Origin of the sequence: Undibacterium sp. GrIS 1.8, from assembly GCF_040544445.1 — a bacterium.
Classification (GTDB): domain Bacteria; phylum Pseudomonadota; class Gammaproteobacteria; order Burkholderiales; family Burkholderiaceae_D; genus Undibacterium.
On sequence record NZ_JBEONQ010000027.1, the window covers coordinates 1 to 57,671 of the forward strand.

The following is a 57,671-nucleotide window of genomic DNA, read 5'->3' on the forward strand; positions in this document are numbered from 1 at the left end:
GTCACATGTGCCGCTTCAAACAAGAAAACCAATCGCAACAGTGGCCACACCCATGCTCGACTTTACTGGTTTGGGTATTTTGCAAGAAGCTCTAATTTAATAAAATAACATCCATCACGCTTAACACTAGAGAAAGTTCATCATGAGCGTTAGTTCAGTCAGCAGCAGCACAACTACCCCAACGCCGGTTACTCCGCGTCCTACGGATCAGTTGCAGGCACAAAAGCCGGACAACACCAAGACCAGCAATGACGATAACGTCAAGGCAACTGCGCAGGCACAGGCGCAGGCACAAGCTCAAATTCAGGCTCAAGCACAAACTCAAAATCAAGCGCCACCACCGCCAAGCCCTTCTGTGAATACGGACGGGCAAAAAATCGGACAAGTGATCAACGTGAGTGCTTAGGTTTAAATCTATTGAGTTTAAATTTGCTGAAATTCAATTTGCTGAAATTCAATCTGCAGAATTTCAATTTGCATCACGGATTCAAAACAGCTTTGTATTTATAGTTTATTAATGGTGTATTTATGCCCACAACGACTGGCATCTAATTATGTCGTCCAGCAGTAGATAAGCTGACTAACAATACCCAGATCGTAAAAAATCGGCATCGCGTGTGACACGAATGCCGATTTTTTTTTGAAGTTACTTTTTATTCCAGCGCTGTCTTTGGTGTTGTGTTGTTTTGAATCTGTTTCCGGTTTAGTGCTAGTGCACTTTCGCTTCAAACAAGTTCATCGTGTAACCGTGCATAATGCGCTTGAAAAATGTCCGCAATAAAAACAAAGGGAAGCGCTGTTTTTGCACTATCAAAGTTTCTTCTACGATGGATTCGCTGGCAGCATGCTGGTAGCCGCAACGCTCAAAAATATCTTTAGGATTCTCCGGGAAAAACCGGAATTTTGCGCCCAACTTTTCTATCCTGTCTGTGAGCTTCTTGCCCGTCTTTTGGATGAAATGCTTGCTCATCAAATCGCACATCAAACTATGTTTTGGATACGCTGCCCGCAATGCCTGCAAGGTTTGCTTAATTTGGGTCTCGGTCAAATATCCAAACACACCTTCCATCACAATAATGACCGGCATGCGATCATTTTTTGGCAATTTATTGGTCAAGGTTTCTTGCGAAAAATCTATTGCGATACGCTCTAGGGCATTGGCACAGGACGCTGCTGGCAAACAGGTATTTTTATGCTCGATGACCTGTGGCTCATCAATCTCAAACCAATGTCCGTGATCCAGCCTGAAAGCCCGCGCATCAAACCCCGCGCCGATCAGTATCACTTTCGTTTTTGGCTGTTGATCTAAACGCTCACGCAAAAAATCGTCAATCATCCTATGCCGTACCGCAATACTCTGATTGGGTCTGACATCGGTTTTAAGCTGGTCAAAAATCGTGTTGCCATGATCCGTCATAAATAAATGCGCATACGCGTCGCCACATAAAGGCTTTGCTGATTGAGCATCCTGAGCACGTACGCCACAGGTATAAAACGCTGTGTCTGAGATAGGATTCATTGGATGATTTTGTGATTTGGTTTTGTTATTGATAGGGCTTACGCAAAATTATCCCGGCAAGGCGAGATGAACTCAAGAGTATCGATTAAATAAAGAATCCGTGTCGAATAAAAATATACTCCCATCTTTTTGACGCCAAATAGACAAAAGGTGCAGGATATACCTGCACCTTTTAAAAATACTCTCTACCAGTATTGAACTGACAGCTCATCCCTGACAGATCACCCATCGGTATTAAGTTAATAAGTTGATGGTAAGCTTACACCACGATCGTCTGATGCTCATCGCCTTCGCGGGCGCGAATGGTGCCGATGCGAGAAACGGTTTCGCCAGCGGCAAGCAGTTGCGCCATCGCTGTATCCGCATTCTCTTGCGAGACGATAACAACCATGCCGATGCCGCAGTTGAAGACACGGTGCATTTCTGCATCTGCCACGCCGCCGTGTTGTTGCAACCAGGTAAACAGTGGTGGCATGGCCCAGGCTTTGCTGTCGAGGATCGCGGTCAACTTATCTCCTAACACGCGAGGGACGTTTTCTACCAAGCCACCGCCGGTAATATGCGCCATACCTTTGACTTCCATGCTCTCCATCAATGCCAGCAGTGGTTTGACGTAGATACGGGTCGGTGCCATCAAGGCATCTGCCAGAGTGCGTCCGTGGAAATCCGAATTCAGGTCAGGGTTAGCAACTTCGATAATTTTGCGTACCAGTGAGAATCCGTTGGAATGGATGCCGGACGATGCCAGACCGAGGATGACGTCGCCGGGAGCGATTTTGCTGCCGTCGATGATTTTAGATTTTTCTACTGCGCCGACCGCAAAACCCGCCAGATCGTATTCGCCTTCCGGGTACATGGATGGCATTTCGGCAGTTTCGCCACCGATCAGGGCGCAGCCTGCTTGCTCACAACCAAAGGCGATGCCTTTGATGACATCTGTCGCGGTAGCAATATCGAGTTTGCCGCAGGCGAAATAATCGAGGAAAAATAAGGGCTCTGCACCTTGCACCAAAATGTCGTTCACGCTCATGGCGACCAGATCAATCCCAACGGTGTCGTGACGATTCAGGTGGAAAGCGAGCTTCAGCTTGGTACCAACACCATCGGTGCCAGAGACCAGAACAGGCTCTTTGTATTTTTTGCTAATTTCGAACATGGCACCGAAACCGCCGATGCCAGCCATGACGCCTTCGCGCATAGTACGTTTGGCGAAAGGCTTAATCGCGTCAACTAGCGCATCGCCAGCGACCATATCGACGCCAGCGTCACGGTAAGAAAGGGAAACATTGCTTGGAGTACTCATGATAGTCGTCAATAGAGGCGTGAGGCGGTAAAATAGAAGGATTGCTGAATTTGATGATTTTCTAATACGCTTCAGAAAATTCAAGCAGATTTCTGCAACAAAGAACGCTATTTTAACAAATCGACCCGAGTCGCAGCTAGTTTTTGGACTTTTTGCGGCATGTTCTGGTTTCATCCCCAGTTTTTGTCTGAAGAGAAACTTATATCCACTATGGCATTTTCATTTACCCCTGAACAAAAACAGACCGCCTTATGGTGCGTGCTTGGGCTGGCACTACTGATTTTGATCTTATTATTGGGGCCAATCTTAATGCCATTTATTGTGGCGGCGATTTTGGCTTACATCCTTAATCCTTGGGTAGATCGCCTGTGCGCTTTGCAATTAAAAGGCATCCATTTACCACGTTCACTAGCGGCGACTTTGCTGATTGTGTTGGTGATCATGTTGATACTGGCAATGGTACTGGTGATGACGCCAATTTTGCAGAAGCAGATACCGCAGTTGCAAGACCAGATACCTCGTTTTTTTGATAAAGCGAATGAATTATTAGGCCCGATGTTAGGCAAATTGGGCATTCATATTCAATTAGATAGTGCTGGCATCAAAGATATGATCACCAAGCAACTAGACACCAGTGGTGACGAGATTGGCAAGGCAGTATTAGCCTCCATCCGCGTTGGTGGCACCGCTGTATTGGGCATGGTCGCCAATTTGATGCTGATACCGATTGTATTGTTTTATCTTTTGCTTGACTGGCATCCTTTGATGGACAGGTTGGAAAATTTTATCCCGCGGCGCTGGGTCGGCAGCGTCAAATCCGGCGCCTCAGAAGTAGATAGTATTTTGGCGCAATATCTGCGCGGTCAGATCATGGTGATGGTTGTGCTGGCGATCTATTACTCAGGTGCGCTGGCGATTGCTGGTTTTGATCTGGCACTGCCGGTTGGCATTATTACTGGCTTTTTAGTGTTTATCCCGTATCTGGGATTTGGGCTGGGTCTGGCACTCGCTTTGATCGGTGCATTTTTACAATTTGATGGTTTTCACGGTCTGATTTCTGTCGCAATTATTTATGGTGTTGGTCAAGTATTGGAAAGCTTTATTTTGACGCCGCGTTTAGTCGGTGAGCGTATTGGCCTGCATCCGTTGACAGTGATTTTTGCCTTATTGGCATTTGGTCAGTTATTTGGTTTTATCGGTATTCTGGTTGCTCTGCCGACATCGGCAATTTTAGCGGTAGCGGCCAAACACCTGCGCATTGCTTATCTCAATAGTTCGGTTTATCGTCAGTCATGAGGCAATTACTGCTAGATCTGGATGCGGAACAACCGCCTTCATTAGATACTTTTGTCGTCGGCCAAAATGCTGAGCTGGCGCAACTGCTGAGCTTGTTTTCTACCCGTACTGCAAGTCAATATGGCGAGCGTTTTGTGTATTTGTGGGGCGAAGCTGGCGCGGGCAAAACTCATCTACTGCATGCGCTGGCGAATAGCGGGCAAGCGCGCTACATCAGTGCAGATGCGCCTGGCAGCGCCTTTGATCATACGCCGGAGGTCAGTTTGTACTTGCTGGATGACTGTGAAAACCTGCCAGCACAATCGCAAATTGATGCATTCAACTTATTTAATGAAGCCCGTGCGCATGGCGGCTTTTTAGTGGCGGCAGGCAAGCAGCCGCCCATGATTTTGAATGTACGGGATGATTTACGTACCCGTTTAGGCTGGGGCCTGATTTATCAAGTTCATGGTTTAACAGATGAGGATAAAATCGATGCCTTGGAACGATCTGCTCAGGCACGAGGGATCGTTATTTCGGGCGGCGTCTTACCCTATCTGATTACGCACTACCGGCGTGATATGTTGTCACTAACGGACATGCTGGATCAGTTAGACCATTATTCGCTAGAGACTAAACGAGCAATCACGCTACCGCTGCTGCGGGAACTACTGCAACAACAGCAGGCGTATGACCATTAATACTATGTACTTAGTTTGTCGCCTGCTCAGCCACTACAATATCCATGCAGTATTACTACAAAATAAATAAGGCACTTCCCTAACACTATGCGCAATATTGCTTTATTTGATCTGGACCACACGCTGCTTCCCATCGATTCGGATTATGAGTGGGGGCAATTTTTGGCCCGCACCGGCGCGGTTGATGCCAAGGCCTTTGAACGTCGCAATCGCGAATTTTTTGCGCAATATCAGGCAGGCACTTTAGATCCGGTGGAATATCTGGAATTTGCACTCGGCACGCTGGCACAATTTCCGCGCTCTGAACTAGATGCGATGCATGAAGAATTTATGGATGAGGTCATCCGTCCAGCCTTATTACAGCCTGCGCATGATCTGGTACAAAGCCATTTAGACGATGATGATCTGGTCGTCATCATCACCGCCACCAATCGCTTTGTGACGGCACCGATCGCACATGCTTTTGGTGTAGAGCATTTGATCGCCGCAGAACCTGAGCGGGACGCGGCCGGCAACATTACCGGAAAATTGCGAGGCGTACCAACTTCTGGTGCAGGCAAAGTCACTCATTTGCAGCAATGGCTAGCGCAACAAGGCATGCATCTGGACGATTTTCCACGCAGCTATTTTTATAGCGACTCGCAAAACGATATTCCTTTATTATCCATCGTCACTGATCCAGTTGCGACCAACCCCAACACCAAACTGCGTGCCCATGCCGAAACCCAAGGCTGGCCGATTATTCACTTATTTGACGAGCAATGATCAAGAAATTTATCCGCAAAATCTTGGGCGTTAAAAGCCGGGCAGAAGCCGCAGCAGCCAAGCGCAAACCCACGGTGCTCAATGCAAAAGAACATGGCATCGATCCGCAATTGTTGTCGTCCAACGCGATCCGCGTCACTTCCACACTGCAAGAAAATGGCTTTAAGGCTTTTGTCGTCGGCGGCGCAGTACGCGACTTGTTGTTGGGCGTAAAGCCAAAAGATTTTGACATTGCCACCAACGCCACACCAGATCAGGTTAAACGTCTGTTTCGTCGTGCTTTTATCATCGGCAAGCGCTTTCAAATCGTGCATGTGATGTTTGGACAAGACTTACTGGAAGTCACCACCTTCCGCGGTGCGGCAGTTGATAGTGCGCCCAAGGACGAACATGGTCGTGTGTTACGTGACAATACGTTTGGCGAGCAATTTGAAGACGCCGCACGGCGCGATTTTACGATTAACGCGATGTACTACGATCCGGCGACCCAGAGCGTGCTGGATTACCACGGCGGGATTGCCGATATCCGTAAAAAAACGCTGCGCATCATTGGCGTGCCAGAAGAACGCTATCGTGAAGATCCGGTGCGTATGCTGCGTGTAGTGCGCTTTGCTGCCAAATTACAATTTACGATTGATGAAGCAACCCGCGCGCCGATTCCCGTCATGGCGCCCCTGATCAACAACGTACCAACAGCACGGGTGTTTGACGAAATGTTGAAATTGCTGATGAGCGGTCATGCCATGGCGTGCTTACAGCAATTGCGCAAAGCAGGTCTGCATCATGGCTTGATGCCTTTATTGGACGTCGTGTTAGAGCAGCCGATGGGCGAGCGGTTTGTCACTCTGGCGCTGGCGAATACCGATGAGCGCATACGCCAGGGCAAACCCGTGTCACCGGGATTTTTGTTCGCCTCTTTGCTGTGGCATCAGGTAGTAGAAAAATGGAATGCCTATAAAGCCGCAGGCGAGTTTGCCATCCCTGCCCTGCACCTCGCAGCAGACGACGTATTGAATAAGCAAACCGATAGTCTTGCCCTGCAACGCAAGATCGGCTCAGACATGCGCGACATCTGGGCGATGCAACCACGGTTTGAAAAACGCGTAGGTAAAACACCGTACAAAATGCTAGAACATCCTAGGCTGCGGGCTGGCTATGATTTCTTGCTACTGCGTTGTGCATCGGGTGAACTGGATGCAGAATTAGGCGAATGGTGGACGGCATTTATGGAAGGCGATAGTGAACAACGAGAACACCTGTTGACCGTTAAACCGAAAGACACCGGAATAGTGAAAAAGCGCCCTCCACGTCGTCGTGCGCCACGCAAACCCGTAGCAGAATAAACTTTATATTGTTAGGTCAGAGATGACGACACAAGCATTCATCGGCATAGGCGCCAATCTGGGTGATGCACGTGGTACCGTAGAGCAGGCAATTCTGCGCTTAGCCGATTTGCCTGCCAGCCTTTTGATTGCGCAATCCAGTCTATTTAAGACTGCGCCAATTGAGTCCTCTGGTGATGATTACATCAACGCCGTAGCAGAGCTCCGCACAGATTTGAGCGCTACTGACTTGCTACTAGCTCTGCAGCAGATTGAATTAGCATTTGGGCGCGAACGTCCCTACCGCAACGCGCCGCGCACACTTGATCTGGATTTGCTACTGTATGGCTTAGAGCAAATCCATACCGATGCTTTAACAGTGCCGCATCCGCGCATGACAGAGAGGGCATTTGTGTTGCTGCCGCTGCTACAAATTAGTCCTTTAATCACGATACCTGGTAAAGGTGCGGCACAAGATTTCGCTGGTGTAGTTGCAGAGCAGGTAATTGTCGAGCTAACTTATTGAAATCACATACTACCCTATAGTACCTATATTAGCAGACTTAACGTCCATATAATATTTGGACGACTTACTAAAACAAAGGCATACTCCCCATAAAATGCCTGATATCACTCATTTATTGGAGAATTATTTTGGCTGAATATTTGCAAGATCGTAAAGCTGTCAGCATCCCGAGCCTGGCGATACAAGCCCAACAAGGCAATAAAATCACCATGCTAACTTGCTACGATGCCAGCTTTGCGGCATTGATGGATCGCTGTGGTGTCGAAATATTGTTGGTTGGCGATTCACTTGGCATGGTTTGCCAGGGGCACAATTCAACATTGCCGGTAACAATTCAAGATATCGCTTATCACACCGCTAGCGTAGCGCGTGGCAATAAGAATGCGCTACTAGTCGCCGATATGCCGTTTGGCAGTTACGCGACGCCAGAATCTGCCTTCAACAACGCCGTACAATTGATACAGGCTGGTGCGCAAATGGTGAAGCTAGAAGGCGGCGACTGGCTTGCACCGACGATCAAATTTTTGACAGAAAGAGCCATCCCGGTATGCGCCCATCTGGGTCTGACACCGCAATCAGTGCATCAATTAGGTGGTTATAAAGTACAAGGAAAAACCAGTGCCGCGGCTGATTTACTCAAGTCCGACGCACTGAGTCTACAAGCAGCTGGCGCCAGCCTCTTGGTGCTGGAAGCGATCCCCGCCGCACTCGGCAAAGAAGTCACCGAGCTATTAGCAATCCCAACGATTGGCATCGGTGCTGGCCCGGATTGCTCTGGACAAGTATTAGTCATGCATGACTTACTGGGCGTTTTCCCAGGACGCAAAGCCCGCTTCGTGAAGAATTTTATGGATGGTCAAACGACGATTGATGCGGCTGTAACCGCCTATGTCAATGCAGTGAAAGACAAATCATTTCCTGGACCGGAACATTGCTTTTAACTCAGATTTTCCATTGAAACAGCGACAAGTGTGCCTTTGGCGAACTAACTGGCTAGACGCGACGACGACGCAAGCTGCATCTTGCTAGGAGGAGCAACAACGCCAGGCAGTTCGCCAAAGGGTCAATTGTCGCTGTAGCGCCTCCACTCAAATCGCGGTGGTGTTATCCATCTGAAGACCGCATGCCGTCTGCGTTTCTGCGAAGTGGTAGCGGCCTAATAGAAAATCTGAGTTTAACTGAAGTTGAATCTTTGGGGAGTGGCTGCGGCAGTCTCTGTGCCACAGCTATCCAATACCAGTGACGTATCAGTGCGTTTTAAGATTTAAAACGAGCAAGGCTGGTTTCAAGATGTGCCGATAAGGTTTCTGGCGAACTCACCGTCATACCCAATTGGCGTAATAAGCCGTCCTGCAAACCATATACCCAACCGTGAATCGTCAATGGCTGTGATCGCTCCCAAGCATCCTGAACGATATTAGTTCTGCAAACATTGACTACTTGCTCAATGACATTGAGTTCACAAAGACGATTACTTTTCTCTTTTTCAGTGAACACATCACCTAGGTAGGCTTCGTGTTTTTCCTGTACGTCCTGAACATGGCGCAACCAGTTATCAGCCAGGCCAACACGGCGGCGCGTCAACGCTGCATGCACGCCCGAGCAACCATAATGACCACAAATAATAATATGCTTAACGCGTAATACATCAATCGCAAATTGCAATACGGAGAGGCAATTCAAATCGCTATGCACGACTACATTAGCGATATTTCTATGAACAAATAATTCGCCTGGCAACAATCCCAGTAATTCATTGGCCGGGACGCGGCTATCAGAACAACCTATCCAGAGGTATTCCGGACTTTGTTGATCTGCCAGTTTTTTAAAAAAACCGGCATCCTTGGCGACGATGGCATCAGCCCATTGGCGATTATTTTGGAGAAGTTGCTCAGGAGTGAGGTTCGGTTTATCTTGCGCGCTCATGCTATTTCCTTCATTTTCGACAGGCGCCATTTTAACCGAGAATGCACTCTAAACCCGGATATCCCTACAAGGAGACGGCAGGCAAAAAATTTGCCGAAGTAGCTTAGTAGTAAAAATTCAGATGTAATTATTCGGGTGTAAATAGCCAAAAACGCGGAGACAATTTTTGTCATCCGCGTTTTTGATTATTTAGCAAATCTGTTCACAACCAACTTAAAACATGAATGCTGTACCAGCACCAGACTAACGATAACTACTTCTGTCCTCAGTCGCCTCAGGAGCTAACATCGCCTTCTTAAGCGATGAATCAACTGGTTTTTCACCTAACCAAATACGCATCAAAGCATTATTGAAAACGATATCGGGATAGGGCTCGCCTACTTTTTTACCGTTAAGATAAAAAATAGTACCAACACCAGGTATCCAGTCCGTCAGGATGATGTCGCCTTTTTTTAGTAGCGGAACTGAGGCAAATAATTCACCCAGACGCAAAAACTGCGAAGTAAGTTTTATCTTTTCAGCTTTATCAGTATTTTTTTGAATACCCGAAATAAAACCATCCCCAAATTCATCGCTACTTACTTCACGTAGCATGACGATTGCAACACGCCGCGGGCCAGTCGTGGCAAGCACATCAGGCACGGTAGTTTTTTTGTCTTTTAAATAGAGTGCAGCAGCATAGACCTTAAAAATCGCTTTGTAGCGAATGCCGGCACCATTGAGCTTTAAATCTGTGTTGGCAACATGTGCTGTGTCATCAAATTTGACCCCAGCCACTTCCATCGGGGCCGCATGTGTTGCCATGCTAGTTAGGGCAAGCAATGCAAAGCCCGCTAACAAGCGCTTACTTGTATTCAAAATCATTTTTGTCTCCATTAATTTCACCCTTTATAAGTGCGTGGGCGTTTTCTTAGGCTATGCTAAATCAATATAAAACTGTTTAATAACAGCATCTTATTATACGTTGCCACAGCGCCACAAGGAATCCGATTACCGGAAAAGTGGTTTTATTCCACCAAATCCATCACACCACTCAATCTATTAACCAAAGACTTTCATCCTGAACAAGCCAGAGTTTAGGATTTGATGTGATTTAATTATTTTCGCTAATAAAAAACCCCATCAAAAATAATTTGATGGGGTTAGCGCTTATCGTTATTGATGACAAACTGTTTTTAACAAATAAAGATATTTCATTTAAAGCTATTCAAGCTCACTCAAAAAACTTTTTAACCTTATCCATCCAAGTCTTACTTTGCGGATTGTGCTTCGCTCCGCCCTCGACAGTTAATTGCTCAAAATCACGTAGCAACTCTTTTTGCTTGTCTGTGAGTTTGACTGGCGTCTCAATCACAACATGACAGAACAAATCACCGGCATAACCTGATCGAACCCCTTTAACGCCTTTGCTGCGCAGACGGAATGTCTTACCAGACTGCGTACCTTCAGGAATAGTAAAAGACGCTTTACCGCTCAGGGTTGGCACTTCAATATCGCCGCCCAAAGCTGCTTTGACGAAAGAAATCGGCATTTCGCAATGCAAATCATCTCCCTCACGCTGGAACACCGGATGTTGTTTGATGTGAATTTCTACATACAAATCACCAGGAGGACCGCCATTGACGCCAGGTTCACCATTGCCCGATGAGCGAATCCGCATACCATCATCAATACCTGCTGGAATTTTGACTTCCAGGGTTTTGTTACGCTTGATGCGACCAACACCAGAACAAGTGGTGCAAGGTTCAGGAATCATCTTGCCAGTGCCATGACACTTAGGACAAGCTTGCTGAATACTGAACAAACCTTGCTGCATACGGACTTGTCCATGGCCGCCACAGGTAGTACATGTGACCGGCTGTGTACCCGGCTTAGCACCAGAACCATGGCAGGTATCGCACTCATCCCAGCTAGGCACACGGATCGTGGTATCAAAACCATTCGCGGCTTGCTCTAATGAAATCTCTAAGTTGTAACGCAAGTCAGCACCGCGATACACTTGCGGACCATTGCTGCGACCACGACCGCCACCGAAAATATCGCCAAAAATATCACCGAAAGCATCTGCAAAACCAGCACCACCACCGCCTCCGCCACCACCCATATTCGGATCGACGCCAGCATGTCCGTAACGGTCATATGCATCACGCTTTTGCGGGTCAGACAGCATTTCATATGCTTCCTTACCCTCTTTGAATTTTTCTTCTGAGGTTTTACTATCCGGATTACGATCTGGATGATACTTCATCGCTAATTTGCGATAAGCCTTTTTGATTTCGTCTTCTGTCGCGTTCTTTGCGACGCCCAGAATTTCGTAAAAATCACGCTTCGCCATCTCTTTGCACCTTGTTTTATATCAGCGAATTAAGCAAAAACGCCGAGCAGGAAATCGTCAACACGATTAACTGCCCGGCGAGTCATGGCGGGAATCTCCCGCCGGACTAATTACTTGCCGTCTTTAACTTCTTTAAAGTCAGCATCAACGACATCATCATCTTTAGCGTGGGCATCGGATGCGCCAGCGTTAGAAGAAGAACCGCCTGCCGCCGCACCACCGGCAGCAGCTTGTTGCGCTTGCATATCGGCATAGACTTTTTCGCCCAGTTTCTGCGATGCAGTAGATAAAGCACCAATCTTGGTATCAATCTCAGCTTTATCACCAGTTTTCAGAATTTCTTCCAAATCTTTGATTGCAGCTTCGATTTTTTCTTTATCGCCTGCATCTAGCTTATCGCCATGCTCACTCAAGGCTTTTTTGGTTGAATGAACCAAGGCATCGCCTTGATTACGGGACTCAGCCAATTCTTTGACTTTTTTGTCTTCGTCAGCGTTCAGCTCGGCATCTTTCACCATTTTCTGGATTTCATCTTCCGTCAAACCAGAGTTTGCTTTGATGGTGATTTTGTTTTCTTTGCCAGTTGCTTTATCTTTTGCGCCTACATGCAAAATACCATTGGCATCGATGTCAAAAGTTACTTCAATTTGTGGCGTGCCACGTGAGGATGGTGGAATACCTTCCAGATTGAATTCGCCCAAACCTTTATTACCGGCGGCAATCTCACGCTCGCCTTGGAACACTTTGATCGTCACCGCTGGTTGATTGTCATCCGCAGTCGAGAACACTTGGCTGAACTTAGTCGGGATCGTTGTGTTCTTTTGAATCATCTTGGTCATTACACCACCCAGAGTTTCAATACCCAAGGATAAAGGTGTTACGTCCAACAACAACAGATCTTTACGCTCGCCAGACAATACCGCACCCTGGATCGCTGCACCGACGGCAACTGCTTCATCAGGATTAACGTCTTTGCGCGGCTCTTTGCCGAAGAACTCTTTTACCAGTTCTTGTACTTTAGGCATACGTGTCATACCACCGACCAGGATGATGTCATCGATGTCGCTGGTTTTAACGCCTGCATCTTTGATCGCGATACGGCAAGGCTCTATCGTTTTTTTGATCAATTCTTCAACTAGGGCTTCTAATTTAGCGCGAGTGATTTTCAAGTTCAAATGCACTGGTGCGCCATTTGCCATCGCAATATACGGCTCATTGATCTCTGTTTGCTGCGCGCTGGATAATTCAATCTTGGCGCGTTCTGCAGATGCCTTAATACGTTGCAATGCGATTGGGTCTTTTTTCAGATCGAGGCCATTAATTTTTTTGAATTCTTCAATGATGTAATCAATGATACGTTGATCAAAATCTTCACCGCCGAGGAAAGTATCACCATTAGTAGACAATACTTCGAATTGTTTTTCGCCATCGACATCAGCGATTTCAATGATGGAAACGTCAAACGTACCGCCACCCAAATCGTAGACTGCAATCTTGCGATCGCCTTTTTCAATTTTATCCAAGCCAAATGCTAATGCAGCGGCAGTTGGTTCATTGATGATGCGTTTTACGTCCAGACCAGCGATACGGCCAGCGTCTTTAGTTGCCTGACGTTGTGCATCATTAAAGTAAGCAGGCACAGTGATGACGGCTTCTGTCACTTCTTCACCGAGGTAATCCTCAGCCGTTTTTTTCATCTTACGCAAAACTTCTGCGGAGATTTGCGGTGGCGCCAATTTTTTGTCACGTACGCTAACCCATGCATCGCCATTGTCTGCTTTAGAAATGGAGTAAGGCATCAGACCGATATCTTTTTGAACTTCTTTTTCTTCAAACTTACGACCAATCAAACGTTTAACGGCGTACAAAGTGTTGACCGGGTTGGTCACAGCCTGACGTTTAGCGGATGCGCCGACTAAAATTTCGCCATCTTCTTGGTAAGCAATAATGGACGGTGTAGTACGCGCACCTTCTGCATTTTCGATTACTTTTGGCTGGCCGTTTTCCATAATGGCCACGCAGGAATTAGTTGTTCCTAAATCAATACCGATCATTTTTCCCATGATATTTCCCTTTGAGTTTATTTATTCACTATTTTTGAGCTCTATACCGCAGTTTTACATCGGCATTTTTGCTCTATTGGTTTGGATATCGGGCAAAAAACCCTAATTTCAAGCATTTTTTAGGGGTTTTTACTTATTTTTCTTATTTAGCTTGTGCGACCGTCACCAGAGCTGGGCGCAATAACCGATCTGCGATGGTATAGCCTTTTTGCAATACAGTAACGACGGTGTTAGCGTCTTGCTCAGCTGGAACCATAGAGATTGCTTGATGCTTGTTTGGGTCTAACTTGTCACCAGTTACAGGGCTAATCTCAAGCAGGCGGTTTTTCTCAAACGCGGAGCTTAATTGCTTCAAAGTCATTTCTACGCCCTCTTTTAATGAATCAATCGAGGGAGTTTCAATTTTGAGCGCCATTTCTAAACTATCTTTGACTGGCACCATTGCCTCAGCAAAGCTCTCAATCGCAAATTTATGTGCCTTAGCAATATCCTCTTGGGCACGACGACGAATATTTTCGCCTTCTGCTTTTGCGCGCATAAACGCATCTTGCAACTCGGATACTTTTGCTTCTAGTTGAGCCAAAGTATCAACTACTGGCTCTTGTGCTGCAGCTGCGTCTTGAGGAATTTCTGACACAACGGATTCTTCAGGATCGGTCACTTCTGACGGTTTTTCTTGCTCTTGCATTGCTGATCTCCAAATCAATTACACATAGACAATTGATTTGGGGGGTATCCATGTCATTTCAAGGGGTATTAGCGAACTTTTTAAGCAAAACCCGGTCACTATCAACTTATAGTGCTAAAAAGCTAAGCTTTAAAATATATTTCGTTACAATTTCTACACAATTCGTTGCTGAAAAAATCAGCAAAATCTCCTACTATGAATGCAGGAGATAATTGCAAAAAATATTACTTTCTACGATGTCATCTCGGTATCGTATTTTTTATATCTGGAGGAAATTGTCATGAAACTCTCCATCGCTTCCATTATCGTTTTTGCTTACGCATTAGTGATAGTCGCTTGGATTTGTACTTCACAAGCTAACGTAATTTGATTCAATTTTGTAAACGTACAAATTAGATGTGGGGACGCAGATAAGCTTTTCCACATGAATCTGAGTGCGTTTGGCATTAATAAATTTCTATAAATTACATACTCCCTATAATTTATACAAAAATGCTCCTGCGCCATAGTAAATGTATGGACATCTTAAATATACTTACCATCAGTATATTTAAGATGTTGCTAAACATTCGCAATATCAACTCCCGTTCCGTTCAATAGTCTTACCTGCCAATAATTTCAGACAGGTGAGAGCGAATCGTGTAATCACTCACACCAAATCCATCACGGAGAGCCATCTTCTGTAATTGGCGACGGAAGTATCTAATTGATAATAATTTTATTAAAGTAGCGCCTAGATATCGCTTAACGCTACGAAATGTAAAGCGAGTCGCGTAAAATCACGCTTTTAGGAAAAGGACATAAGCATGATTTTAGTAACTGGTGGGGCGGGATTTATTGGTGCCAATTTTGTACTCGATTGGCTAAAGCAACATGATGAGCCAGTAATCAATTACGACAAGCTGACTTACGCAGGCAATCTCAACAATCTCAAGGACTTGCAGCAAGATGCTCGTCACGTGTTTGTACAAGGTGATATCAATGACGGCGCCACATTATCGGCACTGTTAGACAAGTATCAGCCAAGAGCTATTTTGCATTTTGCCGCAGAAAGTCATGTCGATCGCTCTATTCTCGGACCTGCCGCCTTCGTCACGACGAATATTAACGGTACCTTCAGTCTGTTAGAGGCTACTCGCGCCTATTGGCAAAATTTAGCCGAGCCTGAAAAAGCTACTTTCCGCTTTTTGCATGTATCGACCGATGAAGTCTATGGCACTTTAAGCGCAGAAGATCCGCCGTTTTCTGAGACTACGGCTTACGCTCCTAATAGCCCTTACTCGGCATCTAAAGCAGCATCAGATCATTTAGTACGTGCTTATCATCACACTTACGGTTTGCCTACGCTAACTACCAATTGCTCCAACAACTATGGTGCTTATCACTTCCCAGAGAAGCTAATCCCGTTAATTATTACCAATGCCCGTGCTGGTAAATACCTGCCTGTGTATGGTGACGGTCAGCAAGTACGTGACTGGCTTTATGTTACAGACCATTGCGCTGCTATCCGTCGCGTATTGGCCGATGGACGACTTGGAGAAACCTATAACGTCGGTGGCTGGAACGAGCAAAGCAATTTAAGCGTCGTTCACACTTTGTGCGATTTGCTGGATCAACTGCAACCAAAAGCCACTGGTAGTTATCGCGATCAGATCAAACACGTCAAAGATAGACCTGGCCATGATCGTCGTTACGCGATCGATGCCCGCAAGATAGAAAAAGAGCTAGGCTGGAAGCCAGCAGAAACCTTTGAAACAGGTTTACGTAAAACCGTGGAATGGTATTTAGCCAATGACGAGTGGGTCAACCAAGTACAGTCAGGTGAGTATTTAAAATGGGTTGATTTGCAATACAAAAATGGTGCAGAGGTGGTCGCGTGAATCTAAGTTTGAGCAAACGTAAAGGCATCATTTTGGCGGGCGGTTCTGGAACCAGACTTTACCCGGTAACCCAGGCGGTCTCCAAGCAATTATTGCCGGTGTACGACAAACCGATGATCTACTACCCGCTGACCACGCTCATGCTCGCGGGCATCAGTGATATCTTGATTATCTCTACACCTCAGGATACGCCGCGCTTCCAGGAGTTATTGGGAGACGGATCGCAATGGGGTATCAGCCTGCAATATGCTATCCAACCTAGTCCTGACGGATTAGCGCAAGCATTTATTATTGGTAAAGAATTTGTCGGTAACTCCCCCTCTGCCCTTATCCTTGGTGACAATATTTATTATGGTCATGATTTTGAAACTCAACTAAAACAAGCCGATAGCAATCAACATGGTGCGACCGTATTTGCCTACCACGTACATGACCCTGAACGCTATGGTGTAGTCGATTTTGATCAGCACCGGCAAGCCATCAGCATAGAAGAAAAACCGCTTAAACCGAAGTCTAACTATGCTGTCACCGGGCTATATTTTTATGACAATCAAGTCGTGGACATCGCAGCCAATATACAACCGTCGCACCGGGGCGAACTAGAAATCACCGATGTCAATAATGTTTACTTAAAGCAAGCGCAGCTTAAAGTGGAGTTAATGGGACGCGGCATGGCATGGCTAGATACCGGCACACATGAGTCTCTTTTAGAGGCAGGTCAATTTATCGCCACCATAGAAAAACGTCAGGGCCTGAAAGTCGCCTGTCCGGAAGAAATTGCTTACCGTCGCGGATATATTGACGATGCTCAATTAGAGAAGTTAGCGCAGCCACTCAAAAAGAATGAATATGGCCGCTACCTTTTGCAATTGCTCAATAATAAAGCGTACTAAACCCCAAAAAAATTAAGAAGAGATTATGAAAGTCACCCCAACTAATTTGCCTGAAGTAATGATCATTGAGCCGCGTGTATTTGGCGATGACCGTGGTTTCTTTTACGAGAGCTTTAACGCCAAAAAATTTGCAGAACTCACTGGTGTAGAAACAAATTTCGTACAAGACAATCACTCTATGTCGGCAAAAAACGTATTGCGCGGCATGCATTATCAGATCCAGCAAGCTCAAGGTAAATTAGTAAGGGTGATCTCTGGTGAAGTATTTGATGTTGCTGTTGATTTACGTAAAAGCTCACCACGCTTTGGGCAATGGACTGGCGTGACTTTATCAGCCGCGAATCAGCGTCAGTTATGGATACCACCAGGCTTTGCTCATGGTTTTGTCGTTACCAGCGATAAAGCAGAGTTCCTCTACAAAACAACCGATTATTGGGCGCCAGAGCATGAACGCTGTTTGCAATGGAATGATCCTGCGATTGGCATTCAATGGCCATTAAAGGACGAACCAGTGATGTCTGCCAAAGATCAAATAGGTAAGCTGCTCGTAGATGCAGAGGTATTTGCATGAGAATTTTACTGACAGGTAGCACTGGCCAGGTTGGAAACGCTTTACTAAGTACCTTACAGCGCTTAGATCACAGTGAAATCATTGCGCCGCAACGGGCTCAAATGGATTTAAGTAATCCAGATCAAGTTCGTCAGCTGATACAAGATATCAAACCTGATTTAATCATTAATCCTGCTGCCTATACAGCGGTGGATAAGGCAGAAACTGAAGCTGATCTGGCGCAAACTATTAACAGTGACATTCCAGGCATCATGGCAGAGGAAGTCAAAAAATTAGGCGCAGCTTTAATTCACTACTCAACTGATTATGTGTTTGACGGGAGCAAGCACTCGGAAGACGGTAGTTTAATTGCCTACGCAGAGGAAGATCAGACAGCGCCAATCAATGTTTATGGAAAGACCAAACTTGCTGGCGAACAAGCAATCATTGCCAGCAATTGTAACCATTTGATTTTGCGTACCAGCTGGGTCTACTCCACGTTCGGTAAAAATTTCTTACTGACGATGTTGCGTTTAGCAAATGAACGCGAAGAATTAAAAATCGTCAACGATCAATGGGGTGCGCCGACTTGGGCTGGCTGGATTGCTCAAGCGACTACGGACATTGTCAGTCAATGGCAAACTGCCAGCATGTCTCAGGATTGGTGGAAGGAGTATGGAGGAACATATAATTTTACTTCAGGTGGCACTACAAACTGGTGTGGTTTCGCTCAAGAGATCATGCGACAAGCAGATGCTAAGAGATTGCTGAAAAAAAATGCTCCGGTTGTATTGGGCATACCTTCAACAGACTATCCAACACCAGCCAAACGCCCGGTTAATTCTATTTTATCAAGTGATAAATTAAGGGATAAATTGGGCATACAGCCTCCAGCTTGGCAAGATGCACTGGCGGCTTGCCTAGAGCCTGTTAACAATTAGGCCCGCAGAATTTGACGTTCTGAATAGTTACTTAGTTTGCTTTATAGTCGGCATTGTCAGTGCTAATAAATACAAAATGACAGTGCCGAAAAAAGTTCGGTTTTCAATTTTTTTTGTTTTAAGCCCAGCTAATCGTTTTAGCTTTGACATAGCACCAAACTCAACCAAAAAATCAATCGCCTCGACACTGTGTTTTGGTATTGAGCCAAATCGGTATTTGAAACTTGCGGCTTGCTTCGCTGCGTTGTTAAGACTGTTTTTGGCAAGGGCATACTTTACCCTTGGAGAAAATAGTAAATCTCGATATCGTCTCTTTTTCGCTCCAACTTGATTGTTTTCGTGTTGGCGATAGAAGATCGTCGGATCGCTGATATGCGCCACTTTGCCAAAAGTGCTCGCTACCAAAATCAACCACCAATCATGCATTACTGCCTGCTCAGGCACAGGCAGCGCCAACTCTACAAGCTGTCGGTTAAACGCCATCGTGCATCCTGGAGCAACATTCGAGAAAAATATATTCTTGGCCGCTTTGTAGCCATCTGGCTTGATTTTTTGAGATTGAAAAAAAGATGCACTGATCGTGTTTAACTTACTATCGGTGACAGTCAGATCGGTGAATACTAAAGCAGAACTTGATCGATCTCCATCGCCCTCGACCTCAAGTAATTTTTTAATTGTTTTGTGTATTTTGTTGTTAAACCAAATATCGTCTTGATCTGACAGCATGATGTAATCTGCGGTCGAGTTCTTGATTGCATGGTTGAAATTACTAATGACACCGCGCTCTTCGTTTATCAGCAATCGTACATTGGGATGTTGTCTGGCGATCTCAGACACGATGGCCGCTGTGCCATCAGTTGACATATTGTCAGAGATTATAATGTCGCCCAATGAAAAATCCTTGAGCATAATCTCATTAGCCAAAATCGAAGCGATTTGATCGGAAATGTATTTTTCTCCGTTATAAGAAGCAAGCGCAATATCAATTTTCGGCATATTTCAAAAACTATAAAATGGTGTGGATTTTGGTAGAAAAGATGACCTACAGCAGCGAAATATTCTTCTTTCTCGCAACCGCTACCATAGCGACCGTAATAGAAATTTCAGTAATATAGAGACTTGCAATTAAGCCATTTGATTGGTACTGATAGGTCAGAAAGGTCGCGTACAAAGCATGTAATGGTCCCGCAATTAAGTATATTTTGCTGAGAATTTTGCTTTCGCCTAAAGCTAAAAACCGCCATTGAGACAAGATAGTCGCGATCGCAATAATCACAGGTAAAAACGCAAGTGATTTAAGGTAGAAGGCCGCAGGTAAAAAGGCTTTACCTAAATAGCGCTCTGCAATCGTTTCTGCAAAAAAGTACATCACGAAGCCACAAAAAAACTCCAGGCCGACGAGTAAAATTGCTCCCCTCTTAATCAACGCCTTTGACTCTTCTGCTTTACGTGGGTCCTGGCTTAAAGCGGCAATCCTTGGGAATAAAGCGGATGCAATCGGTTGTATAAACCCTTGTGCAGCGATACGAATTTTATCTGTTGCTGCAAAATAAGCAACCTGATCAGTACCAGCAAAAATCTTCAATAAAACAATATTAATTGTTGTATAAAAACTCGTAGATATATTCGACAAAAATACTGGCCATCCCTCTTTTAGCAGGGTTTTAATGCTACTGAGACTGACCTTAGTTTCTATAAAAATATTCTTAGAGTAAATATAGTAAAAAGAAAATATCGCAGCAATTACACCAGGAATGTTTTGTAAAATAGCGGCAATGACGACATCATCAGTATTTTTTACAAAAATAAAAAATAGTGGCAAGGGAATGATACGGGATGCGCCTGTAATTAGCGCCAGAACCCGCATTTTTTCTAAACCTTGAAACAACCAGGTTGGAAAAAGTGCATTCCCTATCACGCCGAGGAAGCAAGCAAATATAAGCGCAGTATTCTCGCGAATATCATAAAAACAAGTAATCAGAACTAGCAAAAATATCGCCGAGGCACCTGCGAGTAATAGTTTGATCGCAATGGTGTTTGCAACGACTGAGGATATATTTTTATTATTACTATTATTAATAGCGATTAATCTAGTTGCAGTAATCCCAAAGCCATAATCTGTGATGAGAATAAAATATTGGATTATCGATTGAGTAAAACCAAGCGCCGCATAATTGCTAACGTTTAAGGTTCTAGTTAAATAAGGTAGTGTGATGAGTGGAGCAAGATAAATCACCGCCTGGACCAAGATTAAATAAAATATGTTTTTTGTAATGCCGGTCATTTATTTTGAACTGTAAGGGGGATGATTTTTTAGTTCGACTTGCGCGAATTGTTACAAAAATGCAATTGAGAAAGACATTACAACGTACGACAAAGAGATGCAACGCTGTTAGACCAATTTTTCATAAGATTTGAGTAAATCTAAGTTAAGCACATGCAATACAACACTCGGTCTAATATTGGGTTCAATAATTAGTCTGATAACTCGCCTGATCGCTGTCCCATTCATTTCCAGCAAGTGTAGCGTAACTCCGTTGCGCGACCAGATAGATCTGCGGTCCAAAGCGCCACTATTAATGGTTCAGGCCTCGGCTTGTTTGGCTACCGCAAATTACAACTATCGGGTCATACAGTTCCGGCTATGAGAAGTGTTACATAAGTCCTATTATTACAAATAACCATCGCAATTAAGTTTTGATTTGTATCACCGGATCAAAAATACTCTACAAAGGATGCAAGAGCATATGATCCATGTCGCCATCATCAGCCACGGACACGAAAAATTACTGATCGCCAGTCAGCTAGGCGGTTTACTGCATAGCGCGCACAGCGACGATGGCATTAAAGTTTGGATCAAAGACAACCGACCCAGCGCAGAACTACAAATTTATTGTTCACATTATGGGATTAGTTATACAGACTCAAAACCGAACTTGGGTTTTGGCGAAAATAATAACTTCTTATTTAAAAAGGTAAGTGCAGAGTTCGGCATTCAACCCGGCGACTACTTTATTGTGATGAATCCTGATCTAAGTACTACGCCGGAAACAATTCGTGCACTGGTAACACAAATGAAAAAGGATGACTGCGTAATCGCCAGCATTAACTTGTTCAAAGATGCTGAGCACAAGCTAACGGACGCCAATATCCGCCACTTTCCGACTTACAAGTCCTTGCTAAAAATCATGATGGCAAAGTCGCTGACCCAGCATTACGATAAAAACTCCATCATGCAAGCTTCTTATGTTGACTGGGCATCAGGAGCGTTTCTGGCTTTTGACGCAGCGCATTACAATCAATTAGATGGTTTTAATCAAGCCTACTTTATGTATTTTGAAGACGTTGATATTTGCTACCGGTCTCAAAAAATAGTAGGTAAAGGCGTCTTGTACTACCCTCAATTTAAGGCGATTCATCTGGCAGCACATAAAAATCGCCAGCTTATTTCTAAGCATGCCTATTGGTTTATTTATAGCTTCTTGAAATTTTTATCTCGACGCTACTTTGTCTATTCCCGACAAAAACCGGTAGCCAGCTTACCCTTGGCGAAATAAGCAATATGAGAAGAACTATTTTGCTCACTGGTGCGACTGGCTTCGTGGGACGGAGACTCGCAGATCAACTACAACAACAAGGTGAGGAACTGATTTGCGTTAGTCGCCAAGCACAAGCGACTACCAGCGCAAATACGCTTACTCGCTATGAAAGCATCCCTGACTTAAGTGCAGAGACCGACTGGACAAAACTGTTATCAGGATTAACGCATGTTATCCACTGTGCCGCGAGAGTCCATGTGATGAATGAAACTGCAACTGATCCCTTGGCGCTGTTTCGCCAAGTCAATGTAGATGCGACTATCAATCTTGCACGTCAGGCTGCGAACGCCGGAGTAAAACAGTTTATCTTTATCAGTTCAGTCAAAGTTAATGGCGAACATACCACCAATGACCAAGCTTTCACCGAGGATAGCAAACCCCAACCAGAAGATGCTTATGGTATTTCGAAATACGAAGCAGAGCTTGCCCTGCTGGCTTTGGGACGTGAAACTGGAATGGCAATTACCATCATACGTCCGCCACTAGTATATGGCGCCGGGGTCAAAGCTAATTTCCTCAGTATGCTGAATTGGGTACAGAAAGGTGTTCCACTACCGCTCGCCAGCATAGACAACCGACGCAGCTTTGTGTACTTAGATAATCTGGTCAGTCTGATTCTGGCGTGTATTGATCACCCGAAAGCAGAGCAACAAGTATTTTTAGTCTCCGATGGACAGGATTTATCGACTGCGCAGCTATTACAATGCTGTGCAAAAGTATTGCACGTACAGTCCAGACTTTGGCCTTTTCCGCCTAAGTTGCTACTCTATGCTGCTAGTTTAGCGGGTAAAAAATCAGTCGCAGAACGCTTGTGCCAGTCTCTTCAAGTTGATATTTCGAAAGCACGGCTTTTGTTGGGCTGGACTCCTCCGTTCACCGCGCAACAGGGCTTGCAAGCAACGGCGGATGCCATTAAAAATGGTAAATCAAAAGGATAAACTTTGAAACGTGTATTTGATCTCAGTCTCGCTCTCGTTGCGGCATGCATATTGCTGCTTCCGGTGGCAATCGTCGCCGTCTGCGTAAGACTGACTTCACCCGGACCTATCGTGTATTGGTCTGACAGAGTCGGTCGGTACAATAAAATTTTTAAAATGCCTAAATTTCGCAGTATGCGCATTGACACTCCTGCTGTAGCAACCCATTTGCTTGGCAACCCCGATCAGTATTTGACACCGATTGGCTCTTTTCTCAGAAAATCGAGTCTGGATGAATTGCCACAATTATGGAGCATACTCAAAGGCGATATGAGCTTTGTTGGTCCTCGTCCCGCACTTTATAATCAAGATGATTTAATCGCCTTACGCTCGGCAAAGCAAGTAGACACTATCCTGCCGGGGCTTACCGGCTGGGCGCAAATCAATGGGCGTGATGAATTACCAATACCTGACAAAGTAGAATTGGATGTGTACTATCTGCGGCACCAGTCATTTATCCTAGATATGCGGATTCTGTTTTTGACTTTTTTTAAAGTCATCAAACGTGACGGTGTGACACATTAAACCAATTAAAAAAAGAAAAATAAAAGAACCCCACATGCAATCTCTTCTCGCGCTTCCCCGCTTAAAAAAACAAGCCATTGCCGCGCTGGCAGATGCACTCTGTTTACCGCTGACGTTTGTGATGGCGATTTGGCTCCGTTATGACGGATTGACTTTTGACGTACTCTCCCATTACGCCATACTCATCATTGCGGTTCCACTCATCTCTATCCCGATTTTTATTCGTATTGGCTTATACCGCGCAGTGATCCGTTATCTGGATCAAAAAATTATTTATATCGTCGTGCTTGGTGTGACGATGTCAGTTTTATTTCTGGCATTTATTAGTGTGATGACGCATATCATGGCTTTATCACGTGCGGTATTTGGGATTTATTGGGCTGGGGCGATTTTGTACGTCGGTGCTAGCCGCTTATTGGCTCGCTCGTATTTATTGGGTGTGAATCGCAATGAGAATGCGATCAATGTCGCAATCTATGGTGCTGGCAAAGCAGGTGTGCAATTAGCGACCGCATTACGGTCTGGTGATGAATATATCTGTGTCGCTTTTATTGATGATAATCCGAGTAAAAAAGCGTCTTTGATTGCAGGCATTAAAGTAAGTAGTTCAAGTGAATTACACAAACTAATTCCGCAACACCAGATCAAAGAAATTTTATTGGCGATGCCCTCCATTTCTAAAACCAGACAAAAGCAAATTCTCGATGATCTAGAACAATACAAACTCAAAATTAAAGTCACGCCCTCAATAAAAAGTTTGGTTAATGGCGAACTACGGGTACAAGATGTGAGAGAAGTCGGGATTGAAGATTTACTTGGTCGTGATGCGGTAGAGCCCAATCCAAGTTTACTGGCAACCTGCATCACGAATAAAAATGTCCTAGTCAGCGGTGCCGGCGGCTCCATTGGTTCAGAATTATGTCGCCAGATTTTAAATCAGAAACCAGCACAACTCATCCTGCTAGAGATGTCGGAATACGCACTCTACGCGATAGAGCAAGAGCTCAGTAATTTACGCACAGAAATGGCTCTGCAATGCGAGATACTGCCCTTTTTAGGCTCAGTCAACGATAGTGCCAAACTGGACAGAATTTTTCATACCTACCAGATAGATACGGTCTATCATGCAGCAGCTTACAAACATGTACCCTTAGTTGAGCATAATCCTATTGAAGGCATTCGTAACAATGTGTTCGGATCGTTAACTCTGGCAAGCGCTGCAATCAAGGCCAAAGTCAGTAATTTTGTGCTGATCTCTACGGACAAAGCAGTACGCCCGACCAACGTCATGGGTGCGACTAAACGCCTAGCAGAATTAATCTTGCAAGCCTTTGCCCGGGAACAAAATCACACTCGTTTTTGTATGGTGCGCTTTGGCAATGTACTCGGCTCTTCCGGCTCGGTAGTTCCGCTGTTTCGCCGACAAATCATGCAAGGCGGGCCGATCACGCTGACACATCCAGAGATCACCCGCTACTTCATGACGATCCCAGAAGCAGCGCAATTGGTATTACAGGCAGGTGCGATGACAGCAGATGGCGGCGGAGATGTCTTCGTGCTGGACATGGGCGAGCCAGTCCGTATCATCGATCTGGCACGACGCATGGTGCATTTAAGCGGCTTAGAAATAAAAAGTGACGCGACACCAGAAGGCACCATAGAAATCCATCACGTGGGCTTACGTCCCGGCGAAAAATTATATGAAGAATTACTCATCGGAGACAATGTAGAAGGTACCAGCCACCCGTTAATTATGCGGGCACAAGAAAAAGAAATCCCGTGGGCAGAACTGCAAGTTTTATTGCAAGAATTAGATACAGCATGTAACGCATTTGATTATCAAAAAGTACGTACTATCTTGCTAAAAACAGTGGCAGAATACGAGCCACAATGCGGTATTGAAGATTTTCTATGGCAAGCACAGCAAGCCAGCAAATCCAATAATTCAGCGACTGAAGTTGCTACCACAGCTAATATCACTAACGTAACAGATATCATTAATTAATTAATTGACTCAATAAATAGGAAGCCACATGTCCCTACTCTCCCCCAGCATTTTTAAAGCCTACGACATTCGCGGCATTATTGATAAAACCTTGGATGCCGATGTCGCTTACTTAATTGGCCAGGCCTTCGGCAGCGCGGCGCTTGCCAAAGGTGAACAAACCGTTGTGATTGGTCGTGATGGCCGTTTGTCCGGACCTGATTTAATTAAAGCACTTGCCAGCGGCCTGCAAGCTACCGGTGTCAACGTGATTGACCTCGGCATCGTCGCCACACCGATGGTGTATTTCGGCACAAACACCTTGGGTGCAGCATCCGGCATTATGGTCACCGGCAGCCACAATCCACCTGACTACAATGGCTTCAAAATGGTGCTGGCAGGCGAAGCGATTTATGGCGATGCAATCCAGTCACTGTATCAAGCGATTGTCAATAAAGATTTCAGGCAAGGTAGCGGCAGTTATAAAACACATGACATTAAAGCGGCTTACTTAGAACGCATCATCAGCGATGTCAAACTAGCGCGTCCGATCAAGATCGTGATTGATTGCGGTAACGGCGTGGCCGGTGCTTTTGCAGGTGATCTGTATCGTGGCATGGGATGTGAAGTCACTGAATTATTTTGCGAAGTTGATGGTAACTTCCCTAATCATCACCCTGATCCGGCGCACCCGGAGAATCTGCAAGATTTAATACGCGCTTTGCAAAGCGGCGATGCGGAAATCGGTCTGGCATATGACGGCGACGGCGATCGTCTTGGCGTCATCACCAAAGACGGACAAATTATTTACCCTGATCGTCAGTTAATGCTGTTCGCAGAAGACGTATTGACCCGCAATCCCGGTGCACAAATTTTGTATGACGTTAAATGTACCAGGCATATTTCCGCCTGGGTCAAAGCCCGTGGTGGTGTACCGCTAATGTGGAAAACCGGTCATTCATTGGTCAAAGCAAAACTACGCGAAACCGGATCACCACTCGGCGGCGAAATGAGTGGCCACGTTTTCTTTAAAGACCGCTGGTATGGTTTTGATGACGGCATGTACGCTGGTGCGCGTTTGTTGGAAATTCTTAGCAAAGTCAGCGATATGACTGCAACATTAAATAGTTTGCCACAATCGGACAGCACGCCAGAATTGCAATTACAACTCGAAGAAGGTGAGAACTTTGCCATCATCGCGCAAATGCAAAAGAATGCCGATTTCCCGGGTGCGGATGAAATTATTACGATTGACGGCTTGCGCGTAGAGTACCCAGATGGTTTTGGTCTGGCCCGCTCGTCCAACACAACACCCGTCATCGTGATGCGGTTTGAGGCAGAGAATCCGGCAGCTTTGGCACGTATTCAAACCGCGCTGAAACAAGCAGTACTGGCAGTAAAACCTGATGCGCAATTACCGTATTAAATAAAAATTTTGGGTGTAAATAGGATTTACATAAGTTTTGCGTAGATCCTAAAAATCCAGCGTAATTTAAAGTAACTACAACAGAGATTTGCAATAGCCAAAAGATATACTCCAACCTGTATATTTTATTGTCCAGATAATACCTGGACAATAAAGGGTTTTTTATAAAAAATAGGGGGAGTATGTGAATAAAAAGCGAATTACAAGCGAACAGTCAGCGAACTTCAAGCAGAAAATCGATGCGATGTAGTGGTGTAAATTTCCATCAAACCTAGCTCACCGAATCTCACTCAAATTCACACTAAGTCATATCAACTCAGCCTAGTCATCTATCATCTGTCATCTATTAAGTAAGTAAATTCGTTTAGTGAAAATCCTCCTCATCCGCGTCTCTTCGCTAGGCGATGTACTGCACAATATGCCGATTGTGGACGACCTGCTGCGCCACTTTCCCGATGCGCAAATTGATTGGGTGGTAGAAGAAGCCTATGTACATCTGGTGAAACTCAATCCCGGCGTGCGGCAGATATTCGCCTTCGCATTACGACGCTGGCGCAAAAGCTTATTCACCAGCCAGACAAGGCAAGAAATTAAGCATTTTTTCACCCAACTACGCGAACAAGAATACGACCTCGTGCTCGACACGCAAGGTTTGCTCAAGACCGGCATCATCATGGGCATGGCGCGTATCACGTCAACTGGCAAAAAAATAGGCTTAGCCAATGGCACAGAGGGTTCGGGCTACGAAGGTATTTCAAGGATTTTTCATACAGACAGTGTAGCTGTCGACCGTCGTACACACGCGGTCTTACGTGGTCGTTTAGTCGCGGCTTATGCCGGTGGCTATACAGTGGATACGCCTGCCTGTTTTGGCCTCAATAAACTCTATACAGAATCTCAGCCGCGTCCGGCATGGATGCCATCCAAACCTTATGCGGTGTTCTTTCACGGTACCGCTGGAGCGTCCAAAAAATGGCCGCAAGATCATTGGGTTCAACTCGCGACAAAGTTACAATCTAGCGACATGTTAATTCTGCTACCTTGGGGCAGCGCCGCTGAAAAAGCCGAGGCTGAGCAAATGGCATCGCGCATACCCGACGCGATTACCTTACCAAAACTCTCTATGCAAGATGCCATCATCCTGGCACAGGCTGCACGTATCGCCATCGGTGTTGATACTGGCTTAACTCACATCGCCGCAGCTTACGAGACGCCAACCATAGAAATTTATTGTGATTCTCCTCGTTGGAAAACCGAGGGAAATTGGTCAGATAAAATTATTAATCTTGGGGATCAGGGTGCACCAGCTAGCGTGATAGAGGTACAAGAAGCGATTCAAAAACTATTAGCTCCTGTCATTACCGACTAAGACAATATCAACAAGGCGATTCATCGAACCCCAACGCATGCAAGATATTCTGATATCCAATAATCCAAAGGTCACTGTCATCATCGTTAATTGGAACGGTGGTGATTTATTGCTTCGCTGCCTCGGTGATTTGCTTGTGCAGACTTACGCGCCACATGAAGTGATCGTGATCGATAACGCCAGCACAGATGGATCGGGGCAAGCCGCTGCAACGCGATTCCCGCAGATACGTGTGATTGATGCAGGTAGTAATTTAGGATTTGCAGCGGGAAATAATCTGGCAGTCAGCTTAGCCAATAAAGAAAGTACCTGGATTGCTTTGCTTAATCCTGATGCTTTCCCTGAGTCAAACTGGTTGCAAGCATTGGTCAGTGCTGCAATCAGTAATCCGCAGTTTGCGATATTTGGCAGTCGTCTGATGGATGCCAATTCGAAGACTTTACTTGATGGTATTGGTGATACTTACCATATGAGCGGGCTGGCATGGCGCGAAGCTCATGGCAAAGTATTGCAAGCAACGATGTTAGAGCCAAAAGAAATTTTTTCGACTTGTGCCGCCGCAGGCTTATATCGACGCGACATATTCGATCAAATCGGAGGATTTGACGAAGACTATTTTTGCTATATGGAAGACGTAGATCTTGGTTTTCGCTACCAGTTGCTCGGCCATCGATGTCTATACGTGCCTGATTCAGTTGCGAACCATGTCGGCTCAGCGCTGACGGGAAAACGCAGCGACTTCTCTATTTATCACGGTCATCGCAATCTGGTATGGACCTTTGTCAAGAACATGCCCGGCGTCTTGTTTTGGCTTTTACTACCACTGCATTTGCTACTTAATCTGGCCAGCATTCTGTATTTTGCAACGCACGGTAAAGGCAAGGTCATCCGTAAAGCGAAATTCGATGCATTCAAGGGGCTGCCGGATGTCTGGCGAAAACGTCAGTTAATTCAAGCGAATCGCCACACCAGTATTGCCAGGCTATGGGGCTTAATGAACAAAAATGTCACCGTTGATCGATATTAAATACAGTTAATCTCAATACAAGCTACTCTCCGGATAAAACGTAGCTGATCCGTCCATCGGCCAATTATGCAATAAGAGTGCCACTCGAATCCCAAGCAGGATATAGTTTTAAGGTATATTCCAGCATCACTATTATTCCAAACGAGGACATTCCTCCTCGCTCCTGATGACATCCAACCGTAAAAATCTTGATGGCTTTGCCGTCGTCGCCATGATATTGCTCTGCATTTGCTGGGGCTTACAGCAAGTAGCGGTGAAAATCGCTGTCCCCATTATCAGTCCCAGCATGCAATTAGGCTTGCGTTCTGGCCTGGCGGCAGTATTGGTTCTTTGCCTCATTCTGGTAAGGCGAATTCCATTTTCTGTACGCGATGGTAGTTTTTTACCGGGGATGCTGGCGGGCAGTTTGTTTGCCGCTGAGTTTATGTGTATCTCGATAGGTTTGAATTACACCTCAGCCTCTCATATGTCAGTTTTTTTATATACTGCACCGATTTTTACTGTGATTGGTTTGCATTGGCTGATTCCCTCCGAACGTATGCAGACGAGACAATGGCTGGGGATTATATTTGCGTTTGCGGGTGTTGCGATTGCGTTTTCTGCGGCATTTCAAACCAACTCGCATGCACTAAGCGATATGTTGATCGGTGATGCTTTCGGTATCGCTGGCGGCATCTTGTGGGCGGCAACTACGGTAGCGATCCGTCGCTCTAAGCTATCAGAGGCGCAACCGACTACAACATTGTTATATCAGTTGTTGGGAGCGGCAGTCCTACTGCTACTGTTTTCTGCACTTAAAGGTGAGTTTCAAGCGGAAAAATTCTATCCGCAAGACTGGGGGATCAGTATCTGGCTAAACCTCCTTTTTCAAACCATTATCATCGCTTTTGCTAGCTATCTAACCTGGTTTTGGTTATTGCGCCGCTATCTGACATCCCGTTTGTCGGTGTTCTCATTTTTGACACCGTTATTTGGCGTAGTAGCTGGCGTGCTGTTATTAGATGACCCGATTAGTCCGCGCTTTGTGCTGGGGGCAATACTGGTGTTAGTCGGCATTGTGTTGGTCAATTTTCGCCGAAACTGATACCCTGCTGCCATGCGTCTTTTATATTCTTTTGTCTGTTGTTTATCTCTTCCGATTGTCTTATTACGACTCTGGGTAAGAGGCCGCCAAGAGCCTGGTTATCGCCAGCATATTACTGAACGTCTCGGGTCTTACTCTAACTATCGACATCAAAAAACAATCTGGGTACACGCGGTATCTGCTGGCGAAACCCGGGCCGCAGAACCATTAGTGCGTGCTTTGCTACTGCGTTACCCAGAACATCATCTTATTCTCAGTCATATGACGCCAACAGGTCGTGCCACCGGTACGATTTTGTTTGCCGATATTGCCGACCGGATTACGCAAGTGTTTGTGCCGTATGACATTAGTTTTATCGTCCAGCGATTCTTAAAGCACTACTCCCCTTCTCTATGCGCATTGATAGAGACCGAAGTCTGGCCGAATCTGGTCGCCCAATGCAAGCAAGCGGGCGTACCAGTTGCGCTAGTCAATGCGCGGCTTTCAGAAAAATCCTTGAAGAAAGCTTTAAAACTCTCTTCTCTGATTTTGCCAGCGGCACAAGCTATTACTTGCGTTGCCGCGCAATCAGGGCCAGATGCAGCACGTTTAAAAATGCTGGGAGTAAGTAATTTATCTGTTACCGGCAATATGAAATTTGATGTGACGCCGCCAGATCATATGGCCGAGAATGGTGCGAGATTGCGTCATTGGCTAGGCGACCGCCAAATTTTTCTCTGTGCGAGCACCCGTGATGGCGAGGAAGAACTCTTACTCAAAGCCTTCGTCGCCAATAGACGACGCGACAAATCCAATACATTACTCGTCATCACGCCACGCCACCCGCAACGTTTTGATCAGGTCGGCACCATGCTGACGCAGCATGGTCTTAGTTTTGTCCGCCGGTCCAGAATGGATTTAACGATACAAGAAAATCCCTTATCCGCCTCAGTGGATGTAGTGCTAGGCGATAGTATGGGCGAAATGTATATGTATTACGCCGCTTGTGATCTAGCCTTTGTTGGCGGTAGCCTGGTTAATCTAGGGGGTCACAATTTAATTGAAGCCTGTGCCATGGCAAAACCCGTGCTAACAGGTCCATACACTTTTAATTTTTCAGAAATTACCGAACAGGCCATCGCCGCAAAAGCAGCGCAACGTGTAGCAAATTCTGAAGATTTATTTCAACAAGCTTGGGCATTATTAGATCAACCCAATACTCTCAACAGCATGGGACAAAACGCCCATGCTTTTTTCATGCAGCATCAGGGTGCGACTAATAGAACCATGGCGATGCTAGAAAATTTTATCAACATTAGCTAAACCCTCTGTGGCTATGTTCACACTACTAGCTTTGCCCCGTTGCACCTTATCGATCATTGCGACCACTGTATAAAGCGAAAGTTTTTCTGAGGTCTATAATTGAGCTTAGGCTCTTTATCAAGGCGCTATAACGCCACACTACGCTCAGGCGTATTTTCAGCTATTTATAACGATTTACCAGACGATAAGGAATTTTCTTATCGTCCAGACAATTATTTCCCTAATAATCAAACCATCGGTTATCGCCATCAACGAACGGATTAGCAATCAAATGAACGCCAACGACAAAATACTCGGTATTACAGAAATGCCACCGCAAGAAATCTCCTTAGATGTATTACTAGAAAAATATGCCAAAGGTGATGAGGCCACAATTCTTGAGGTACAACAACGTGTAGCCAAAGCACTTGCCGTAGTTGAAGGCGCGGATTTCCATGGCTACTATGAAGAAAAATTCTTATGGGCGCAGCAAAATGGCTTTGTGCCTGCTGGCCGCATTAACTCCGCTGCGGGTATGGATTTGCATGCCACATTGATCAATTGCTTCGTACAACCGGTCGGCGATTCCGTATCTAGCACCACCAACGGCAAGCCCGGCATTTATACCGCCTTATCAGACGCGGCAGAAACTATGCGTCGCGGTGGTGGCGTTGGTTATGATTTCTCAACGATACGTCCAAAAGATGCATTGGTACGTGGCACCCGTTCGCGCGCGTCGGGGCCGGTGTCGTTTATGCAGGTGTTCAATGCCTCTTGCTCCACAGTAGAATCCGCCGGTGCACGCCGTGGCGCACAGATGGGCGTGTTACGTGGAGATCATCCCGACATTCTGGAATTTATCCGCTCCAAGGATAAAGGCGGCTTAACTAATTTCAATATCTCCATTGGTGTCACGGATGAATTTATGGAGGCCGTTGCCAAAGACAACGACTACTGTTTAGTGCATAAAGCAGAACCCGGCGAAGAAAAAAAACAAGCTGGTGCTTACCAGCGCGAAGACGGCATCTGGGTCTACCAGACCTTACGCGCCCGCGCCTTGTGGGATGAAGTGATGCGCTCTACTTACGATCATGCAGAGCCAGGGATACTATTTTTGTCCCGTATGAATACAGAGAATAATCTGTACTATTGTGAGAAGATTGAAGCAACTAATCCTTGTGCAGAACAGCCGCTGCCAGACTATGGTTGCTGCTGCCTGGGTTCAGTCAACCTGACTAAATTTGTGGCGGCACCTTTTACTGATGCAGTCAGCTTTGATTACGACAAATTCAAATCTGTCGTCAGCATCGCTATCCGTATGCTGGATAACGTACTTGAGGCGACCGCCTGGCCGCTACCGCAACAACAGGCAGAGGCACAATCCAAGCGCCGCATCGGCCTTGGCTATTTAGGAGTTGGCAGTGTGCTGGTGATGATGGGTCTGCGTTACGATTCTGATGATGGTCGTGCGCTAGCACAAAAAATTTCTGAAGTGATGCGTGATGCAGCCTATCTGGCATCGGCAGAACTTGCCAAAGAAAAAGGCATGTTCCCACTATTTGATAGCGACAAATATCTATCTGGTTTATTCGCTAAACGCCTGCCAAAAAACCTGCGCACCATCATCGCAAAAAATGGTCTGCGTAATTCCCACCTGCTATCGATTGCGCCAACAGGCACCATTACTTTGGCCTTTGCCGACAATGCATCCAACGGAATTGAGCCAGCATTCTCATGGGTATATAACCGCAAAAAACGCATGGCAGATGGTGAGAGCAAAATCTATGAAGTCGCCGATCACGCATGGCGTCTGTATCGTCACTTAGGCAATGATGTCAGCGACGATAGCAAATTACCAGAGCAGTTTGTGACCGCGCTCAATATGTCAGCAACCGACCATATGAAGATGCTGCAAGTAGTGCAACCGTTTATCGACTCATCGATCTCCAAAACGGTGAATGTACCAGCGGATTATCCTTATGAAGATTTCCAAAATTTGTATATGGATGCCTGGCGCGCAGGACTAAAAGGTCTTGCTACTTATCGTCCCAACAGTATTTTGGGCAGCGTTTTATCGGTCTCAACAGAACCGGCAGCGCCACAAGTAGCAACAATTCCTGACGATGATCTGCTGCGCAAACAGTTCGATGGTCGCCCATTCGGCGATCTGGAATCGGTCACATCCAAAGTGCAATACATGACTTATGAAGGTAAAAAAACCGTCTACCTGACAGTCAGCTTTATCCATCTGCAAGGCATGATTGGTGGTGAGCGGGTCACCATCGAACGTCCATTTGAATTCTTCATGCCAGCAGGTCAAAAGAACGACGGTCAGCAATGGATATCCGCCAGCATGCGCCTGCTATCCATGGCAGCCCGCTCCGGCGGCTCCATCGCAAAAGCATTGGCGGATATGCGTGAAGTTGTCTGGGACAAAGGTACGGTTCGCTGTGGCACCATCACCAAAGAAGACGGCACACAAGCGCCGCTGTTCCACGAATCAGAAGTAGCAGCAATCGGCTATTCACTACAACGCATCTTGATCAAACGCGGCTTTATCGACGCCGCTGGCAATCAGATTCCCGTCACAGTACTGGCCGAACAGTTCCGTAATAAAAGCCTGGCCTACGGCATGGACGACCTTGCCTATGAAGGTGAATCAGCACCGATCAACTATGTCGCCACTGGAAAAAAATGTCCCGACTGTGGCGCATATGCTCTACAGAAAATCGACGGGTGTAGTCGTTGCGTTTCGTGCGGATATGTAGGAGCCTGCGGGTAATTCGACAATTATTGGCGCGATTCAATGTGTGGGTTCAGGCATAAAGCTGGACTTTGCACCCATAAAGCTGGACAAATGTTAACCATAAAGCTGGACTAACTATTTGCGAGTTATATCAAGGCGATTTATGATTTAAAAATTGGGGTCAGTTATAGTAACTGACCCCATTTTCATTCAACTTCTAGCTCAATCTTATTTTTTAGCTAAGTTTTGGGAGGAACCCATAAGTTGCGACTAAGTTGAAATAGTTGCTTTTAGGGCAATATTCGCCTATATTTAATTTTAATTAAGAAGAGTCAGTGATTTTCACTGGCTCTTCTTTTGTCATAATTTGTCTATCGAGGTAATTTCAAATTAATGTAAGGAAAGGTGATTTAGGTTAAACAGAAGTATTGGTCAGTCTTCCAAAGTGTTTTTTGACATTCAATCCACGCTTCTCATACTATTATTAGTCTCACAGACATTTCGACCGTCGGCATCGGGCCAGTCGCTTAGTTCTTGTGAATATTCTTTTGAAGAATAGGATGATTAGACTGTGCGAACCTATTAACTGTTGACTGAAAAGACTGCGACTCGAAGATAGCTTTTGGTATAAAAATACTTTCCTTTGGGAGCAGAGCGCCATCATTATCAATTTTAAATAAAGTAATGCCTTTAATTGAGCGAAATCTAGGGGGGGCGATGGCTTTAAGTATGACTGGAGCAGACCACTCAATCATTGACTTATTGCCAGTGAGACCACTTCCTTGAATTCCTTGGGGCAATATTGTTACCCAAATTTTTCGTTTCGCAAACCAGTAGAAAAGGAATGTTGCCAACATTATAGAAAGAACAAAGAAGACAATAATCTCCATGGGCAGGGTCATGCCCTTCAGCCATGCGACTATGCCTCCAAATACAAATGCGGCAAGACCAAATAAATATTGCCTGAATAACGCATGCGAGGGGATTCGAAAAATTTCCATATGAACAACTTATAAAAATAAGGTTTAAATTGGCGAGCACCGTTGAACGTCATTAGCTCACGCTTAAGTATATTTCAGCGAAATGCCACAATTTGTGAACAGTACAGCTTTAACTTGTGCTTAGCCAATGGACTTGTACGTTGCATCAAACATCCCGAAGTTCTTGGGCAGGATCGCGGCGTCCATAGATAGTTGATCACCAAAAGCACAGTAGTAAACGCTGAATACAAGTAGAGCACCATCCGGCTCATTGAGTATTCTATTTAATGTAAAGAAACGCTTAATTTCCCAATATAGATGACGAGAATTACCATGGCGATGGTGGACACTAATTTATCGTAGGCTGAGGCTTAATTGGCGTTAATCTCTTCAAAAAACGTCTGGCGCTTTTTCTTTCAGCGTTGCTCTATTCAAAAAGTTTTGATTAGATTCGACTTTGATTTTACCTTTAGATATCAATTGCTGCTAAGCTAATGTTGGAAGATTGATATTAAATTTAGTTGTTTATCTCGTCAAACTTACCCAACTAGCGGCCGATACACCATGACGGCAAATTGATAGCTACTTGAGGTTTTTATTGATTTACTTAGTAAGGCCTTTTTTCAGGAAAATAAAGAAATGAATTCATTCAGCGACCTGTCACCCATACTTATTCCAATCACAGCTCTGCTTATTCCGATCGTCAGTATCATTGCCTGGGTCGTTTTGAAAATTACACGTCTACATTTATTACATGAGACCGTGCGCCATTTAAGTGAGCATGGACAACCAATTCCGCCTGAACTTTTAAGTAAAATAGTTAACGATAAATCTTCTTAACTACCGATAGTTATACGCGTGATTTAGGTCCGAATTTCAGTCTGAAAGTGACGCGGTGTGTGGGTGACAAATTCGTTTTATCACCGCATATCGCTCGATTGATCAATGTGATATTTTCCCAAGTAGCCAAAATGCTTAGGTACGCAGGAGCAAAGTCTTGCTTTGTGCGCAGTACCCACATTGCAATAACAGGTGCGTCGTCAGGTTTTGGATCTCATCTTATGTGCTTAATGTTGCTTGGCATATGGACCCAGAGGTGCATACGTTCTTCATACACTGAAACGCTGGGTCCCGGAAAAGAGGGTTCAGCAAAAGCACCTACAGGTATGGCGACCGCCTCAGGGTAGGCATCTAAGGTGTAGTACACGGTCGCACCGCAGACCGGGCAGAACCTGAATGTGCATTTCGTTCCTTCGTCTCCGATACGAACATATTCTGTGCTTGCACCAACGACCGTGACCGCCTCTTTTGCAAACCGTGCTTGCGCAGCGAACACGCTGCCAGTGCGGCGCTGACACGCCAGACAGTGGCACACAGATACGCCCAAGGGTTCGCTGGCGACATGCGCTTGCAATTGCCCACAGCTGCAGGAAGCAATTCGAGAAGATTGCGGAGATATAGAGTGCATTTCTGAGTCACCTGATTCAAATAAAGTGAAAGATTTGCCTAGCTTGGCAGATCATCCGCCTATCCTGGCAATCCGTTCGTACCAATTACAAACCACCAAAATTACTCGGTCTTATTAAAAATCGTCTTAGTACACGAGAAATAGCTCACGTATGGAAAAAACCTATGTCTGCTGGCTTTGAAAGTATGCTCTTTTTAATGATATCCGGCTTTTTATACAGATGGGTGCGGAAGAAATCAAATCACTTGATACTTGAAAAAGCAAGCGCAGCATCCATCTAATTTCCTTAAAATAGTCAGATGAATCTACCGCTGATTGGAATAATGTGTCATTTTTTCCTCGCCCTCCTCAACTACCGCCACGCCCACGCGAAGTCGCTATGCAAATAGTCGAGCAAAAGCAATCTCACACCATTGATAAGCGCGTCTTGGTAATAGAGAAGAAGATAGCTGACGTAAAGCCACTTTTGCCATTAATCAAATCCAAATAATTGATAGCAATCCTGTTTCAAAGCCCGATTTGTCAATAAGCACATTTAGTATTTTTGACGTCCACGGCATCGAAGCATAAATGGTTTCTTCGTACCGATCACTTCTTGACTGCTTGGATCAATCGCCCTTTGGAGACGTTCGTTTTCCAGACGATTATTTACAGAAAAACCAATATACTCCCCATAAAATAATAAAAATATGACTTATAGACCAATGATTACTCTGACTATAAAATATACCTATAGGGAGTATATATTTATACCTCCGTTCAACAAGCATTTATCCAGATGTCTAAAAGTGCCATTTAATCCGGCCATCGCGCCATACCAGCATGAACGAAACAGGGAATTGAACCTGCAAATGGATCTCTGGCAAACAAGACTCAAAATACTTTAACGCGAAGAAATACTATCAATACAAAGCCAGGGCTTCGGTCCTTACTGCGTTTAAAAGTAGCTCTGCGCCGGGCGACATTAAGCGCTCTTGTTGCCGGATAATCCCAAAGGCATCCATCGCACATGGGAGCTCAATCGGCAAAATACTTAGTACATTTAAAGAGGCGTAATACCGTGCGACTTCGATAGGCATGACATGCAAAGAATCGGTTTGCTGTAAGAGCGCGGTGATCAGCAATAGCGCCGTGGTATCCACCACATCAACCGGTGGCAGCAAGCCTGCCCGACGGAACATCATGTCAAAGCGGTGGCGCAAGATGCTGCCTTGAGGCGGTAATATCCAGGGTTTAGTAGCGATGTCTTTAAGCTGCAAATTTTTATGTGTTAACAACGGATGCTCGTTGCGAACGACGGCGCAAGCGGGTTCTTCTGTGAGTTCTTCATAGATCAGGCTAGAACCGTTTTCTTTCTCAAGGATGCGTCCAATCATAAAATCGAGCGAGCCATTTTGCAGTCGGTCTAACAAAATATTACTTTGATCCATGTGCACGCCTATGCGTAACAGCGGTGCTTGTTGCTTGATGCGGGCAATCGCGCGTGGCAGCAGTGCCATACCTGGCGTCATGATGACACCCACTTCAACTTGCCCAACCAGACCGGAACGCAGTGCCACAATATCGTCATGTGCTAACGACAGATTAGTCAGTGCCATACGAGCATGACGGATCATGGTCTCACCGTAAATCGTCGGCTCCATACCGCGTGGCAGGCGCTCAAACAGACGCACGTCCAGCATTTCTTCCAGGTCTTTTAATTGTTTGGACGCCGCTGGTTGCGTCATATGTAATGCATCAGAAGCGCGGTGGATATTACGGTGTTCATCCAGGGCAATTAAGAGTAAAAGTTGCCGGGTTTTTAAACGTGCTTTTAAGAACCAGTTGGGATTGAGCTTATCCATCTTTGAAATCATCGTGTCATTAATCTTGAAAATGATACAGCATTGATTTTGGCGGCATCTCTTTATCCACGAGCTGTCTTACTTAGGTTTGAGCCACGCTATTTTTAACGAATAAAAATAGCTTGCCTAAGCTCTGAAATCGGGGTTATCGACTAAATCCTGTCCCGTCGCTTTAGCCGGCATAGAAAAAACATCTGGGTCGCTTTGACTAATGACATCAATATGCTGTATTTCTTCCGTCGTGAAGTGCAAGTGATTCAGCGTATCTAGGCTGTCGTCTAGCTGTGCCACTGTGCGGGCACCAATCAGAGTTGAAGTAATGCGATCATCACGCAAGGTCCAGGCTAACGCCATTTGTGCTAGGCTCTGGCCTCGCTCCAACGCAATCTGGTTAAGTGCCTTGATACGGACTAATACCTCAGAATTGAGACCGTTACGCACCCAGTCCAAGCGTGAAGCACGCGAATCAGCAGGAATTTCTTTCAAATATCTGTCCGTCAGAAAGCCTTGCTGTAGTGGAGAAAACACGATCGTGCCAACTCCGTTCTCTGTATTCTTTGCCAGCAACTCCGGCTCTATCCATCGATCTAGCAAGCTGTAATTAGGCTGACTGATCGTCAACGGCATCCCTTCTGCACGCAGACAATCTGCTGCTGTTTGTGTCAGAGCAGGACCGTAATTGGAGATGCCTATGTACAGAGCTTTACCTTGGCGCACCAACTGTGCCAATGCGCCCATGGTTTCTTCGATCGGGGTATGGGGATCAGGGCGATGACTATAAAAAATATCCACATAGTCCAAACCCATGCGCTGTAAGCTTTGATCAAGACTGGCGACCAAATGTTTTTTCGATCCGTTCATACCACCGTAGGGACCTGGCCACATATCCCAGCCAGCCTTGGTTGAAATGACTAGTTCGTCACGATGCGATTTAAAGTCCTCGGCAAACAGCCGGCCAAAATTGCGTTCTGCAGCACCAAAAGGTGGGCCGTAATTATTTGCCAGATCGAAGTGCGTAACACCACGATCAAAGGCACGACGCAACATCGCTCTTTGGGTTTCAATCGGATTAATATCGCCAAAATTTTGCCACAAACCTAGTGATACCGATGGCAACTTCAGTCCACTGCGACCGCTACGGCGATATGCCATCGTACCGTACCGTGAGTCATGTGCTTGATAGATCATTTGTGATTTTCTAAATTAGATAGATTGGAGCGCCAACTTACACATACGAGAAAAGCATCACCAGCATGTAAAGCAAAAGCCTATTTTTTAGCTGGTAACAAGCGACTTTGATAGCGATCTAAATCCTGCGGATTAACCACTGGCCAGCCTTCCGCATCCCAGCTCATTTCCATAATTTTTAGCTTTTGCAGGTACTTGTCAGCGGTCTCGTAGCCATGCAGTACGAGATAGTCTTTGCCATCAAACTGATAAGCGCTGTTGTGTCCAACGCCCGTCCATGCCGGTGTCCCTTTTAACAGCAAAGAACCGCCACCTTTCGCCAAGTCTTTACCGGCTTTATCGAGATAGGGTCCGCTCACTTCTGTAGAGCGTCCCACCATTAAATGGTAGGTGCTGTCCGCGCCACGGCAACACAAACCCCAAGAAACGAACAAATAGTAATAACCACCTTTTTTAAAGATGAAAGGTGCCTCTATTTCTGCCGGAGGAGCGGATTGGTTGACTCCCAGGGCTGGTTGCTCGCGTTGAGCGATAGAACGCCATTCTTGCGGCTGTGCTAATTGAGTCCAGTTATCATTGAGCTTCACTAGTTTAATACCGCTCCAAAATGAACCAAAAGCCATCCATCCGGCTCCTTTACTATCGGTGATGATATTCGGATCAATCGCATTCCACTCATCCCGACCCGGCACAGATTGCAGCACCATACCCTGATCTTCCCAGTGGTAATTTGGCGAACGCGGATTCAGGGTTTTGTTAGTGGTTACGCCGATACCAGATGCATTCTTCCCAAAGCCGGATACTGAATAATATAAGTAATATTGACCATGATGAAACTGAATATCCGGTGCCCAAATATGATCATTAAACTCCGGCGCAACAGCACGCGCCCAAGTCGGTGCATCTGCAAAAACACGCCCTTCCAGCTGCCAGTCCTTCATGTTAGATGAGCTATAAAATGTAATGCCAGGCCCGGTACTAAATACGTAGTAGGTATCGCCCTCTTTCGCCATCACCGGATCATGCACGCTGACTTGCGGAATTGGTTGTGATGGCTGGATTTGCTGTGCATGAACATGCAACATCAACACAAAACCACATAGAGCGACAAGGGTGCGGGATAAACTAGATATCATGAAGTCCTCAAATCAAACCCAACCAGCATCGACAATAAATTCTTGTGCGGTACACATAGCACTATCATCCGCCGCTAAAAATAGCACCATGGACGCGATATGCTGCGGCATTAATTTTCCAGGCAAACATTGATTTCTTTTGATCTCAATTTCTGCAGCGTCATCCACCCATAAATCAATTTGACGCTGTGTCATGACCCATCCGGGCGTCACAGTATTCACCCGGATACCATGCGACCCAAGATCACGTGCCAAACCGCGAGTAAGCCCGACGACGGCTGCTTTTGAGGTGGCATATACCGGATAGCCAGCGCCTTTGATATGCCAGGAGATGGAGCTGATATTAATAATAGACCCGCCGCCTTTACGCTTCATACCTGGCAGTACGGACTGGCAGGTAAAAAACATCGGGCGCTGATTAATGGCGATGCGCTCATTCCAATAGTCCAGCGTGACATTTTCGGTTTCATGACGCTGATCGTTGGCTGCGTTATTGACCAGAACATCAAAATCTCCAATTTCGGCTGCGAATGCGGTCATCACTTTTTGCAAAGCTGGGATATCGGTGATATCACAATGACTAAATAATGGCTCAAGATCGCCGGCGGCTGCGATGCGACTGCAAAGCGCTCGGCTAGCCTCTTCGACGATATCGACAAATGCGACCTGCGCACCCTGCGCTGCAAAGGCCGCGACGATCTCCTCACCAATACCACTGCCGCCACCAGTAACGAAAACACGCTTGCCTTCAAGGCTGCCGAATTTGGCTAACTGACTCATTTTTGTCTCCTATTTTTTTTGTTAGTGAGTGTACTTTTTTATTAGTGAGCGTACTTTATAGTTACTTTTTTTTTGCTCATTGTATGCGCCCACTGATTACATTCACTGCCTGGTCAGGGCACCGTCACGACGACGCCAGATTCCAAGAGGATTATCCTCCTGTAAAGCTTGCGGCAATAGAGTTTGCGGCATATTTTGATACGACACTGGCCTTAAAAATCGATGGATCGCGGCGGTACCGACAGAAGTACTGCGACCGTCCGAAGTTGCCGGGAATGGGCCACCATGCACCATAGACGACACTACCTCTACTCCAGTCGGGAACCCATTGACTAAAATACGCCCTACTTTGCGCTCAAGTACCGGCAATAACTGGGCGGCGACGATTGTATCTGCCTCATCCATTTGCAAGGTGGCAGTTAATTGCCCTTCCAGGCTCTCAGCGACCTGACGTATTTCATCTGCATCTTTACAAGCGACGAATATCGAAGCAGGGCCAAAAATCTCGTGATGCAATTCAGCTTGTTCCAGAAACACTTTACCACTGGTGGTGAACAAAGCTGGAGCACCTTTTCCCTGCTCAATCGGCGTATTAATTACCGTAGTAACGTCAGCTTGCTGCGCCATATTGGCGACACCAGTCTGATAATTGGATGCGATACCCGGGGTCAGCATGGTGCCGGATTGAGCTGTTGCCAATGTCTGTGCAGCCAGCGCTGCAAAGTGATCAAAATCTGCACCCTCAATTCCCAACACCAAACCAGGATTAGTACAAAATTGCCCCACTCCCATGGTGAGCGCAGCAGCAAACCCGGCAGCAATCTCATTGGCCCGGTTTGCCAATGCGTGGGGTAATAAAAATACCGGATTGATGCTACTCATTTCTGCATAGACCGGAATCGGTTGTACTCTTGTAGCCGCCGTCTGCATCAGCGCGATGCCACCTTGCCGCGACCCGGTAAAACCAACTGCCTGTATCGCCGGATGACGCACTAGCGCTTGCCCGAGCTCATTACCAATACCGCTCAACATTGAAAACACGCCAGCGGGCAACTGACATAATTGCACGGCTTTAACAATCGCCTGCGCCACCAGTTCCGATGTGCCAGGATGTGCAAAATGCGCTTTGAGAACGACAGGGCAACCAGCAGCAAAGGCTGATGCAGTATCACCACCGGCGACTGAGAATGCCAAAGGAAAATTGCTGGCCGCAAATACCGCCACGGGACCCAGACCAATCAACTGCATACGTAAATCTGGCCGCGGTGGTTGTCGCTCGGGCAAGGCCGCATCGATACGGACATCACGCCAGGAACCTTCCCGCAGCAGATCGGCAAACAGCTTTAACTGCGTCACTGTACGGCCACGTTCGCCCTCTAAGCGCACCCTTGGCAAACCGCTCTCAGCCATGGAACGTACAATTAAAACATCACCCAGCTCTATAATTTGTTGCGCAATGGTTTCTAAAAACTGGGCACGTTGTTCATCGCTAGTCGCACGGAAGGGATCAAATGCAGCTTGTGACTGACGGCAAGCTTCATCAATTTGAGCCGCATCAACGGCGTAAAAAGCAGGCTCTATCGATTCTTTTTTTGTTGGATCAAATGCCAGAAACGCGCTACCGTTTCCCTTCACGCTAACGCCACCGATCAGCGCTTTTCCTGTAATCATCATAATGCATGTACTTTCGCAAAAGTAGTTTTTGACACTTCCAGTTTATTTCTTAGAGCCGGGCCAAATGCCGGCGCTTCGATCTCAAAAGTTTCACCTGCCTGCACGCTGACATTGTCTGCAAAACTCAGTGTAGCGGTGCCAAAAAAATGAATATGTACATCGCCGGGACGATTGAACAAGATGTATTTAAAATGGTGATATTCTAAATTCGCAATCGTATGGGACATATTTTGTTCGCCACTGACGAAGGATTTTTCCCATCGTACTTGCCCCTCTTTATCAATAATGCGCGATGTTCCGGCAACATGGGATGGCAACTCGCCGACCAGTAAAGCAGGACCGATACTGCATGGGCGTAATTTAGAATGCGCAAGATAGAGATAATTCTGGCGCTCGGTAATATGATCTGAAAATTCATTTCCAATCGCATAACCAACACGATATGGCGCGCCATCATCGCCGATCACATATAAACCGGCAATCTCTGGCTCTTCACCACCATCCAACGCAAAATCAGGCATGTTCAATGTCTGTCCACTAGCGCTGACAACGGAGCCGTCTCCTTTATAAAACCATTCTGGTTGTGCTCCAACCTGACCTTGCTCTGGTTTTCCACCTTCAACGCCAAGGCGAAACATTTTCATACTGTCGCTCAGCGTGTCCATATCGCCACCGATTTTTTTATGCATAGCATCACGTGCATCGGCGCTGCCAAGATGGGTTAAACCCGTCCCGGTGACATAGCAATGCGCTGGATCTGCATGATCTAGCGGCGGCAAAATACGACCTGCTTTTGCAATATCCTCATACTGATAGACCACATTACCAATAGCCGAATTAGCCAATTGCTCAAGCCCAATCTGCTGCCGGATGGCGCTCTGTGCCAGCGCATAGGTTGACGAATAGCCATCAATCACACGAATGCTGGACTGCTCCAGAATGCCAATATGTCGTGTCCCGGCTCCTGTAGTAGATTCGGTAAGAAATTGAATGAGTAACATGTGAGTTCCGCGATGAAAAGTGAGATGAAAAGCGTAGTGAAAATAGATAGCAACTACGCTTTATTTGAATGCTTGGTGTGAATGCTTATTGAGATTGCTTATTGAGAATATTAATGAGAATGTTTAGGTACGGCAGAGCCACGACTACCCAGCAAAAAGTCAAAGTCACAACCCTCATCAGCCTGCAATACATGATCGATATAGAGCTTCTGATAACCGCTCTTGGCAGTAGGAACTTGGTTGGTGGCGCGTGTTGCCAAGCGCTCTATCATTTCTGATTCAGAAATATCTAAGTTCAAACTACCTTTGCTGCAATCGAGCGAAATCCAATCTCCATCCTGAACGATGCCCAAAGACCCGCCCGCCATTGCCTCCGGTGCCACGTGCAATACGACTGTGCCATATGCAGTACCGCTCATACGGGCGTCTGAAATACGCACCATGTCTTTTACACCTTGTGCCAGCAGCTTCGGCGGCAAACCCATATTGCCCACTTCGGCCATGCCAGGATAACCCTTAGGACCACAGTTCTTCATCACCAAAATTGAATTTGCATCTACCTCAAGATCGGGATCAACAATACGTCTTTTATAGTGATCAAAATCCTCAAATACCACTGCCTGACCGCGGTGTTGCATCAGATGTGGCGATGCAGCTGAAGGTTTTAAGACAGCACCACGTGGCGCCAGATTGCCACGCAAAATACAAATTCCACCATCTGCAATCAAAGGATTTACCAATGGCCTGATCACTTCGTCGTCATACACCGGAGCATCTTGACAGTTGTCCCAGAGAGATTTTCCGTTGACGGTTAAGGCATCTTTGTGCGGTAGTAAGTTACCTTCACCTAAGCGTCTTATCGCCCCGGGCAAACCACCCGCGTAATAGAACTCCTCCATCAAAAACCGCCCCGACGGCAATAAATCAACAATCGTTGGCGTGCCCTTGCCTATCGTTGTCCAGTCCTCTAATTCCAGATCAACACCGATACGTCCGGCAATGGCTTTCAAATGGATGACGGCATTGGTTGAGCCGCCGATGGCAGCATTCACCCGGATCGCATTCTCAAATGCAGCGCGCGTCAGTACTTTGGACAAACGTAGATCCTCCCACACCATTTCTACAATGCGGATGCCGGACATGTGTGCCAATACATAACGACGTGAATCGACCGCAGGGATCGCGGCGTTATGCGGCAGCGAGGTACCCAAAGCCTCGGCCATGCAGGCCATCGTCGATGCTGTCCCCATGGTATTGCAGGTACCTGCAGAGCGCGACATGCCGGACTCTGCCGCCATGAACTGATGCATGGTGATATCGCCAGCTTTGACAGCTTCATGTAATTGCCAGACCGCTGTACCCGAGCCAATATTCTTGCCATTAAGCTTGCCGTTGAGCATAGGGCCGCCGCTTACAACAATGGTGGGGATATCGCAACTTGCCGCGCCCATAAGCAAGGCGGGAGTCGTCTTATCACAGCCAACCAGCAACACCACCGCATCCATAGGATTGCCACGGATAGATTCTTCTACATCCATGCTGGCAAGATTGCGGGTTAACATCGCGGTGGGGCGCAAATTGGATTCGCCATTCGAGAATACAGGGAATTCCACAGGGAAACCGCCTGCCTCCAGTATCCCTTTTTTGACATGCTCTGCCAGTTGGCGAAAATGGGCGTTACAAGGGGTTAATTCTGACCATGTATTGCAAATACCGATGATCGGCTTACCCTGAAATTCATGATCAGGTATGCCCTGATTTTTCATCCAGCTGCGATACATAAAACCGTTTTTATCTTGGGTACCGAACCACTCAGCCGAGCGTAGCGCGACCTTCTTTTTTGTCTCAGACATGCGTACTCCTTATTTTTATATTGCCAGCCCAATGTGTCTCATCCGGCTGGGTAGCGATATAGAAATAATACGGAGTTCATCGATGCCTTTCCAATCACTTTTTATTTAGTATTGATATTCGATTTGGTATCGATAAAGTGATCAAGAGAACTAATAGGACTTACGCAAAATTGTCCCAGCAAGGCGTAGCAACGACGACAGTCTTTAATACGACTAGGCGCTGCAACGCAGCTGCGGCAATTTTGCGTAAGTCCTAACTAAAGACACCTTACCGACGTCCAATGATTATGTGGCTTACAAGACAAAAATGGCTGGAAAGCCCTATTATCATTGGACTATGAAAATCGGAATTTTTGAACAGTGCGATCAAAGTACGCCGGATCAATAACCGATAATCTGCGATAGAAAACGGTAAAGTACAGGACTAGCTGCACAGCCCTAAGAATGTCTAGCTAAAAACGTCTACCTAAAAATCGTTGTTCTGGGATGCCACGAGCATCATCCAGCTCAGCATGAAAAATACCTCCCGCTTGCGGCTGAAATGCCAACTCAGTGTCAGATAGTGAAACACGCGCCGTACTGACGTAAAGCGCAGTTAACGCCGACCCGCCAAAAGTAACGCAACTCGGTTGTGATACTGGCAGATCTAATACCCTATCTATCTGTCCATCCGGCAAGTAGCGCACCACACGTCGTCCGCCCCATTGCGCATTCCATAAATATCCTTCGGCATCAATAGTTGATCCATCCGGCTCACCAGGCTGATCGCTCAGGTCGGCAAACAATCGGTCTTCCGAAATCGCTCCGCTGGTGGGGTCATAGCTACAGCAACGAATAACTTTGTCAGGAGAGTTGCAGTAATACATGGTGCCGCCATCAGGACTAAAGCAAATACTGTTGGCTACTGCGGCTTGGGATAAAGGCAGACGCTCTAAGCTTAGGTCGGTATTGAGGCGGTAAAAACTACCGATCGCCGCCGCATCGGGTGCTTGATTAAAACAGCCAAACACAAAACGCCCCTGACGGTCGCAGCGACCATCGTTGATACGCGTCGTTGGGAGGTCAGATTCCACATCGCAAACCGGTGTGATCAGCGAGGTCGAAAATTGAAAATAAGCGAGTCGGGAGGCCAGACCGAGTAACAATTGATCATCGTCATCGGTTAAAGCGAAGCAAGCTAATCGTTCTGGCATAGCCCACTGAAAAATCTCATCGCTCGCCGGATAATAGGACCAGAGACATGCGCCTTCTATATCGGTCCATAACAAGCGCTGCAAACGCTCACACCATAGAACGCATTCACCTAATATGTTCTTGGCGTCTATTTTAAGTTGCATCATGCGATCAATTTTTTGCTCACCGTTAAGCTGTTAATCAGTTTGTTAGCTAGTATGCTAACGAGTTCGCTAATAAGTCCATTTTGCGATTCGCCTGAAGTCGCCTCACCCGCCGTGATGATTAGGCTTGTACCAAAAACCGGTAAACCGAAAGACTTTCATATTCCTCACCTGGACGTAAAATAGTATTCGGAAAAGCAGTCTGATTTGGTGAGTCGGGATAATGTTGTGGCTCCAAGCAAAAACCACTGCGATGACCATAATTAGCTGTCTTGCCAGATAATGAACCATCTAGAAAATTACCGCTATAAAACTGTATGCCTGGTTCTTGCGTCCACAATTCCAGTACGCGTCCAGACACGGGTTCATGCACACGCGCAGCCAGACTCAATTCTTGACTAAACTCTTTAGATCGACTTTTATTCAGCACATAATTATGGTCATAACCGCTGCCATAGCCCAGTTGCTGATCCTCGTCTTGAATCCTCGCGCCTATGAGTTTAGGCGTACGAAAATCAAATGCAGTATCTGCCACAGACAATAAGCTACCAGTAGGTATCAGTGCACTATTCACAGGAGTATAAGCATCGGCGTTGATCATTAACTCATGACCCAGAATATCGCTTACGCTATCACTAATTCCTGCCAGATTAAAATAAGTATGTTGAGTCAGATTGATTGGCGTCGCCTGATCCGTTTCCGCTTGATACAGCACTTGCAGTTCGTTGGCATTAGTTAGTGTGTAAGTGACGGTGACTTGAAGATTGCCGGGATACCCTTGCTCACCATCGACACTGAGGTAGCTCAAAGTCAGGCCAACCGCGGTAATGTCGCCTCGTGCATCATTGCGGACAAAGGGAATGGCATCCCACTTTACTCTATGAAAACCTGCTGAACCACCGTGCAAATGATTGTCGCCATCATTGCAAGGAAGTTGATAACTGACATCATCCAGCACGAAACGTCCATCGGCGATACGGTTACCAAAACGTCCAATCAAGGCACCAAAATAAGGAGAGATATCGCAATACGGCGCCAGATGATCAAAGCCCAGAGTCACGTCGGTAAACTGGCCGTGTTTATCAGGCACATGCAACTCGGTGATAATGCCGCCGAAGTCGATGATTTTGACGATCATGCCTTGGCTATTGATTAAAGTGAATAGCTGTACATCCCTACCGTCTAGTAGTTGTCCAAATACTTTTTGACTGACGGAAGGTATCTCGCGGTTGTTACTCATGCCGAAGTCTCCGCCACTATTTTTATTACATTTGACACTCATGGTTACGGCTCTGAGGAGCGACCAAACAAGGGCATCCCGTTCGCATCCCATTTCAATTTTTTGACAAAAGTATGGCGGTCTGGATTCCAGAGCGGGTCACCGATAATCTCGGTATAAGTACGGGCGTGATATACCAGCATGACAGTCTCACCATCGGTACCATAGGTAAAACTATTGTGACCTGGGCCATAAATTCCATGCTCGTAACAGGTTTGGAATACGGGTTCTTTGGCTTTGGTCCATACCGACGAGTCTAGCAAGTCGGCGTTCTCGTCAGCCCATAATAATCCCATCGCATAATTTTCATCCGTCGCGCTTGCAGAGTAGCTGATGAATATCTTGCCCTGACGTTTTAATATTGACGGACCTTCATTGACCCAGAAGCCGCGGATTTCCCAATCAAATTCTGGCTTACTGAGCATCACCGGTGACCCGCCGAGTTGCCAGGGAGTTTTCATTGGAGCGATATAGATATTGGAGTTACCTTCAATCGCCGGATCTTTTTGCGCCCATACGTAATACAACACACCCTGATGAGTAAACGTTGTCGCGTCCAGGCAAAAGCTATCGATACCAGTATCAATTTGCCCCATGAATTGCCATTCACCTTGCAAGGGATTGCTATTGGTATTTCGGATAGCATACATTCGGTGTTGAAACAATTTATCTTTGATCTCGCGGCTCGGTGCCGCAGCAAAATACACGTACCAAGCACCCTGATTAAAATGCAGCTCTGGTGCCCAGACTAATTCGCTGTAAGAGCCGGTATCTGGCTTATGCCAGACATCGACCGTCTCCGCATTTGCCAGCTCTGCAATCGATTTGGCACGACGTAATTCTATTCGGTCATATTGCGGCACTGAGGCGGTAAAATAGTAATAGCCATCGGTATGCTGATAGATGTGCGGGTCGGCACGTTGCTCGATTAAAGGGTGTAATTTTTCAGTCACGGTTATTTCCCATAGTCACATTGCGATCACAAAAAAATCAGCAACTGACGTCAATACATTGATCTCATTTCAAAACAATCTCTCGACTTCATACCTCAGGCTGCTACATAGCCTTTAGTACGCATCTCATCTTTCACACCGCTGTAGTAGTCGTCATTAATACGGTACTTAAACATCAGCAATCCCATAATGAAATGGAACACGCCCGGGATTACCGAAAACATTAAAACAATGCCAGTCAATGCGAATGGAGTCTGCTCTTGATTAGCCTGGTAATTAAAATAGCTCAGCAGGATACCGACCAGGCCGCCCGCTACTGCCATGCCGATCTTTTGACAAACTGAAATACCGCCGAAGGCAAATCCAGAGACCCGCTTACCAGTTTTTACCTGGCCATAATCAATTGTCTCTGCAATCGCCGACCAAAATACAGGCGCATGCAAATCCACTACAAAGGACAATAAAAAATACAAAACAAAAGCCAAAACCATATCGCCGGGTTTAACCACCAGATAAATCAATGCGCTGATCAAAGCCACAGCGATTTGTGTATAACGGAATAGTTTTACCTTGCAATAAAATTTGGTGATCCAGGTTGAAGCAACCATCGATAAAATCGCTGCGACGACACCGGTAGATAAAAAAGCAGCGACTGTTTCTGTGTTGGCACCCAAAAAGTATTTGGCGTAATAAATCGCCACAGATCCGCGCACTACATAGCCCACCGTACCCGTGACACAGACGCCGCATAAAATCAGCCATTGATCATTGCGTAACAGCACTGCTAACTGTGAAGACAAAGACTGTTTTTCGACGACATGTAAAACCCGTTCTGTGGTGCTGAAATAGCAGAATAAAAATAAAGCAACACCCATCACTGCCATCACCGCCATTGCAGCCTGGTAGCCGACTGCCGGATTACCAGAGCCCCATTTTTGCGCTAGCAGAGGCACAATAATTGTCACCATAAACGCACCGATTTTGGCAAAAAACAGCCGATATCCATTCGCCGATAAACGCTCTTTAGGATCATTGGTCAAAGCACTCACCAGTGAGATATACGGAATCCCAACACCCGCCGTCATCACCGTCATCAATATATAGGTGGAATACGCCCAAACTAATTTGGCGCTGTATTGCCACTCAGGCGTAGTAAACACAAAAAATACACTGACGCCATAGGGCACAGCCAGCCACAATAAATAAGGACGGTAGCGACCAGCGCGGCTGGTGTATCTATCAGTGATTTGCCCCATCCCTAAATCAGCAATCGCACCGACAAACTTAACCAAGACAAAGAGTAAAGCGAGGTCGGTAGTTTTTAAACCATAGATGTCGGTATAAAAAAAAGTAATGATCAGCATCATCGATGAGATCACTACATTTAAGGCCATATCACCTGCCCCAAAACCTACTTTTTCTACTGTCGATAATTTTTGAGTATTCATTTAATTTTTGCCCGGTACAGGTACCAGTTATATGTTCGTCTCAACCAAAAGGGGCATTGCTGCTATTTAGCAATGCCCCGATGAAATCACCTGCTGGTGTTAATGTGCCTATGTTTTTTTCTTGACCTTTATCTGTTTAGCTTTGAAAGATTAACCTTTCCAGTTCAAACCTATACCTATCCTGCGGTCGTAGCGGCGAGTGTCACGCGGATACACATTAGGATTGCTAAAGTAATCGCTGTACTTAAAGTCCAACAAATTGCTGCCATCTAAAGTGATTGAAAGATTAGGTGTGATCTTATAGCTCAGCGACCCATCCAGCGACGATATCGGTGCAACCGTCAAATCCAAACCGGAATTAGAGGCATTATAAGTATCCACAAATTTAGAACGCCAGTTATAAGCCAAACGTCCAGACCAACCATTTTTCTCATACAAAGCGGCAATGTTATAAGAGAATTTTGATAAGCCAGTGAAAGGCTTATCGACTAAAGTCGGGTCAACTGATTTGGTCGTTTTACCTTCCATATAAGTCACGTTCGCCTGCAAACCAAAGCCACCTAACCAGCCAGGCAACTTATCATAAAACTGCTGATACGCGACTTCCAAACCTTGCAATTGTCCGCTGTCGGTATTGTAAGGACGTGTGACCTGATATACCGTCCCCGCGAAAGTTTCCGCTTGTGTTTTATTGAGAATATAGCCGTCAAAATAATGCTGGAAAACCGCCGCGCTGACAGATCCCGCTGGTGCAAAATACCACTCAAGTGCGGCATCAAAATTGCGCCCTGTTACTGGTTTTAAGTCTGGATTACCGCCTGTCGCGGTCGGATTGACAGTCACGCCAGCATTTATATAAGCCGCCCCCGGATTGAGCTGCGCAAAATCTGGACGAGTAATCGTTTTACCTGCTGCCAGACGAGCGATCAGATCTGGTCGCAAATTAAATTTAAAACTCATGCTTGGCAATACATCTGTACTCGAACTGCTTTTTTGTGTCGCAACATAGCTACCGTCGGTCAACAAATTATTACCTTGCAGTTCCTCATCTGTTTTAACTATACGTACACCAATGACTCCGCTGACCGGCACGCTACCCCAGTCGAAGCCAACATTTGTTTTTCCATAAAATGCATAGCTTTTTTCAGAGTCCTGGAACATTGATCCCGGATCGAGTGCTTTCGCGCTGGAAGAGCCTGTTACCGCATTGCGAATCGCAGCCGTATTATTGATCAGGAAAGTAGCGCATGGTGTGTACCATTGCGCCAAGCCATAGTTACCGCCCAAGGCTGGCGATACACAACTCAAGCCATTAATACTGGCCGCATTAATGCCTGGTGGCGCACCTACTCCACCTTCAAATGATTTGATTGATTCAGCCGTTCTGCTGGAAACGCGAACACCAGCGCTAAACTCTTTAAATAAACCATCGGCCTCCGGCGTATAAAAACCATCCGCACGCCAATCAGTTGAGCCCCCTTTATCACGACCATAACGATCAAATAATTGAAATAAAGAGAAATTTTTCGCGTCCTTCATATCAATACCCGTGTATTGAAAATTAGGCGTGTCATTCAAGCTGGTATTGACATTGACATTAGGTACCGTGGTATTGGTATCCAGGATCGGATTAGCCCAAGTGTATTTGCTCGAGGTAGTAGATATTTCTGAAGTAAATTTTAAGCCCGGACTCGCATTCCACCGGCCACCGACGGCAAACTGCTGTGTCAGCGTATCCGCCTTATTTGCCTGGGTTGAGTCGATAGTAAAAGTGTTATGCGAAGAGATCGTCTGCACCTGATTTGTACCAGGAATCGTCGTGGTCGTCACTGAATTACCAAGCCATGGCAGCCCAACAAAAAAGTCAGTTTCAAAGGTATTTTTATAGCGGGTAGAGATGCCCTCTGCGTACAACTCAACATCCGCATTAGGACGCCATTGCACGGCAACATTCTCAGCCAAGCGGCGACGATTACCAGGAATAGCTTCAATACCCATCACAAAAGGACCTGTGAGATTAGGACCCTGGCTAGTTGGATTGGTATTAAATGCGCGCTCTTCCTGGTACTTATTTTCAACATAAGACAGACCGAATAGGGCACCAAATTCGCCGTAGGCTGTTTTCCAGCGATTGGATACCATCATCCCGACATTAGGGTCATTGGATTTAGATTTATCGCTGTTTTCCAAATGCCCATTAGCTGAAAATGTGTAACCTTTAAAATCGAAAGGCCGATTGGTGCGGACATCCACCACACCAGCAATACCGCCCTCCACCAAATCGGCGCTTTGGGATTTATACACATCGACCCGTTGCAACATAGTTGACGGGATATCTGCCAAGTTCACATAGCGTCCGTTGGTGGTATACATTTCTCTACCGTTTAACAACGTAGCAATCCCGGGGAGTCCGCGTATCAATACCGAATTGGCTTCTCCGGCATCACGACGAACCTGAATCCCGCTCACACGCGCCAAAGTCTCGGCAACATTTGTATCGGGGAATTTACCAATATCATCGGCAACAATGGTATCGATGACCTGATCTGAATTTCTTTTGATTTGCAGTGCGCTTTCAGCCGACTTGCGTACGCCGGTGACCACCACTACGACACCCTCGTCTGGAGCAGCAGCAACTGCTTTAGTTTCTTGCGCCCAGACAGAAGCGCAAGTCAGTATCCCGACACTGGCGAGCGCCGCCACAGATACTTTTAAAACCAAAGGGCGATAAGGCTTGGCCATATCTGGGCCAGATACGTTACGTTTCATACGTCTCCAATATATTTTTAGTTATGTGCTTCAAGGTCAGGCATTTTTATCTACATGCTCTAAATTCATCTTAAGGTGCACACAAAAATCTCTCCAATCAATTTTTTAGCGTTTTCGATATCAATATCGATATCAGGACTCGCTTAGGAACTAGCCTAGAAGCTCGCTAAGAGCACGACTTCGGAATTGATTGGCTATAACGATGTCAGATCACATCGCCAAAAAGGGCAAACTTGCCCTTGTAAGCCTAGGGAAATTGCCACGCCAGAAAAATTCAGCGCAACTTGTGCGCATATTGTCCAAGCAAGAGGTGATGTAAGCCAGCACGATTTAAGAGCAACACAGATTAGCTCATCGCTCGAGATAGTTTTATTCTGTGTAAAAGCCGTGGGAATTTACAACACTTCTGCTACCAACTGCAACACTCAATGCGATCATCATTGGTAATTATGTCGTACCAGGTTTGAAGGAGTGGCGAAGGAGTTAGCAAAAAATGATGATCGTAAAGGGCTTCAGGCTCACAACGAAGCGTCATGAGCCTGAAACTGATCCTGACCTAGCGCTGACAAAATAGCGAAGAGATTAGTAAGTTGGCCATCCATTTGAGAAATACAGGTCGTTTAAAAATAAGACGCCATTGAAATTATTCTGACTATCCAGTTTATGTCTGGCGAGTACACCGTTACTGACCGACTCTCCGCCAGGAGCAAAAAAACGACCGCCGCCCGCCTCTAAGGTAGTACCGCCAGAATTGAGCATATCGTTACCGCTCATGTCGAGATAAGGGCCGGTAATGCTAGTCGATCTGCCATACGAGATGTGATAAGTGCTGTTTGCTTTTGAGCAGCAAGTACCTTTAGAAACAAACAGGTAGTAGTAGCCACCATTGATCATGATGAAGGCGTTTTCAATCCCGCTACTGTCAGAGGCCAGGTGGTATCGGGTACCAATCGGCTTTAATGTGGTTGGATCAACTCTGCTGGTATAAATCCCAGTCCACCAAGACCCAAAAGTCAGCCACGGCTGCCCCGCTTTATCGACTAAAAAATTCGGATCAATCGCGTTAAAGTTATCGCCACTCTTGGAGGACAAAACAAGCCCTTTATCAACCCAGTCGCCCTTGGCAATACTGGATGCGGTGGCAAGTCCGATGGCTGATTTTTGCGAACCAAAGGTCGATACGGCATAGTATAAAATCGCTTTGCCATTATAGACACGCATGTCGGGTGCCCAAACGACTTTAGAATTGCCGTTGTACTGCCCCCACCACGACAAGCCGCCAGCAAATATGCTGCCACCTTGCGTCCAGGCATGCCCGTCAGGCGAGTATTTGACACCAATACCGGTGTCGCTGGTTTCAACGATCCACCAAGTGTTACCGTCTTTTATCATACTAGGATCATGCGTCACGACTGCGCCGGTCAGCGTCCATGCCGCCGCCTGTGCGCTGGATATTGGCAAGATACTGCTGAGCATAATACCGACGATTAACGACCATTTTTTGATGCGAGTTATCTTATTCATCGTAGCCTCTATTTTATGTATGTAAATATAATTGGCACTATATTTACTCTGGCGTTTTTGCCAAATGTGGGTGTCTCCCACATTTATACTGCGATAAACGGAATGTCCCGTCCAATCACTTTTTTACGGCGATCCATATTGCTATGGGTATCAATCTGGGCTTATCAGTTGACGCTACAACGAGAAGCGATCGCTAAAACTGCTGCGACGTTTTTTCTGTCATTGGATAAATTTAAAAATGGAATTGTTTTACGACCAAAAGATGCTCACCGCTTAAACAGTCTTAGGTAATCTGCGTAGGAAGTCCGCCTTATCATTACAACGGCAATTTTGCTTAATGCGGGATTAGTATCTGGCGTTGGGAGGCTATTGATTGAGCCAATCTACGGCAACAAAATAGCAATATTGAAGGGGGCTTCTGCCAGAGGATCTGAAATGATTTTTTCTTACGGGCTTAGTTATTACATCTTTGTTACATCTTTACTACATCTGGATTGATGGCTCAGTTGTAAAGTTCAGTTGCTAGTTTAAATTGCCAGGCTAGATTGGCTGCTTCGGTCATCGTTAGCAACTACCTGCCGGTTAGCTCTACGGCCACGCTAGCTGCTTACTCGTAGCAAACATCAACATACTCCCCGTAAAAAAATCAAAATATCGCTTATAGACCAATAATGACATGAACAAGAAAATATACTTATAGGGAGTATTAATTAAGCACAAACCAAACACAAGCTAAGTATCAATCAAAATCTAATCAGAAAAATACAAAAGGACAATACCGTTACGCGGTGTCACCTAGTCGTATTCGCCGAACTTATCTCCCAATTAAATACAATACAAAGGCATTTATACCGATTCGCAAAATAATCTTTTAAAGCGCTTTCAGGTAGTAGCAATTACCGTTATTACTGACAATGACGTTATCTTCCAATCTGCCGGCGGGTGTTCCGTACATGAGTTTTTGAAGGTTCGCCTTTTTGTAAAAGAAAAGGCCATGCTCAGTATGCGTTTCCATCGGATGATCGCCAGGTTCAGCGTAATAAACACGATCTAACAAATAGCCTACCGGGCTCTGCTGATCAGCGTGAGAGAACAAATCGTATTGCACTGCCGCTTGTAAATCTAAGTATTCATCACTCATGTACATCTCCATAAAAATTTTTCGATGTTAATTAAATAGGGCAAAACAGAAAGCGGGATCACGCATTTGGCACTCTTCCCAAATAGGGGCCAGTGGACTTGCTCCAATGAGCCAGATCCTCACTTGCTTCCGCCTCAGAATGAAAAGTTTTTTCCGAGGTGATGGACTTGCCCTCAACTTCTTTTTTAGAGTGCGGATCAATATGGAAGTCATACACTCGCAATAACCAAAGACCTTCGGGCGTTTCATGAAATTGTGTTTTAGTAGACATCATCATTCCTTCAAAAAAAGCGTAGCCTTTAATTTGAGCCAAGAGAAAGTAAAAATCCCGCTAACAAGACGATGAACACCAGCGATAGTGCAGCGGCACCGATGTCCCGCGCCAGCGTCGCAGTCCAAGATGGCTTCCCAATATTAAATTCATCGACCTCGTTATCAAAAATCAGGCTCTCATTTTTTGCTTCAGCTTGGGCATGCATACGATTCTCCATTTTTCTGGTTGGCTCTGACCGTGTCACAGCTGACTTGAAATTACGCCGATTATTGGCAGAGATCGGTTCGATAACCCACATAAGTCCTTTTTTCCTGCGA

49 protein-coding genes are annotated in these 57,671 nt (G+C 45.9%); 22 read left to right on the top strand and 27 right to left on the bottom strand.

What is annotated here, in order from left to right; translation table 11 throughout:
- Window positions 1-142: 142 nt before the first annotated feature.
- Window positions 143-406, top strand: a complete 264-nt coding sequence (locus AAKU64_RS13610) for a hypothetical protein (protein WP_354362248.1) — start codon at window positions 143-145, stop codon at window positions 404-406.
- A gap of 303 nt (window positions 407-709) precedes the next feature.
- Here the strand turns inward: AAKU64_RS13610 and AAKU64_RS13615 are convergent, their stop codons facing one another.
- Together AAKU64_RS13615 and purM are read right to left on the bottom strand one after the other, a co-directional pair.
- Window positions 710-1,519 carry a class I SAM-dependent methyltransferase gene (locus tag AAKU64_RS13615; protein WP_354362249.1) on the bottom strand — a complete coding sequence of 270 codons (810 nt, stop codon included), beginning with the start codon at window positions 1,517-1,519 and terminating at the stop codon, window positions 710-712.
- 259 nt (window positions 1,520-1,778) lie between these two features.
- Window positions 1,779-2,822, bottom strand: a complete 1,044-nt coding sequence (gene purM, locus AAKU64_RS13620; RefSeq protein WP_354362250.1) for a phosphoribosylformylglycinamidine cyclo-ligase — start codon at window positions 2,820-2,822, stop codon at window positions 1,779-1,781.
- A 210-nt stretch (window positions 2,823-3,032) separates the two neighbouring features.
- On the opposite strand from purM, the gene AAKU64_RS13625 reads away from it, so the two are divergent.
- The 6 genes from AAKU64_RS13625 to panB all read left to right on the top strand — a co-directional run bounded on the left by AAKU64_RS13625 (window position 3,033) and on the right by panB (window position 8,352).
- Window positions 3,033-4,118: an AI-2E family transporter gene (locus AAKU64_RS13625; protein WP_354328799.1), complete on the top strand. Its 1,086-nt coding sequence runs from the start codon at window positions 3,033-3,035 to the stop codon at window positions 4,116-4,118.
- A complete protein-coding gene (hda, locus tag AAKU64_RS13630; RefSeq protein ID WP_323492856.1) occupies window positions 4,115-4,798 on the top strand; it encodes a DnaA regulatory inactivator Hda in 684 nt (227 codons plus the stop codon). The genes AAKU64_RS13625 and hda overlap by 4 nt, the downstream gene beginning before the upstream one ends.
- Before the next feature lie 87 nt (window positions 4,799-4,885).
- The gene (locus AAKU64_RS13635) at window positions 4,886-5,563 is read left to right on the top strand and encodes a histidinol-phosphatase (protein ID WP_354362251.1); all 678 of its coding nucleotides are present in this window, start codon (window positions 4,886-4,888) and stop codon (window positions 5,561-5,563) included.
- Window positions 5,560-6,906 carry a polynucleotide adenylyltransferase PcnB gene (gene pcnB / locus AAKU64_RS13640; RefSeq protein WP_354362252.1) on the top strand — a complete coding sequence of 449 codons (1,347 nt, stop codon included), beginning with the start codon at window positions 5,560-5,562 and terminating at the stop codon, window positions 6,904-6,906. The genes AAKU64_RS13635 and pcnB overlap by 4 nt, the downstream gene beginning before the upstream one ends.
- A gap of 22 nt (window positions 6,907-6,928) precedes the next feature.
- Window positions 6,929-7,411 carry a 2-amino-4-hydroxy-6-hydroxymethyldihydropteridine diphosphokinase gene (gene folK / locus AAKU64_RS13645; RefSeq protein WP_354362253.1) on the top strand — a complete coding sequence of 161 codons (483 nt, stop codon included), beginning with the start codon at window positions 6,929-6,931 and terminating at the stop codon, window positions 7,409-7,411.
- Window positions 7,412-7,539: 128 nt separating this feature from the next.
- Window positions 7,540-8,352 carry a 3-methyl-2-oxobutanoate hydroxymethyltransferase gene (gene panB / locus AAKU64_RS13650; RefSeq protein ID WP_354362254.1) on the top strand — a complete coding sequence of 271 codons (813 nt, stop codon included), beginning with the start codon at window positions 7,540-7,542 and terminating at the stop codon, window positions 8,350-8,352.
- Window positions 8,353-8,668: 316 nt separating this feature from the next.
- On the opposite strand, the gene can is transcribed toward panB, so the two are convergent.
- The 5 genes from can to grpE all read right to left on the bottom strand — a co-directional run bounded on the left by can (window position 8,669) and on the right by grpE (window position 14,423).
- Window positions 8,669-9,337 carry a carbonate dehydratase gene (can, locus tag AAKU64_RS13655; protein WP_354328804.1) on the bottom strand — a complete coding sequence of 223 codons (669 nt, stop codon included), beginning with the start codon at window positions 9,335-9,337 and terminating at the stop codon, window positions 8,669-8,671.
- Between the two features lie 243 nt (window positions 9,338-9,580).
- Complete coding sequence (locus tag AAKU64_RS13660) at window positions 9,581-10,201, bottom strand: chalcone isomerase family protein (RefSeq protein WP_354362255.1); 621 nt, start codon at window positions 10,199-10,201, stop codon at window positions 9,581-9,583.
- Between the two features lie 349 nt (window positions 10,202-10,550).
- A complete protein-coding gene (gene dnaJ, locus AAKU64_RS13665) occupies window positions 10,551-11,672 on the bottom strand; it encodes a molecular chaperone DnaJ (protein WP_322121314.1) in 1,122 nt (373 codons plus the stop codon).
- 110 nt (window positions 11,673-11,782) lie between these two features.
- On the bottom strand, window positions 11,783-13,735 hold the full coding sequence (dnaK, locus tag AAKU64_RS13670; RefSeq protein WP_322121313.1) for a molecular chaperone DnaK: 1,953 nt from the start codon (window positions 13,733-13,735) through the stop codon (window positions 11,783-11,785).
- Between the two features lie 142 nt (window positions 13,736-13,877).
- Window positions 13,878-14,423 (bottom strand): nucleotide exchange factor GrpE, encoded by a 546-nt coding sequence (grpE, locus tag AAKU64_RS13675; protein WP_354362256.1) that lies wholly within the window; start codon window positions 14,421-14,423, stop codon window positions 13,878-13,880.
- An 806-nt stretch (window positions 14,424-15,229) separates the two neighbouring features.
- Here grpE and rfbB point away from each other — a divergent pair.
- Genes rfbB through rfbD form a run of 4 tightly spaced genes read left to right on the top strand, consistent with a single transcriptional unit; the run spans window position 15,230 to window position 18,687 of the window.
- On the top strand, window positions 15,230-16,303 hold the full coding sequence (gene rfbB / locus AAKU64_RS13680; RefSeq protein WP_354362257.1) for a dTDP-glucose 4,6-dehydratase: 1,074 nt from the start codon (window positions 15,230-15,232) through the stop codon (window positions 16,301-16,303).
- Window positions 16,300-17,196: a glucose-1-phosphate thymidylyltransferase RfbA gene (rfbA, locus tag AAKU64_RS13685; protein WP_354362258.1), complete on the top strand. Its 897-nt coding sequence runs from the start codon at window positions 16,300-16,302 to the stop codon at window positions 17,194-17,196. The genes rfbB and rfbA overlap by 4 nt, the downstream gene beginning before the upstream one ends.
- A 25-nt stretch (window positions 17,197-17,221) precedes the next feature.
- Window positions 17,222-17,767: a dTDP-4-dehydrorhamnose 3,5-epimerase gene (gene rfbC / locus AAKU64_RS13690; protein WP_354362259.1), complete on the top strand. Its 546-nt coding sequence runs from the start codon at window positions 17,222-17,224 to the stop codon at window positions 17,765-17,767.
- Complete coding sequence (gene rfbD, locus AAKU64_RS13695) at window positions 17,764-18,687, top strand: dTDP-4-dehydrorhamnose reductase (RefSeq protein WP_354362260.1); 924 nt, start codon at window positions 17,764-17,766, stop codon at window positions 18,685-18,687. The genes rfbC and rfbD overlap by 4 nt, the downstream gene beginning before the upstream one ends.
- Before the next feature lie 27 nt (window positions 18,688-18,714).
- Here the strand turns inward: rfbD and AAKU64_RS13700 are convergent, their stop codons facing one another.
- Both AAKU64_RS13700 and AAKU64_RS13705 read right to left on the bottom strand, forming a co-directional pair.
- Window positions 18,715-19,683 (bottom strand): glycosyltransferase family 2 protein, encoded by a 969-nt coding sequence (locus tag AAKU64_RS13700; protein ID WP_354362261.1) that lies wholly within the window; start codon window positions 19,681-19,683, stop codon window positions 18,715-18,717.
- A gap of 46 nt (window positions 19,684-19,729) precedes the next feature.
- Window positions 19,730-20,971, bottom strand: coding sequence for a flippase (locus tag AAKU64_RS13705; protein ID WP_354362262.1), 1,242 nt, complete (start codon window positions 20,969-20,971; stop codon window positions 19,730-19,732).
- 451 nt (window positions 20,972-21,422) lie between these two features.
- Between AAKU64_RS13705 and AAKU64_RS13710 the strand changes: the two genes are divergently transcribed.
- The 11 genes from AAKU64_RS13710 (at window position 21,423) to AAKU64_RS13760 (ending at window position 34,741) form a co-directional block, all read left to right on the top strand.
- On the top strand, window positions 21,423-22,244 hold the full coding sequence (locus AAKU64_RS13710) for a glycosyltransferase (RefSeq protein ID WP_354362263.1): 822 nt from the start codon (window positions 21,423-21,425) through the stop codon (window positions 22,242-22,244).
- 5 nt (window positions 22,245-22,249) lie between these two features.
- Window positions 22,250-23,224 carry a UDP-glucose 4-epimerase family protein gene (locus AAKU64_RS13715; protein ID WP_354362264.1) on the top strand — a complete coding sequence of 325 codons (975 nt, stop codon included), beginning with the start codon at window positions 22,250-22,252 and terminating at the stop codon, window positions 23,222-23,224.
- Between the two features lie 3 nt (window positions 23,225-23,227).
- Window positions 23,228-23,788 (top strand): sugar transferase, encoded by a 561-nt coding sequence (locus AAKU64_RS13720; protein WP_354362265.1) that lies wholly within the window; start codon window positions 23,228-23,230, stop codon window positions 23,786-23,788.
- A 34-nt stretch (window positions 23,789-23,822) separates the two neighbouring features.
- Entirely contained in the window at window positions 23,823-25,793 is a 1,971-nt protein-coding gene (locus AAKU64_RS13725; RefSeq protein ID WP_354362266.1) for a polysaccharide biosynthesis protein, read from the top strand.
- Between the two features lie 28 nt (window positions 25,794-25,821).
- Window positions 25,822-27,198 (top strand): phosphomannomutase/phosphoglucomutase, encoded by a 1,377-nt coding sequence (locus AAKU64_RS13730; RefSeq protein ID WP_354362267.1) that lies wholly within the window; start codon window positions 25,822-25,824, stop codon window positions 27,196-27,198.
- A gap of 367 nt (window positions 27,199-27,565) precedes the next feature.
- Complete coding sequence (gene waaC / locus AAKU64_RS13735) at window positions 27,566-28,567, top strand: lipopolysaccharide heptosyltransferase I (RefSeq protein ID WP_354362268.1); 1,002 nt, start codon at window positions 27,566-27,568, stop codon at window positions 28,565-28,567.
- 37 nt (window positions 28,568-28,604) lie between these two features.
- Window positions 28,605-29,594, top strand: a complete 990-nt coding sequence (locus AAKU64_RS13740; protein WP_354362269.1) for a glycosyltransferase family 2 protein — start codon at window positions 28,605-28,607, stop codon at window positions 29,592-29,594.
- A 166-nt stretch (window positions 29,595-29,760) separates the two neighbouring features.
- Window positions 29,761-30,678, top strand: a complete 918-nt coding sequence (locus AAKU64_RS13745) for a DMT family transporter (RefSeq protein WP_354362270.1) — start codon at window positions 29,761-29,763, stop codon at window positions 30,676-30,678.
- Window positions 30,679-30,690: 12 nt separating this feature from the next.
- Window positions 30,691-31,980, top strand: coding sequence for a lipid IV(A) 3-deoxy-D-manno-octulosonic acid transferase (waaA, locus tag AAKU64_RS13750; RefSeq protein WP_354362271.1), 1,290 nt, complete (start codon window positions 30,691-30,693; stop codon window positions 31,978-31,980).
- Window positions 31,981-32,079: 99 nt separating this feature from the next.
- Entirely contained in the window at window positions 32,080-32,244 is a 165-nt protein-coding gene (locus AAKU64_RS13755; protein ID WP_354362272.1) for a hypothetical protein, read from the top strand.
- A 7-nt stretch (window positions 32,245-32,251) separates the two neighbouring features.
- On the top strand, window positions 32,252-34,741 hold the full coding sequence (locus tag AAKU64_RS13760) for an adenosylcobalamin-dependent ribonucleoside-diphosphate reductase (protein WP_354362273.1): 2,490 nt from the start codon (window positions 32,252-32,254) through the stop codon (window positions 34,739-34,741).
- 491 nt (window positions 34,742-35,232) lie between these two features.
- On the opposite strand, the gene AAKU64_RS13765 is transcribed toward AAKU64_RS13760, so the two are convergent.
- From AAKU64_RS13765 to AAKU64_RS13850, 18 genes are all read right to left on the bottom strand, one after another.
- Window positions 35,233-35,706 (bottom strand): NfeD family protein, encoded by a 474-nt coding sequence (locus AAKU64_RS13765; RefSeq protein ID WP_354362274.1) that lies wholly within the window; start codon window positions 35,704-35,706, stop codon window positions 35,233-35,235.
- 1,033 nt (window positions 35,707-36,739) lie between these two features.
- On the bottom strand, window positions 36,740-37,153 hold the full coding sequence (locus AAKU64_RS13770) for a GFA family protein (protein WP_354362275.1): 414 nt from the start codon (window positions 37,151-37,153) through the stop codon (window positions 36,740-36,742).
- Between the two features lie 902 nt (window positions 37,154-38,055).
- On the bottom strand, window positions 38,056-38,997 hold the full coding sequence (locus tag AAKU64_RS13775) for a LysR family transcriptional regulator (RefSeq protein WP_354328877.1): 942 nt from the start codon (window positions 38,995-38,997) through the stop codon (window positions 38,056-38,058).
- 126 nt (window positions 38,998-39,123) lie between these two features.
- A complete protein-coding gene (locus AAKU64_RS13780; RefSeq protein WP_354362276.1) occupies window positions 39,124-40,185 on the bottom strand; it encodes an aldo/keto reductase in 1,062 nt (353 codons plus the stop codon).
- 80 nt (window positions 40,186-40,265) lie between these two features.
- Window positions 40,266-41,321, bottom strand: coding sequence for an arabinan endo-1,5-alpha-L-arabinosidase (locus AAKU64_RS13785; RefSeq protein WP_354362277.1), 1,056 nt, complete (start codon window positions 41,319-41,321; stop codon window positions 40,266-40,268).
- Between the two features lie 12 nt (window positions 41,322-41,333).
- Window positions 41,334-42,101, bottom strand: coding sequence for an SDR family NAD(P)-dependent oxidoreductase (locus AAKU64_RS13790; protein WP_354362278.1), 768 nt, complete (start codon window positions 42,099-42,101; stop codon window positions 41,334-41,336).
- Between the two features lie 102 nt (window positions 42,102-42,203).
- The gene (locus AAKU64_RS13795) at window positions 42,204-43,775 is read right to left on the bottom strand and encodes an aldehyde dehydrogenase (NADP(+)) (RefSeq protein WP_354362279.1); all 1,572 of its coding nucleotides are present in this window, start codon (window positions 43,773-43,775) and stop codon (window positions 42,204-42,206) included.
- Window positions 43,772-44,776 (bottom strand): AraD1 family protein, encoded by a 1,005-nt coding sequence (gene araD1 / locus AAKU64_RS13800; protein WP_354362280.1) that lies wholly within the window; start codon window positions 44,774-44,776, stop codon window positions 43,772-43,774. The genes AAKU64_RS13795 and araD1 overlap by 4 nt, the downstream gene beginning before the upstream one ends.
- Window positions 44,777-44,886: 110 nt before the next feature.
- Window positions 44,887-46,629 (bottom strand): IlvD/Edd family dehydratase, encoded by a 1,743-nt coding sequence (locus AAKU64_RS13805; RefSeq protein WP_354362281.1) that lies wholly within the window; start codon window positions 46,627-46,629, stop codon window positions 44,887-44,889.
- A gap of 452 nt (window positions 46,630-47,081) precedes the next feature.
- Window positions 47,082-47,969: an SMP-30/gluconolactonase/LRE family protein gene (locus tag AAKU64_RS13810; protein ID WP_354362282.1), complete on the bottom strand. Its 888-nt coding sequence runs from the start codon at window positions 47,967-47,969 to the stop codon at window positions 47,082-47,084.
- Between the two features lie 118 nt (window positions 47,970-48,087).
- Window positions 48,088-49,248, bottom strand: coding sequence for an aldose epimerase family protein (locus AAKU64_RS13815; protein ID WP_354362283.1), 1,161 nt, complete (start codon window positions 49,246-49,248; stop codon window positions 48,088-48,090).
- A 2-nt stretch (window positions 49,249-49,250) separates the two neighbouring features.
- Complete coding sequence (locus AAKU64_RS13820; RefSeq protein ID WP_354362284.1) at window positions 49,251-50,198, bottom strand: glycoside hydrolase family 43 protein; 948 nt, start codon at window positions 50,196-50,198, stop codon at window positions 49,251-49,253.
- Window positions 50,199-50,293: 95 nt separating this feature from the next.
- Window positions 50,294-51,646, bottom strand: coding sequence for an MFS transporter (locus AAKU64_RS13825; RefSeq protein ID WP_354362285.1), 1,353 nt, complete (start codon window positions 51,644-51,646; stop codon window positions 50,294-50,296).
- 150 nt (window positions 51,647-51,796) lie between these two features.
- Window positions 51,797-54,415 (bottom strand): TonB-dependent receptor, encoded by a 2,619-nt coding sequence (locus tag AAKU64_RS13830; RefSeq protein WP_354362286.1) that lies wholly within the window; start codon window positions 54,413-54,415, stop codon window positions 51,797-51,799.
- Window positions 54,416-54,997: 582 nt separating this feature from the next.
- A complete protein-coding gene (locus AAKU64_RS13835) occupies window positions 54,998-55,939 on the bottom strand; it encodes a family 43 glycosylhydrolase (RefSeq protein WP_354362287.1) in 942 nt (313 codons plus the stop codon).
- An 871-nt stretch (window positions 55,940-56,810) separates the two neighbouring features.
- The gene (locus AAKU64_RS13840; RefSeq protein WP_354362288.1) at window positions 56,811-57,080 is read right to left on the bottom strand and encodes a hypothetical protein; all 270 of its coding nucleotides are present in this window, start codon (window positions 57,078-57,080) and stop codon (window positions 56,811-56,813) included.
- Window positions 57,081-57,138: 58 nt separating this feature from the next.
- Window positions 57,139-57,351, bottom strand: a complete 213-nt coding sequence (locus AAKU64_RS13845; RefSeq protein WP_354362289.1) for a hypothetical protein — start codon at window positions 57,349-57,351, stop codon at window positions 57,139-57,141.
- 28 nt (window positions 57,352-57,379) lie between these two features.
- Complete coding sequence (locus AAKU64_RS13850; protein ID WP_354362290.1) at window positions 57,380-57,652, bottom strand: hypothetical protein; 273 nt, start codon at window positions 57,650-57,652, stop codon at window positions 57,380-57,382.
- Window positions 57,653-57,671 lie beyond the last annotated feature (19 nt).

Coding starts and splice junctions, on each gene's coding strand:
- AAKU64_RS13810 (WP_354362282.1), bottom strand. CDS start 47,969: ATGATGCAACTTAAAATAGACGCCAAGAACATATTAGGTGAATGCGTT.
- AAKU64_RS13625 (WP_354328799.1), top strand. CDS start 3,033: ATGGCATTTTCATTTACCCCTGAACAAAAACAGACCGCCTTATGGTGC.
- AAKU64_RS13840 (WP_354362288.1), bottom strand. CDS start 57,080: ATGAGTGATGAATACTTAGATTTACAAGCGGCAGTGCAATACGATTTG.
- AAKU64_RS13805 (WP_354362281.1), bottom strand. CDS start 46,629: ATGTCTGAGACAAAAAAGAAGGTCGCGCTACGCTCGGCTGAGTGGTTC.
- AAKU64_RS13830 (WP_354362286.1), bottom strand. CDS start 54,415: ATGAAACGTAACGTATCTGGCCCAGATATGGCCAAGCCTTATCGCCCT.
- AAKU64_RS13740 (WP_354362269.1), top strand. CDS start 28,605: ATGCAAGATATTCTGATATCCAATAATCCAAAGGTCACTGTCATCATC.
- AAKU64_RS13700 (WP_354362261.1), bottom strand. CDS start 19,683: ATGCCGAAAATTGATATTGCGCTTGCTTCTTATAACGGAGAAAAATAC.
- AAKU64_RS13610 (WP_354362248.1), top strand. CDS start 143: ATGAGCGTTAGTTCAGTCAGCAGCAGCACAACTACCCCAACGCCGGTT.
- AAKU64_RS13715 (WP_354362264.1), top strand. CDS start 22,250: ATGAGAAGAACTATTTTGCTCACTGGTGCGACTGGCTTCGTGGGACGG.
- AAKU64_RS13745 (WP_354362270.1), top strand. CDS start 29,761: ATGACATCCAACCGTAAAAATCTTGATGGCTTTGCCGTCGTCGCCATG.
- rfbB (WP_354362257.1), top strand. CDS start 15,230: ATGATTTTAGTAACTGGTGGGGCGGGATTTATTGGTGCCAATTTTGTA.
- AAKU64_RS13845 (WP_354362289.1), bottom strand. CDS start 57,351: ATGTCTACTAAAACACAATTTCATGAAACGCCCGAAGGTCTTTGGTTA.
- pcnB (WP_354362252.1), top strand. CDS start 5,560: ATGATCAAGAAATTTATCCGCAAAATCTTGGGCGTTAAAAGCCGGGCA.
- rfbD (WP_354362260.1), top strand. CDS start 17,764: ATGAGAATTTTACTGACAGGTAGCACTGGCCAGGTTGGAAACGCTTTA.
- purM (WP_354362250.1), bottom strand. CDS start 2,822: ATGAGTACTCCAAGCAATGTTTCCCTTTCTTACCGTGACGCTGGCGTC.
- AAKU64_RS13850 (WP_354362290.1), bottom strand. CDS start 57,652: ATGTGGGTTATCGAACCGATCTCTGCCAATAATCGGCGTAATTTCAAG.
- AAKU64_RS13815 (WP_354362283.1), bottom strand. CDS start 49,248: ATGAGTGTCAAATGTAATAAAAATAGTGGCGGAGACTTCGGCATGAGT.
- AAKU64_RS13835 (WP_354362287.1), bottom strand. CDS start 55,939: ATGAATAAGATAACTCGCATCAAAAAATGGTCGTTAATCGTCGGTATT.
- AAKU64_RS13730 (WP_354362267.1), top strand. CDS start 25,822: ATGTCCCTACTCTCCCCCAGCATTTTTAAAGCCTACGACATTCGCGGC.
- AAKU64_RS13725 (WP_354362266.1), top strand. CDS start 23,823: ATGCAATCTCTTCTCGCGCTTCCCCGCTTAAAAAAACAAGCCATTGCC.
- AAKU64_RS13705 (WP_354362262.1), bottom strand. CDS start 20,971: ATGACCGGCATTACAAAAAACATATTTTATTTAATCTTGGTCCAGGCG.
- can (WP_354328804.1), bottom strand. CDS start 9,337: ATGAGCGCGCAAGATAAACCGAACCTCACTCCTGAGCAACTTCTCCAA.
- AAKU64_RS13780 (WP_354362276.1), bottom strand. CDS start 40,185: ATGATCTATCAAGCACATGACTCACGGTACGGTACGATGGCATATCGC.
- AAKU64_RS13790 (WP_354362278.1), bottom strand. CDS start 42,101: ATGAGTCAGTTAGCCAAATTCGGCAGCCTTGAAGGCAAGCGTGTTTTC.
- AAKU64_RS13615 (WP_354362249.1), bottom strand. CDS start 1,519: ATGAATCCTATCTCAGACACAGCGTTTTATACCTGTGGCGTACGTGCT.
- folK (WP_354362253.1), top strand. CDS start 6,929: ATGACGACACAAGCATTCATCGGCATAGGCGCCAATCTGGGTGATGCA.
- rfbC (WP_354362259.1), top strand. CDS start 17,222: ATGAAAGTCACCCCAACTAATTTGCCTGAAGTAATGATCATTGAGCCG.
- dnaJ (WP_322121314.1), bottom strand. CDS start 11,672: ATGGCGAAGCGTGATTTTTACGAAATTCTGGGCGTCGCAAAGAACGCG.
- araD1 (WP_354362280.1), bottom strand. CDS start 44,776: ATGTTACTCATTCAATTTCTTACCGAATCTACTACAGGAGCCGGGACA.
- AAKU64_RS13825 (WP_354362285.1), bottom strand. CDS start 51,646: ATGAATACTCAAAAATTATCGACAGTAGAAAAAGTAGGTTTTGGGGCA.
- AAKU64_RS13765 (WP_354362274.1), bottom strand. CDS start 35,706: ATGGAAATTTTTCGAATCCCCTCGCATGCGTTATTCAGGCAATATTTA.
- hda (WP_323492856.1), top strand. CDS start 4,115: ATGAGGCAATTACTGCTAGATCTGGATGCGGAACAACCGCCTTCATTA.
- AAKU64_RS13760 (WP_354362273.1), top strand. CDS start 32,252: ATGAACGCCAACGACAAAATACTCGGTATTACAGAAATGCCACCGCAA.
- AAKU64_RS13660 (WP_354362255.1), bottom strand. CDS start 10,201: ATGATTTTGAATACAAGTAAGCGCTTGTTAGCGGGCTTTGCATTGCTT.
- AAKU64_RS13795 (WP_354362279.1), bottom strand. CDS start 43,775: ATGATGATTACAGGAAAAGCGCTGATCGGTGGCGTTAGCGTGAAGGGA.
- dnaK (WP_322121313.1), bottom strand. CDS start 13,735: ATGGGAAAAATGATCGGTATTGATTTAGGAACAACTAATTCCTGCGTG.
- waaA (WP_354362271.1), top strand. CDS start 30,691: ATGCGTCTTTTATATTCTTTTGTCTGTTGTTTATCTCTTCCGATTGTC.
- grpE (WP_354362256.1), bottom strand. CDS start 14,423: ATGCAAGAGCAAGAAAAACCGTCAGAAGTGACCGATCCTGAAGAATCC.
- AAKU64_RS13710 (WP_354362263.1), top strand. CDS start 21,423: ATGCAAGAGCATATGATCCATGTCGCCATCATCAGCCACGGACACGAA.
- AAKU64_RS13770 (WP_354362275.1), bottom strand. CDS start 37,153: ATGCACTCTATATCTCCGCAATCTTCTCGAATTGCTTCCTGCAGCTGT.
- AAKU64_RS13775 (WP_354328877.1), bottom strand. CDS start 38,997: ATGGATAAGCTCAATCCCAACTGGTTCTTAAAAGCACGTTTAAAAACC.
- AAKU64_RS13785 (WP_354362277.1), bottom strand. CDS start 41,321: ATGATATCTAGTTTATCCCGCACCCTTGTCGCTCTATGTGGTTTTGTG.
- AAKU64_RS13635 (WP_354362251.1), top strand. CDS start 4,886: ATGCGCAATATTGCTTTATTTGATCTGGACCACACGCTGCTTCCCATC.